The sequence below is a fragment of the Neobacillus sp. 204 genome (assembly GCF_046562815.1).
GTDB lineage: Bacteria > Bacillota > Bacilli > Bacillales > Cytobacillaceae > Neobacillus.
Map to the genome: position 1 here is coordinate 288,358 of NZ_JBJORY010000008.1, position 57,671 is coordinate 346,028.

Below are 57,671 nucleotides of genomic sequence, written 5' to 3' on the forward strand. Positions count from 1 at the left end.
CATTCTGCTGTCCTCGCACCATCTGGATGAAATTAAGCAGATTTGTACCCATGTCGCCTATTTGGATAATGGAAAAATGGAAAAGTATACAGTACAAGAATTTTTACAAACTCATCATTTAGGAGGAATCAGCTCATGAGGATTCGGATAATGGTCATGATCGCCACCCTTTTTCTGATTGCCATGGTCACAGGTTGCAGTTCAGGACCTGACTATAAGGTGTCAGTCACGAAGGATCTCTATTTTGTCAAAGATACAGCGATGCCTTTTGAAGTAAAAGTAACCGAAAACAACAAGGCAGTGAAAGGGCTCGATGTGTCGGCCCAATTATCGATGACGGAAATGGACCATGGCAGCTATGATGTAAAGCTTGTGGAAGGAAAAAACGGGACCTATTCCGGCAAAGTGAATCTGCCGATGGGCGGTAAATATGAAGCCGCATTTACGTTAGAAAAGGACGGCCAAAAGACAGAGAAAGTCATCGACCTCCATGTAACCAAGCCAAAAGGTGTTGCCAAGGTCAATGGGGAATGGATTTCTGATGAGGATGTAAGTTTCTATAAGTTTATTAACCAATTACAGCTGGCAATCAACCGCGAGAGCGCGAAGGATAAATACACGGGCAAGCAGTTAGAGGAAGAGCTTGCTTATTTAGATACTCAGGAAAAAACACTCGAGGATAAAAATCAATTATTAACACAAATTATCCGCCTCCGTGCGATGGCCTTACTGGCAGATGAAAAGGGCCATAAGGCCGCAGAGAGCGAGGTGGATGCGGCTCTCGGGAAAGCGCGCGAGCAATATAACCAGTATGCTTCCGCTAAAAAGCTGATCAATGAGTATGGTGAAGAGAAATTTTGGGCAACGGAAAAGCAGCAGTATCAAATGATCGTTATGTCCCAGAAGGTCCAAAAGGACTTAATTGATAAAGCAAAAAAAGAAAACCCCAAAGCCGGTGACCAAGAAATCTACTACCAAGCCCAAAAAGAATATGAAGAGCTCCTCGTTTCTCAGGTGAACTCTTTGAAGATTGAGATTCTCTAAAAATAGAAGGGTGTCAGGCACCATGTGAAGAATTCACATGGTGCCTGACACCCTTTCCAGCTTACAAATCTTTTAGCAACACACGATATAGTTTATCGTCATTTTGCTCTGGGTTTCCCCGGCCGTCGGTGTTGTTGCTGACGAAGTATAGGTAGTCGCCGTCGACGTAAAGGTCACGGATTCTTCCGAGTCCTGTAACGACCGGGCTCGTTTGCTTCTGTTGCAATCCAAATTCACGGACAGCATTGCCTCTTAATGTTGCGGCATAAAGCTTTCCATTCGCCGCAGCCATTCCTGAGGGAGCCCATGTTTCGTTACCGGACTGATATAAAGGCGTAAACATCCCAGCTTTCTGTTCCGTCCCCTGAATCACTGGCCAGCCATAATTCGCTCCCGGGGTAATCTGGTTGATCTCATCATGAGCAGATTGACCATGCTCGCTTGCATACAAGGCCGTCTCCACCCACACTAACCCCTGTGGATTGCGATGCCCAAAGCTGTATACATACGAGTTTGGAAAGGGATTGTCTGCTGGAATCGTCCCATCCAGTTTCATTCGCAAAATCTTCCCATTTAAACTATTTACATCCTGAGCGGTTTCCGGAGTGGTCGCATCACCTGTCGTGATATAGAGATGTCCATCCGGACCGATTTTCAGCCTGCCGCCGTGATGAAAGGCGGCACTCGGAATCCGGTCGAGCAGAATCTTCTCTTCGGTCCAGACTGGGCCATTCGTCTTTAGAACTACTACTCGGTTAAATTGTCCCTTTCCATCTTCGCTGTAAGTATAATAGGCGTACGCTTGCTGATTATCTAGAAACTGAGGGTCAAGAACAAAGCCGAGCAGACCTGCTTCTGCCGCCTTTGCCAGCGGCCGCGCTAAACGGACAGGCTGACGTTCTGTTTTACCATTTTCAATCTTCACGATATTTCCGGTTCGTTCACTGATGTAAAATGTCTGATTCACCTGATCAATCGACCAAGGTATTTGCAATTTTTCCGCCAACACTTCAACATTTGGCTGATTCACAACGACCTCATTTCCTTCGATTCCATCGTCCTTTTTTTCAAACAGAGAACAACCCGACAACATGATAACCATCATTAGTAAAATAGAACCTGCTTTCCTCATTGACTCCTACCCTTCTTTAAATAACCTCTAGAATCGCTTTCGCTACACCACTTTCTTCATTAGTTTCTGTAATCACGTCACAAAGAGACTTGATTTCATAATTGGCATTTCCCATCGCCACTGATCTGCCTGCTTTGGCAAACATCGAAACATCATTATAATTATCGCCAATCGCCATTGTTTCTGCTAAATCAATCCCTTTTGCGGCCACAAATGACTCCAGTGCGATTCCCTTTTGGGCATGACGATTCGTGATTTCCAAGTTTTCATGACCAGAAGAAGCAACCGCTAGATCCCCTAAGTCAGCTAATGATTGGTTCGCTGCTTCAAGCCTATCCCCATCAAATGAGAAGGCCAGCAATTTATAAATTTGAGAGTCTTCATCAGCAAAAAGCAGTTCATAATCCTCAATTTTATGGATTAATCCATCGCGAATTCTTGCCCCTGCGGCCTCGATAATCTCCGCTTGATTCGCTTCAGGGTTGGCACTCATAACAATATCCACGAGAATCGACACGGCCTTGTCCGGGTCAATCGTGAAGGCTCCCTGATTCGTGTATACTTCGAAATATACTTCCTTTTCCGCGAGCCTCGATGCTACCTTTCTAGCCAATTGTTTACCGATTGGCGTGGCTGAAAGGACGTCCCCCTCTTTAGAACGAATTTCTGCACCATTCACACAAATAACTGGGCAGGATAAGCCCGCCTCAGAAAGTACGTAGGTGGCCTCTTGATACGACCTGCCTGTCGCAACAACCACTTCTACTCCTTGGGCCTGTGCTTTTAAAATCGCTTCCTTATTCGCTTGGCTAATTTGCTGAACTGAATTCAATAATGTTCCATCCATATCTGTAGCAATACATTTAATCATGCTGTCCACCCTCTATCCCTTTTCATTATTGCCATTTTACCAGATTATTAAAAACATTATCTCCCAGATGCTCAAGCTAGATACTTACTTCCCTCCCGAACACTTAACGGCGCTAACTTTGTCGCTTCAATAAACTTCTTTACGGAAGCTGGATTTGTCTTTGAATATTCTCGTAACGCCCAGCCAATTGCCTTTTGGATAAAAAATTCCTTGCTTTCTGCATTCAAACGTATGTATTGATAGAGCAGTTCTTCATTCGTGTTCCCTTTATATTTTAATTGAAAAAGCAATGCTGCCCTTCGCAGCCAGAGATTCTCATGAATGGCCCAACCATCAATCGTTTCAGCCACAACCTCGGGGAACTTTTCGGCAATTTTCCCAACTGGTTTAGGAGCGATCGCATCAACCGTATCCCACCACGACTTTGTTTTCATTAATTCCTCCATGAAGGGCAGGTCCGTTTTCTCAAGCCTATTCAATGACTTTTCAAGATAAACCAGTGCCGTATATTGATATTCTCGTTCATCCTTCTCCCAAAGCTCGCAAATAAATTCTCGGTTAAAAGGCTCCTTTAATAACCCTGTTTCAAGAAAAAATTGTTTCTCCAGCTGGCTGCGCTGCGGCTTTTTGATTCCCAGGTAGGGAAAGTGATTTTTCATATATTTCTTCATCGGCCCGGCATTTGCTTCATTGCGATTCGCTTCAAATAGACGTGTTAACATAGTGACTTTTGACTGCATCTAAATCAACCCTTTCAAAAAAACTTCCGTCTAACTATGGATTAATTCTCTTATCTTCAAATATTTCCTTTAATTTTCCCGAATAATCAACATCCTCAAAACCAAACTAAACGATAGATAAGGAGGGAAGTAACATGACCAAGAAATATAACAAAGGCAGCAAGAATCAAAACTCGCCCCAGGACGGGCATGCCGAAGCTGAATTCGCCAGTGAATTTGTCAGCGGTGATAACAGTAAAGGAAATAAGCACAACAAAGGAAAGAAAAGCAAGACGAATCCAATCTCTTAAGAAAAGCGCAAGCGCCCTGTTCAGCGGCGTATGGCCTGGAGCGCTCCAACTGAGATAAAGGAAACACGAAGAGCCGAAGGCGCATTCGTGCTTGACTTATCGTAGGGCGGAGAGCGAAGGACACTAGCCGCTAGGGCGCTGGAGCTAGACAGTTATTTAAGTTCAAAAACTTATACTTTCTTATCACATAAAAATAAGAAATCGACTTTCTAATTTGAAAGTCGATTTTTTAATCGTTAATCTTCCGGATTTAATTTTATAGAAGGGTTATAAATAAATGCACCCGAAATACCCTCAGAAGACTGTTCATTCTCACCTCGGAATCGATCCTGCATTTGGAGGTTTGCACTTTCTGCTTCAGAGCTTCTCTCTGTAGATGCGTGGACTTTCCCATCTTCAAGTTGCTGGTTAATCTTAATGTTTGCTTCGACCGTTTCATTAGATGAAGTGGTGTCTTTCTTCATTATTTTAGCTCCTTCTATTTCAAAGTATAATGGTAGCTTGCCCCAATGGCCTCGTTGTTACCAACATTCATTAAAATTGGAATGCAAAAGTCCACTCGGAACTTTTAATCTTGAAGAAGAATGTTACCAAAAAAAAGAACTGCCCTATTCAGGACAGTTCTTCTTTTTATTGACAACTAAATGAACGGATTCTACTTAAATCCATTCCATAATATTCCCAGTGGTATCCACGCCAGCGATACCCGGCGATTGATGTTCTGCCTACATAGGTTGGATAATACCAAAAACTTTTACCATTATTCAACCAAACATAGGTATACCGGTACAGACAGTGCCTTATTCCTCCTGGATCAACCGCATATAATCCAACTGTTTCATGTGGGATGAAGGTTGGTGGCGGTCCAGTTGGGGCGCCCCCATGTGGTGGATGATAACCTCCACCATACGGCGGCGGTTGATGACCTCCACCATACGGCGGCGGTTGATGACCTCCACCATACGGCGGTGGTTGATAACCTCCTCCATGCGGCGGCGGTTGATGACCTCCTCCGTGCGGCGGCGGTTGTTGGCCTCCTCCATGCGGCGGCGGTTGATGACCTCCTCCGTGCGGCGGCGGTTGTTGGCCTCCTCCATGCGACGGTGGTTGATGACCTCCTCCGTGCGGCGGTGGTTGTTGGCCTCCTCCATGCGGCGGTGACTGCCGCATGTTGTTTACATAAGGAAAATTAGACATACTACCATGACCGTGAGGGTAATTGAAATTATCCAAGGTTTTCATTCCCTTTTTATTTTATTTTCCCTCTAATGTATGCGCCTCGCCTAATTTGGTGAAATAGCACTAGTTATCTTCAAAAATTGCTTACTCTACTTTACTTGCTGCTAACTCCCTGATTTCCTCCGCTATTTTGTTTTGGATTCCTTCCACAACCGAAAAGTCCATCGCGGCAATATAGATTTCCTCTAACTCATCATGAAGTTCCTTGGCTTTGGACAAATAGGAAGTAGCCTCAATCATCTTATTTTTATAATTCGTTGAGATTTTGCTGATGATATCTTCAAAAATTTCATCTGTCCCAGGAGCGATTAGTAACTCATACATATCGATGATTTCATCCCCATCTCGGCTTGGGAAATATTCATGTGGTGCGGTACTATCAAAGATAGCAAGACCGAGCTCTCTAAAAATGACCATATCAAGGCTGTGCGGGTCAAATCCACAATGGTAAACCTCTACATCCACACCTCTGACTTCGGCCGCCGCCGCAAGCTTCTTCAGCATGGTAGACTTTCCAGAACCTGGGCGTCCTTTAATAAAGTAACGTTTAGAAATCTCTTCAGTTAAATTTGGAACAAAATCGACCGCCCCTTTAGGCGTTGCTGCCCCTAAAAAGCGATGGCGAATATCTGACTTTTTACTAAGCTTCATTTTTCCAAAGAAAGTATCAATAAATTTGTTCGTTAATTGATCTGCTTTCTTAAAATCCATGCTATTAATATAGATTTTTTCCCAATCATCATGGATATCCAGTGCTTCTTTAAATGTATCGTAGGCCTTATGAAAGGACTGGCTAATTTGATTGGTTAACTTCAGAATTGTATTTTTATGGATGGATAAGACACGAGCATTCCAGGCCTCCCCGAGGTTAATATACTCGTCAACTGCACCTGGTGCTTTGGGTTCAATTACATGAGGAGCAGTTCCATCGACAATTCCCACCTTTAATGCGGGGATCAGCACGCCGTCGATGGAATTGTTATCGGAAGAACAATGTAAGAATTCAATATCATAGCCCTTATCGAGCCACTCATTGCCAATCTTTTTCATTAGTGAGGATTTACCTGTTCCAGGTCCACCTTTTAAAATAAATAACCGGTCGAGACCTTGAAGATTAGAATCATATAAACTATGAAAACCTCTAGCTGTATTACCGCCAGCAAAGTAATTTTTAAGTTTTCCTGCCACTCATCAACACTCCCTTTACCTATCTAGCTCCAGCGCCTTATTTTTAGTGACAATCGCATTGAAAAAATTCAAATTTCACCCTATCTTATGCGATTGTCACCCATAGGTGAGTGCCTAGGAAAAAAATCTTACTTTGTGACTGGGACAATGTCAGCTTTTGTAACCTCTGTCAATCGAACAGGGTCTAACACCATTTGAATCCCAATCTTCCCGCCGCTGACAATAATGGTATCCAGCAGCTTCGCCTGTTCATCAATAAACGTCTTATATTCCTTTTTCATGCCAATTGGCGAGCAGCCGCCGCGGATATACCCGGTCCATTTCTGAATATCCTTCACTGGAAGCATTTCAATGTTCTTTTCACCAGCTGCTTTCGCTGCCTTTTTCAAATCCAATTCCTCAAGCACCGGAATGACAAAGACATATACATTCTTACTCGCACCTTGTGCAACAAGCGTCTTATAAACTTCCTTAGGATCCTTGCCGATTTTCTCAGCCACTGAAACACCGTCGATTTTCCCATCTTTATTATCGTATGTAAGCATGTCATAACGAATCTTTTTGGCATCTAGAATCCGCATGGCATTGGTTTTACTCTGTGCCATCTTTCAATCCCTCCTGATTTTGAAGATTTTCACCCTAGTTTCAGCATACTAAATATGCAAAAATTACACAAAATTACCCAAAATCTGTCACCCGTTTGTCACTCTATCAAACAACTATTATAGTACACTAAAAATAACAATTGTTACTTACTAAGATTTCCAAAAAAGATAATAACTTCATTTTTACTATGTAAAAACAGTTTATGTGAAATATATTACAAGTTTTATACAACCATAAATCAAAGAAAGAAGCTGTTCATCCAAACTAATCTACTTGAGGTGGAATAAATGAAATACGATTTAGTCCTTTTGCATGCACCCAGCGTCTATGACTTTCGAAAAAACTCCCTGCTAGCCGGCCCCATCAGTGATGTGGTTCCCTCGTCACCAGTATTTGAAATGTACCCAATCGGCATAACGAGTATTGCAGAATATCTTGAAAGGTACGGCCTTCGTGTTAAAATCATCAATATTGCCAACCGGATGCTGATGAGTGAGAAGTTCGATGTCGAAGCGAAGCTAAGGAGCATCCAAACTAAGGCTTTCGGAATTGACTTGCACTGGCTCCCACATGCTCACGGCAGCATCGAGTTAGCTAAAATAGTTAAAAGGCTTCATCCCGATACCCCAGTAATCTTTGGCGGCCTCTCATCGACCTATTATCATAAAGAACTGATTGAATATCCTTGTATTGACTTTGTGTTCCGCGGTGATTCTACCGAAAAACTGATGCTGCTATTGATGAATAAAATGGAACAAGGGAATACCCACTATGCTGACATCCCCAATTTAACGTGGAAGAAGGGAAGCGACATTGGCTACAATCCGCTTACCTATATACCAAAGGATTTGGATGATCTCGATGTTCCAGGATATCGCTATGCGATACGTTCTGTATTTAAATATCGGAATTTTCTAGACCCGCTGCCATACAACGGATGGCTGCAATATCCGAATACCGCCTTACTTACGGCCAGAGGATGCTCACAAAACTGCTTGATCTGCGGCGGTTCGAAGGATGCCTATGATCAAAACTGTAACCGCAATTCTCTTGCCTTACGGTCGCCAGAAAAACTGGTAGAGGATATAAAATTTATTTCACGCTTTAGCCGGGCACCGATTTTTATTCTCCATGATTTGCGCCAAGGCGGACATGAATATGTAAAAGAGTTTTTTAGTAGGCTTCAAGAACTGAATCTCAAAAATGAAGTGGTCTTTGAATTATTCCAGTATGGAGATGAAGAGTTCTTTCAACAGATAAATGATAGTGTTCCACAATTTAGTATTGAAATTACACTTGAAACTCATGATGAAAAAATCAGACGTTATAATGGAAAATTTAATTGTACCAACAGCAAAGTGATCGATACGCTAAACTTCGCATTAAAACATGGCTGTAAAAAAATTGATCTGTTCTTTATGGTAGGAATTCCAGGACAGACGTATGTCAGTGCCTTAGAAAATATTGATTTCTGTGAAAAAATTCATCTTGCCTGTCAGCAAGACAAACGGATTTTCTATTTTGTTGCACCGCTTGCACCGTTCCTTGACCCTGCAAGCCCTGCCTTTGAAAATCCAGAGCTGCACGGCTATAAAAAGTTCTGCCATACCCTTGAGGACCACCGCGCGGCGATTACCCAGCCTTCTTGGAAACATATGCTTAGCTATGAAACGAAGGATATGACCCGTGATGATATTGTGATGTCGACCTATGAATCTGCTAAACTACTAAATGAATTCAAATTAAAATACAGGCTGATTGATAAAGCAGGGTATCAAGAAATTAATTGGAAGATCGAAAAATCCATTCATTATATTGATAAAATCGATTATGTTCTTTCCCTGCCAGGAGAGCAACAAGAGCCCGAATTAGCTAAAATTCGTGAGGAAATAGAAGAGTTAAATAAATATAGTATTTGTGGGAAGAACGAGTTAAAGTGGGAAGTCCAGAAGAATTACGCCAACTTTTTCTCCCTAACGTTGGTAGGGCTTGAACAGCTGTATGAGGATTATGCAAATAAAATAAGACATCTAATAAAACCACAGCGCCGTCAGAAATTCCAGCTTGATCCTGAACAGAGAAAAATGAAGATTTAATGTGAAAAGGAGTTGGGAATCCCAACTCCTATTGGATGTCTTGCTCTAATGTCTGGGAAAAAATGAACCTCTTTTTCCTTCGACAAGACGCTTCCGCTTTTCGGTTTGTCTAGCTCCAGCGTCTAGGGGCTCGAGGTCATAAGCCAATCCGTCAAGAAGGTTAAAGAGCAACCTTCTCGCCGGCTCGTCTTATGCTTGTCGCCCCTGGCAAGACGCTTCCGCTTTCCGATTAATGCCCGCCTAGATAAGCATTTCTAATCTGGTCGCTTTGATTTAGCTCGTCAGCTGTACCAGAAGCTACAATTTTTCCTGTTTCAATAACATAGGCACGGTCAGCAATGGATAGCGCCATATTGGCGTTTTGCTCTACTAAGAGAATCGTTGTGCCTGTTTTATTGATTTCCTCGATAATCTTAAAAATAGTTTTTACTAATAACGGAGCTAGACCCATGGATGGCTCATCTAACAATAATAGACGAGGCCTAGCCATTAATGCGCGTCCCATGGCGAGCATTTGCTGCTCTCCTCCTGAAAGGGTACCAGACTGCTGTTTTCGGCGCTCTAGCAAGCGTGGGAAAAGCTGATAGACCTTTTCAAAATCTTCTTGAATCCCTTTTTTATCTTTCCTTAGGTAGGCACCTAATTCAAGATTTTCTTCCACGGACATGTTCGAAAAAACACGACGGCCTTCCGGTACTTGTGAAATGCCCCGCTTTACAATTAATTGCGGGACCTTGCCAGCCACATGTTCACCTTCAAACAATACTTCACCATTTTTGGGCTTTAACAGTCCTGAGATGGTTTGTAAAAGCGTACTTTTCCCCGCACCATTGGCGCCAATCAATGTAACAATTTCTCCTTGATTGATCTCGAGGGAAACCCCCTTCAATGCGTGGATAATTCCATAATAAACATTAATATCATTAACTTTTAGCATTAGGAGACCTCCTCTCCAAGATAAGCTTCGATGACTTTTGGATTATTTCTGATTTGATCTGGTGTGCCATCAGCAATTAATTGACCATGGTCAAGCACGTAGATACGCTCACATACACCCATAACAAGGGGCATGTCATGTTCGATTAAGAGGATTGTTAGTGAAAACTTCTCACGGATCAACGAAATTAAATTCATTAGTTCTTCTGTTTCTTGTGGATTCATTCCGGCAGCCGGTTCATCCAGCAGCAATAATTTCGGACCAGCAGCCAAGGCCCGGGCAATTTCAAGACGGCGCTGTTGACCATAAGGCAAGTTCTTGGCCTTTTCATGCATAAAGTTTTCCAACTTGAAGATTTTCAAGAAGTCAATTGCCTTTTCTTCCATTTCTTTCTCACCAGAAAAGTGGGTCGGAAGGCGGAAAATTGAGCTTAGCATCGTATGCTTTGCCAGCGAATGATAGGCTACCTTTACATTATTGAGAACGGACAATTCACTAAACAAGCGAATGTTTTGGAAGGTCCGGCTAATTCCCTTTTTCGTAATCTTATAGGGTGCTAAACCATTAAGTTTTTCACCATCTAACGAAATGCTTCCCTCCGTCGGTACATAAACACCTGTTAGCAAGTTGAAAAATGTGGTTTTACCCGCACCATTGGGGCCAATTAAACCGACAAGTTCACCCTGTTTTAATTCCAGATTTACATCCGAAACAGCCTTTAAACCGCCAAAACGGATTCCGGCATTTTCTACTTTAAGCAACTGTTTTTTTGTTGTCATGCTGTACTCCTCCTTTAGCCGCTTTACCAACTTTAAAGAATGAGGTAATTTCTCTTGTGCCAAGCAGGCCTTGCGGACGGAATAGCATCATCACGATTAGGACAAGACTGTAAATAACCATCCGAACCTCTGGATAGCTAGAGAGGTAGGTAGAAATGATTGTTAACAAAACTGCAGCAATCACTGCTCCGGACATACTTCCTAACCCGCCTAGCACCACAAATATTAAAATATCAAATGACTTCAAAAAGCCAAAGTTTGTCGGCTGAATGATATAAAAGTTATGTGCATATAAAGCACCGGCAATTCCGGCAAAAAAAGCACCAATGGTAAACGCGGTTACCTTATAGAAGGTTGTATTGATTCCCATTGCATCTGCAGCAATTTCATTTTCTCTTATGGAAATACAAGCTCGTCCATGCGTCGAATTTGTAAAGTTCGCAATAACTACTATGGTTAATATTACACATCCGATCAGCCATGGCCACGTCGTAAAGTGGGAGACTGTCATTCCACTTGCTCCGCCAACATAATCAATATTCAAGAAGACAATTCTCACAATCTCTCCAAATCCAAGCGTGGCAATTGCTAGATAATCTCCTTTTAGTCGTAAGGAAGGAATTCCAATGATCAAACCTGCCACCGCTGCGGCCAAACCACCAACAACAAGGGCAACTGGAAACGGGAGGCCGAGTTTCATTGTTATAATTGCTGAGGCGTAAGCGCCAACAGCTAGAAATCCAGCATGTCCAATCGAAAACTGACCGGTGACCCCAATAATTAAGTGAAGACTTACAGCTAGAATAATATTAATACCGATAAAAAATAACGTATTTACATAAAACTGATTTAATGTTCCACCAGTAATTAAAAATTGCATGACGACCGAAAATATGACGGCTAAAACGATCGAGGTCCAGAAAAATTTTGCATTTTTAAACATTGTCATTGCTAAAAGACCTCCTTACACCTTTTCCCTGATATTTTTACCAAATAGACCTGCAGGACGGAAAATTAAAATTAAGATTAGAACAACAAACGCTACACCGTCTCGCCATAGAGAGTAACCTGCCGCACTAACAAGTGACTCAATGACGCCCAACAACAAACCACCGGTCATCGCGCCAGGAATAATTCCAATTCCGCCTAAAACTGCTGCAACGAACGCTTTAAGCCCCGGGATGATTCCCATCAATGGCTCAATTTTTGTATAGTAGACACCAAAAATTACGCCCGCTGCTCCGGCAAGGGCAGATCCAATCGCAAATGTTGCAGAAATCGTATTGTTCACATTGATTCCCATTAATCTTGCGGCATCCATGTCATGTGAAACGGCACGCATCGCTTTACCAATTTTGGTTTTATGAACGATAAATTGTAGTAGAATCATTAGAAATACGGAGGTTCCTAAAATAAGGATAGACTGACCGCTTATTTTCACGCCAAAAACCTCGAGGGTTTTTAATGGAACGATCCCGTCTGGATAGGCTTCCGGCTGGGCACCACGAATATAAATAGTTCCATACTCGATAAACAGTGAAACCCCAATCGCCGTAATAAGGGCAGCGATTCTCGTTGCATTTCGAAGGGGTTTATAAGCAATCCTTTCGATTAATACACCAAAGATGGCACAGGCAGCCATCGAAATAAGTAAAGCTGGGAAAAATCCGATATCAAGAATAGTAATCGAATAAAAGCCTATAAAGGCACCAACCATGAAGACATCCCCATGGGCAAAGTTAATTAGTTTTACAATACCGTATACCATTGTGTATCCTAAGGCGATTAATGCATAAATACTGCCCAAGGAAATTCCATTGACAAGCTGCTGTATTAATTCCATATGTCTTACACTCCTTTGGACCGACTTCAACGTTTCTTTTAATATGAATAAACAAGGTAGGCATGTTGGGGAACGTGCTTTTCTCTTACAAATTGGAATAGGGAGACTTCTGCTCCCTATCCCTTTGGCAAACTATATATAATTTGTCTAGCAGATTCTATCGGGCTAGCTACAGCGCCTAGGGGCTCGGGGTCATAAGCCAATCCGTCAAGAAGGTTAAAGAGCAACCTTCTCGCCGGCTCGTCTTATGCCTGTCGCCCCTAGGAAAAAATGAACTACTTTTTTCCCTGTACAAGGCGCTTCCGCTTTTCTATTTAAGGGTTTATCTTTGTCTTAAATTGTTGTTCACCGTTTTTGTACTCAAGGATAACAGCCGCTTTAATTGGATCATGGTTTTTATCAAGCTTCACTTTTCCTGAAACAAGTTCTAATCCATCTGTTTCTGCAAGTGCCTTCTGGATTTTCTTAGAGTCACTGCTTCCAGCACGTTTAATCGCATCCGCAAGGAAGTATACTGTGTCATAACCAAGAGCTGTAAAGGCATCCGGAGATTTACCATCGTATTTTGCTTTGAACGCTGCAACAAAGTCTTGAACCTTCTTATCACTATCACCTGATGAATAGTGGTTTGTAATAAATGTGTTATTAAGGGATGCTGCGCCTGCAATTTCTACTAGTTTAGGAGAATCCCAACCGTCGCCACCCATGATTGGCACATTTAAGCCAAGCTCACGAGCTTGTTTGATAATTAAACCTACTTCTTCATAGAAACCAGGAACAAAGATATATTCTGGATTTGCTGCCTTAATATTTGTTAATGTTGCACGGAAATCTGTATCCTTTGCTACATATGCTTCTTCTTTAACAATTTTTCCGCCATTTGCTTCAAATGACTTTTTAAAGGATGTCGCAAGACCTTTAGAGTAATCGCTTGAGCTATCAATTAGAACAGCCGCGCTCTTAACCTTTAAATCATTGCTTGCAAAGTTCGCTGCAACTGTACCTTGGAATGGGTCGATAAAGCATGTACGGAAGACAAAGTCATTTAGCTTTCCATCTTTATTAGTAATCGTAGCGTTTGTTGCAGTTGGTGTGATTAATGGAATTTTATTATCTTGAGCAATCTGGACTTGTGCTAGTGTGTTTGTACTTGTTGACGCACCGATCATCGCAACAACTTTATCTTGTGTGGCAAGTTTTAAAGCACCGCTTGTGGCTTCTGCTGCATCTGATTTATTGTCGACTGTTACTAGCTCTAGTTTCTTGCCATTAATACCTTCTTTGTTGATTTCCTCGATTGCTAATTGAATACCTTCTTTTGCTGATTGACCATAAGAAGCTACTCCGCCAGATAGTTCAAGGTTTGCACCAATTTTAATCTTGTCGCTTTTTTCCCCATCACCACTAGCACTTGAATTACATCCTGCCAACACCCCTGCTGCTACCATAAAAGACATAAATACTCCAGCTAATTTTTTCTTCCTCATGTTAAACCCCCTATTTTTTTTGAAAATTTCCCAAATACCTTTGTCTAACTGTTTTAAAAAAAGATAATATTCTGAAAACATTGTACAAAATATTTAGGGGTTCGTCTAGTGTTATTGTAAATTATTTTAAAATAATTTGCAATATATAAAAAATACAGTTTTATTAATAAAAATGGCTTTATTCTACTAAAGTCGAAAAGGATTTACTTTTATTGGTTAACGAAACACGGTTTCCAAATATTTTGGTTAAATATGTTTCAAGGTTCACAAACAAAAAAAAGAGATTCCAAATTAAGGAATCTCCCCGGAAAAATTATTATACTAATTCTTTTCTTTTCGTCTCTTTTCCCAAAAAGAGGACGGTAAAAGCGCCGACAAGGACGGCGATACAGAAAATCGTAAAAATCGTTGAAATCGACACGTTCTTTGTGACAAGCGATCCTACCAATAATGGTCCAAGGACCCCGCCGATTCGTCCAAAGGAAGCGGCCATACCAGTACCTGTTCCGCGAATAATTGTCGGATATTGCTCTGGTGAATATGCATAAAGGCCTCCCCAAGCACCTAAATTAAAGAACGATAACAGGATACCCGCTGTCAGCAATTGTGCGGTGGTATCTGCGGTTCCAAAGAAATAGGCACTGACTGCCGTTCCAAGTAAATAAACCACTAAGACAAATTTACGCCCAAATTTTTCGATAAACCAAGCAGCAGTAAAGTAGCCTGGTAACTGCGCCACAGTCATAATCAACACATATTCAAAGCTTTTGACTAAACTAAAGCCCTTCATGCCCATGACACTAGGAAGCCACAGGAACATGCCATAATAGGAGAAGACGACGCAAAACCAGACAATCCAGAGCATGGCCGTCTGACGGCGATATTCCTTCGACCATAATCTTGCAAAGCCTTGAAAAGCAGAAATTCTTTCTGTTTTCTTTATTGCTGAAAAGCGCGGAGAATCAGGTAAACCGATCCGTAAATATAACGCATACAAAGCAGGGATGGCACTAATAATTAGGGCAATCTGCCAACCATATTTTGGGATAACAAAGTAAGAAATAAGAGCGGACACCAACCACCCGCCTGCCCAAAAGCTTTCCAAAAGTACGACAACCCTGCCGCGCTTTTCAGCGGGGACACTTTCTGAAACAAGGGTTGAGGCAACAGGAAGTTCTCCGCCTAGACCAGCGCCGATGAAGAACCTTAACACTAAAAAGGCTCCTAGTGTTGTAGTAAGCGCGGAAAGACCGCTCCCGATTGAAAATAATAATAAAGTGATGATAAATACATTTTTGCGGCCAATTTTATCTGCCATTAATCCAAAAATAAGTGCACCAACGGCCATCCCAATCGAATTGACACTCCCAATCCAGCCCATCTGTCCAGGCGACAAATCCCATTCTACTTTTAAGGCTGCAATAATGAAAGAAAGCATGCCGACATCCATGGCATCAAACATCCAGCCCATCCCGGCGATGCCAAGCAACCTCCGGCCTGATATTTCCTTTTTGTTTTTCATGTGGACCCCCTAAGTCAGTAGCAATTTTTTATCTATTATTCCCTAAAATTCATTTGTTTAGGTACAAGAACAATTAGTATTCTAGCAGGTGTCTTTACAGTTGTCAGTATTTTATGTTGTTTTTTGATAGAAGATTTGAATTTAGCCAGCCAGAAACCATTCCCATACCAAAAGGCCTAAAAAAAAAGACTGGTTACCCAGTCCCGCTATCAATCCAAAGCCGTTTCCACGTTTTTGAATTGATTAAAAAACATACTATAATATTTACCCTCTAGGGCCATCAACGTCTCGTGGTTTCCGTTCTCGATGATTTCGCCGTGGTCGATCACCATAATGGTGTCGGCATCGCGAATCGTGTTGAGGCGGTGGGCAATGATAAAGCTGGTCCGGTTCTCCATCAATGTTAACAAGGCTTCTTGAATATGCAGCTCTGTGCGGGTGTCAATGCTGCTCGTGGCTTCATCTAAGATGAGCAAAGCAGGCTTCGCTAAGATGACTCTTGCAATGGCTAACAGCTGCCGCTGGCCTTGACTTAGATTACCGCCATTTTCGGTTAAAACCGTTTCATACTGGTTTGGCAGCCGTTTGATAAATGTGTCGGCATTGGCCATCTTCGCCGCACGCTCGACCTCATCGTCGGTTGCCTCTGCATTTCCATACTTGATGTTTTCCTTGATTGTCCCTGAGAATAAATAGGTATCCTGGAGGACAAAGCCAAAGCATCTTCGTAAACTATCCCGTGTATACTCACGGATATCATGGCCATCTAAGAGAATTCGTCCGCTGGTCACGTCATAAAATCTCGTCAGCAAGTTTACTATCGTTGTTTTTCCCGCACCGGTTGGACCGACGAGGGCAGTACTGCTGCCGATGTCGGCTTCAAAGCTGACGTTTTTTAGAATTGGAACATCTGGCCGATACCCAAAACTAACATTTTCAAATACGACATTTCCTCTTGGATTTTCCAAGGAAATAGCTTGAGGTGCGTCGAGCGGTTCCTCTTGTTCATCGATGATTTCGAAGACGCGCTCTGCCCCGGCCACACCTGACTGAAGAATGTTGAAAATATTGGCTAAATCATTAAGCGGCCTAACAAATTGCCTAGAATAGGTGATGAAACTGGCAATCGCCCCCACCGTGATGATGCTTTTGACCGCCAGAATCCCGCCAACCACAGCGACCACTGCAAAGCCCAAGTTATTAATCACGTTCATAATCGGCATCAAAAACCCGGACCAGATTTGAGCCTTGAGGCCGACCTCACGCAGTCTGGCATTGACGACATCAAACTCTTTAATGACCTTTTCTTCATGATTAAAGGCTTTGACAATTTCAATTCCAGAAATGGTTTCCTCAATATGTCCATTTAATTTTCCCAACTGGTCTTGTTGGCTTTTAAAAAAGACACTCGTCCGTTTCGCAATCGTCTTTGTTAATAAAAAAACAAGCGGTACGGTTATTAAGCTGGCTAGCGTTAATAAAGGGCTTAATAGCATCATTAAAATTAATGACCCGGTAATAATGACAACCCCGGACATTAATTGCGTCGTCGATTGCGAGATGGTATTACTTACGTTATCCACATCATTTGAAAGCCTGCTCATTAATTCACCGTGTGAACGAGAATCAAAAAACGACACAGGCAGCTTTTGTAATTTTTTAAAAAGGGAATCCCGTAAACTTTTAACAATTCGCTGCGATACGCCTGCCATCAGCCATCCTTGTAAGAAAGTAAGCAGGCTGTCCATCACATAGGCAGCCACCAAAATGACAATCATCACCTCAAGAAAGCCAAAATCGACTTTTCCGCCCTGACTACGCATGGCATCAATTGCTTTCCCAATCAGGAAGGGAGCGAGGAGCATTAGAGCTGCATCTACGACAATAAAGATAAAAATGATCGAAAGCATTTTCCGCTCTTTGCCAAAGTATTGCCAAAGCCGTTGCAGAGTTCCTTTAAAGTTCTTTGGCTTTATAACAGGTCCACGGCGCCCCGCACCGCCAAAGCCACCTGGCCGCATCGGCGGAGGGGTAGGGGAGGCGCTTTCCGTTTGTACATTTCCCTTTGACATTAATGCTGCACCTCCTTGCCGACTTGAGATTGATAGATTTCCTGGTACACTTGGCAATCCTTCAATAGTTCCTGATGGGTTCCGACCCCAACCAGCTCCCCGTGATCGAGGACAGCGATTTTATCGGCATCAATGATTGAGGTGATCCGTTGCGCTATCAATAAACAGGTCAGCCCTTTAGCATATTTCTTCAGAGACTCCTTGATTTTTGCCTCTGTTGCAACATCGACTGCACTTGTACTATCATCTAATATCAGAATTTCTGGTTGTTTCACTAGCGCACGGGCAATGGCAATCCGCTGCTTTTGCCCACCAGAGAAATTAACACCGCCTTGACCAATTCTTGTGTGGTAGCCTTCCGGTGACCGCTCGATAAACTCATGGGCTCCTGCAATGGTCGCGGCTGTCACCACTTCCGCATCAGTTGCTTCTTCCATACCCCAACGAATATTTTCTGCGACACTACCCGTAAATAAAATATTCTTCTGCGGCACCATGGCAATTTTCTCTCGTAAAATCTTCGGATCGACCAGTTTACTATCAACACCATCCACCTTGATCGTCCCGTTCACGGTATCATAGAAGCGGGGGATCAGTCCGACGAGAGTGCTTTTTCCTGACCCGGTAGAACCGATGATTCCCACCGTTTCTCCGGGCTGGATTGTGAGATTAATATTTTTTAAAATAGGCTCGCCCGCTGTGTTTTCATAGGAAAACGAGACATTTTCAAAATCGATTCGACCTTTTTCCTTGAAAGGTTCGTTCATTACTTCAGGCCATGTAAGGTGATCCTCTTGCAAAAATACTTCATCGATTCTTCCAGCTGAGGCCTTTGCTCTGACAAACATATTAAAAACCATCGAGATCATCATCAGCGAAAATAATATTTGCGTCATATAGTTGATAAAGGCGATAATATGGCCGACCTGAATGTCACCGGTATTTACGCCGGATCCACCGATCCAAAGGACAGCGACAATGCCAAGATTTACGGTCAACATAATCGCAGGGCTAAAGGTGGCCATAAGGCGGTTCGCGGCAATTGATTGCTGTTTATAATCATCATTTACTTTTGCAAACTTACCTACCTCCACATCAAAACGGTTAAAAGCCTTAACCACCCTGACTCCGGATAAGTACTCACGCATGACACTATTCACCCGGTCCAATGCTTTTTGCACACGGGAAAAACGGGGAAAGCCTAATCGCAAATTAACGATGATTAACAATGCCACAATCGGGACAACTACGGCTAATACAACCGAAAGCTGCAAGTTTAACCGCGTCGCCATAATCAACCCGCCAATGGCTAGTAACGGGGCTTTGACGAAAATCCTCATTAATCCATTTACAAACACCTGAACTTGGGTGACATCATTCGTCAGTCTCGTGACTAACGAGGCGCGGTCGAATTTATCGATGTTCTTAAACGAAAGCGTTTGAATTTTTTTAAACAAATCCGACCTTAACTCCGTCCCGAAGTTTTGGGAAACGATACTGGCAACCACACTTCTAGTCGAAGCAGCAACCGCTCCACAGGCCGTAATCAATAGCATCAATCCGCCCATTTTCAACACATAATTGATATCCTTGTTGGCCACACCTTCATCAATAATTTTTGCCATAATGGTTGGCTGCAGCAAATCACTAAGGGCCTCGAAGGTCAGAAAAAGAACAGCTATGCTAAAAGATTTCCAATATTTCTTTATGTATTTTGATAAAAATGTCATCCTCTCACTCCAGCCTGTTGGAAATCCTTTTCTATGAACATTATAATTTTTTTCCAACCATTAACCAAATAATTGACTTTCAATTGCGGTGGTTTGCCCATAAAAAAAGCAGCCCATTGATGAAATGGGCCACTGGCATCAGATACTATTTTTGAACAGGGCTAAACTCATGAACCCAGACCCGCATTTGCGGCAGCCAAGGCATTCCTGGGTGATAGCTTAGAATCGACTGTTTGTACTCTTCTACCGTTTCAAAGCCTTCACGGCGGGCATCGGCATCTGTTAATTCACCTAATGATTGAGAATAGACACGATCAACCACAAAGTCACGGCCTTCTAGTGTCATAATTTCACCAGGGTCAGCATATCGGCCGTTACGGCGTGTTGCCGTTTTTTCACCGGCAAGGACTTTTTTTACATCCGCTTCCATGGTTACTAAGCGTTCAATCGAACAAGTTTTTGGTGGTAAAGTATTGTTATCATTTACTGTCGTCATTTATTTCTCCTCCTATTTCCAATTCATTTATCTATATTAACACTATCAAGATGATTTAATCCATTCCAATAGAAATTAAACCACTTGTCCGCCCTTATCCTGGTATTTAAGGATGCCTTCTGCTGCCCGATAGGCTAAGGCGCCAACGGTATCGGTGGGATTATATCCTGAGTTGTGCGGGAACGCAGTTGCCTCCACGACAAATAAGTTATCGTAATCCCACATTTGCAAATAATTATTTACAGCAGAGGTTGCTGGGTCAGATCCCATGATGACACCGCCGGTATTGTGAGTAGATTGGTAGGTCGTAATATCATATGGGCCTAAATCTTTCATCGTATCGATATGATCGGCACCTATTTCTTTTAGGACGGCTTCATATTATGAAAAGTAAAAAGGAACGCTTGGATTCAAGAATCCGAGCGCTCCTTTTTGTTCTCATTACTTACTTAATCGTTTATATACAATACTAGAATAGGAACTGTAAACCTTTTTACCATTTACGGTACGATAAGCTCTTACTTTATAGTAGTAAGTTTTGCCCTTGGTTAATTTCGTATTTGTATAGCTTCCAGAAGTAGTTGTTTTTACTTTTGTGTAGCTTCCAGATTTTGAAGTAGCACGATACACCTTATAACCACTTGCTCCACTTACTTTACTCCAAGAAACTTTAATAGATGTGCTGCTTGCCTTATCAGCCTTCACACTGGTAGGTGTTTTAAGACCTGGCTTAGCACTTACAATGCTTGAGCTTGGACTTACAAGTTTTTTACCTTCTACGTTTGTATAAGCAACTACTTTATAGTAGTAGGTTTGACCAGTAGTCAAGCTGCTATTTGCATAGCTTGATGTACTTCCGCTAACCGCAGCTGCTTTGCTGTAAGCTCCGGTTTTTGAAGTTGCACGGTACACTTCATAACCACTTGCACCCGATACTTTTGCCCAGCTAACTGTTAATTTATTGTAGTCAGAAGAAGCAACTTTTACAGATGTTGGTGTTGAAGGATTTTTAACAAAACGCGCATATACATTCGTGTCTGCTACAATCGGTGCATTAAAGTCAAACTTTGTTTTGAAGCCAGCATCTTTATACCAACCGAAGAAGGTGTAACCCGACTTAGTTGGAGCTGCTGGTGCTGACACTTTTCCATTCTTGACTACATCCGATTGTTTCACAAGAGTACTGCCGTTGTAGAACTTCACTTGATGGCCTCGGAAGATTTTCACTTCTTTGGTTGTCTTGTTGCCTGCGATATCGACAAGCTCAAGTGTAAAGGTATTGTTACCAGGCTCAAGATCAAGTTTAGTTGTAACACCTTGGCTAATGCTTCTCATCTCATATGGCTCAGCGAAATCTTTAAAGAATTCTTCGCTGCCATCAACAAAGTAGCGAATCTTATCAAAGTTATCAGAAATGGTTGCATTAAGGTCAACAGAGCTTACATCTGCTTTCACTCTAGTTGGAACACTCACACTAATTCTTGGTGCTGTGGTATCAACGATAAGATCACGGACTTGGTAAGAACTCACATTTCCTGCAACATCTGTACCGGAAATTAGAATTTTGTGTACACCATCTTTGACGACATTGACTGTTGTGCTGAATTCATAACGTGCTTCATCAGCATTAAACATTAACTCTACAGGCTTTCCGTCAACAGTTAATTCACGAATTTTTGAATCATCTGTTAGATATCCTTCAACAGGAAGTTCATGAGAATTGTAGACTCCTGTTGCACCAATAGAGGTAACATGAATAAATGGAATCGTACCATCATTGGCACCATTTACTATTGGAGCCTCGACCTTACTTGAATTACCCGCAAAGTCATAGGCAACAACCTCTACTGTTGCGCCAGCTGCTGGAATTTCTTTTAGAGTATATTCTGTTTTATCGCCTGCTAATGGAAGTTCTTTTTCACCGTATGCAGATTTCCCATTCACAGTAATATCGTAATACGCAACACCTGAACCATTTACATCTGTTGATCCAACCGTTAATTTATTACCGATTACGCTTGCTGTTACAGTAGGTGCAACTGTGTCAACAAGGACAGGGAATGTCACTTTTTGTGCATCTTTACCCGCATAATCAATGGTTGCATCTACTTCATAGAAATATTGACCATCTGCTACTAACTTGTTTTTCACTTTTCCGTCCCAAGCGTTGGCAGGATTTAGGTAGTTTTGTGCGCCTCTTCCGCCATCGTTGAAGTTTTTAGATACAAGTGTATCAGATTTAATTTTACGAAGTACATTCCCATCTTTATCGACAATCTTATACTCTACTGATTTAGCATTTCGTAAGAATGAAAGAATTGGAATCGCATTATCGTTTTGACCATCTCCATTTGGTGAAATCGCAATGTTGGCAGACTTAGGTGACACGTAAGCTGGATCTTCAAAATCATTTGGAACAGCTGGATTAACACCTAAGTAGTTAAAGTTCTCGTTACCTTCTTGGTCTGTGCCTGCGGATGTAAGCATACCTGTCCATCCATAGAAGGAGCCATCAATTTTGTCGTCATAAATCATTGCATCTAAAATTGGTGACTTATTCCAATCACCATTGAACCCAACATATGGTACTGAAACCGTTGGATTTACATCGTTTACATCTGTTAAAGTTACGAAACCTTCAACAAAGTAACCATTTTTAAAAATGGAATCTAATGGCTCATAGTACCACCAATCAATTGTGTTTTCTGGATCTAAGTCAACTTTTACATCAACTGTTGCACTACCTTTAGCAGGAATAGTTAGTTGGTCTCCACTAAGTCCGTCTGAACTAAATGAAATTGGGAACTCTCCAACTCCTGTATCAGGATCGAAGCTGCCATTTGCTTTGTAAATGCCTTGTGCTTCTAAGGTATCCACACCATTGATTACTAAATCAGTTTGAACATTACCATTTACTTTATAAGTAACAGGTTGGTCTGAGAAGTTTTCTGCTTTTAAAGTGAAAGTAGCTTCATTACCTTTAATTTCTTTTAAAGCAACCTTTGCTTCATTTGTCGCCTTATTAGTCACAACAATCGGTGTACTTAGGGCTGCATATAATTGCATTACACCAGCACCTTGACGACGTGGTGAGTATGGGTTGTGTGTGTAAGCGGCATTATATGTGCCTTTATCATCAATCACTTTACTTGTGTTCATTAAAATGTTTTTCGCCATACCTACTTTAGCTGCACCTGTAAGATTAGCAAAATCTTCTTTCACACGTTCAAGAACAAGTGCAGATCCACCTGAAACGTGTGGTGCTGCCATCGATGTACCACTCATTACGCCATATTGGTCATTATTTAATGTGGAATAGATATTTCCACCTGGTGCAGTGATTTCTGGTTTGAAATCTAAATTAGATGTGACGCCCCAAGAAGTGAAAGTAGACATTTGTCCTGCAGATGGATTTTGGGTTGTTTTCTTATCCCCTTGGAATTCAATCGATACTTTCTGGCTCGCATCTAATGCTGCCTTCATCGTATCTCCATCAGATTTTAAAGCAAAAAGCTGTGGAATCTTAATTTCTGGAGAGGTAGCCATGCTGAGTAATCCATTTGTATTGTTATAAACGATAATTCCTGCAGCACCTGCAGTTTGAGCATTCATTGTTTTCTCAACGAATGTAAGGGTTCCACGTTTTACTAACGCGTATTTCCCAGTGAAATCTTTTCCTGCAAAATCAGAAGGCTGTCCAATTCCAGCATCAATAATATCAAACTTCTTTTGTTCTAATGTGTTAGGGTCTACACTGCTTGAAGAAAGATATGGAGCCTTGCCAGCTTCCGTACCATCAAATGAATACGTAGCAGCATATAGATCAAGATAGTTATTTTCAAGAGAAGCAACCTGTAATGAGCTGTTTGCACTACCAGGTGTACCTACCACACCGTAATCAGGGTTTTCTGCATATGGATTTGAATAGCCATCCCCAATTTGGTTAGAGTTACCAGCTGAGATCGACATTAACACACCGTTATCAACAGCTCTTTGAACAGCTTGTTGCTCTGGAGCATCTGGTAGAACGAAACCAGCTGTAGAACCTAAGCTCATATTGATGACATCTGCGCCTAATTTGATGGCATCATCAATCGCTTTAATTTCAATGTCCCCCCATGTTGAAGGCATTTCTGGGTCATTACCGAATATTTTCAGAGCAAGCAATTGGGCTTCTGGTGCAACCCCTTTAATTCCGCCATTCGCTTCGTCCCCGTTTGCTGCAACCGTACCAGCAACGTGCATACCATGCATGGAAGCTTCAGGACCTAAGTCTAGAATTTGCGCATTTTCATCGTAATAGTTATAACCGTAAGGAACCTTTTCAGTGTAGAACTTACCAGGCAGTCCTTTTTCAGCAACCGCAGCGCCAACTTCCGCTTCTGTAAGTGCCGCTTTGGAGCCATCTGTTAAGACAAAATCTTTGTGGCTTGGGTCAATGCCAGTATCAATAATACCAACGATCATTCCTTCACCTTTTTTACCATACGCTTCCCAAGCTTTTTGAGCCTCAACGATTTCTTTACTATATTTCATGTTTGGCTCAATTTCAGGACGTTGATATTCAGTTGCAATCGATACATTTGCTACTCCATCAACCGTTTTAATCGCAGCAATTTGTCCATATTCAACAATACCGCTAAATCCATTAACTGTAGTTGTAAAGTTTTGTTTGTATTGCATTTTAATTGCTTTTTTCGAAAACTGGCTTTTCACAGCCTGCTGTTCATTTTGTATTTTATTTTGAAGCTGTGTTTTGACTGATTTTGATAGTTCACTATACTTTTTCCCTTGCTTTGTTGCATATGTAATCGCAGGGTCACCATCAACTTCAACAATTACACGAACTTTATCTGATCTTTTATAATTTTTCTGTGTATTTTTTACTTTTACTGATTCTGGAAGTTTTTTCAAGGTATTAGCTTTTGCTGCTACCGTTGCCTTGTTCGCTTTGCTAATTTTTGCCCCTGAAGGAGCCGCTGCCTGTGCAAAGCTAGAAAAAACCATTAAAAAGACCAAAAATAACGGTAAAATTCTTCTGATTTTCAACCACTTTTCCCCCTTTATATTTTTTACTTCTAGTAATTTATAACTCTACTAGAATAAAGCGATAATCCAAAAATAATGATCCCTCCTAATTGTCCTATTCTCTTGCACAATTAAGTTTATTCAGAATTAAACAAATAGTCAATATATTTCCAATTTTAATAATTTTTTCTCTTTCCTATGAATTCAAACCCCATTTTAGCAGCCTAGTCGTAAACAAAATAAAAGCGGAAGCTCCTATGAACAGAGCTTCCGCTTTTATTTTTAACCCTACACATTCAAGTCTCTTTTTTTATAAAATACATAGGTGACATATATAAGTAAGACGATTATTAAGGCCGATAGAATGAGATACACTCCCTCAAACCCACCACCATACATCATATTCTTTGCTTCAAAATATTTGAATGGGGTAAGGTATTTTAAGTTTTCAAGTTTCTCATTTAAATCGATTGCTACCGATAGTAAAAATACTAGTAGAAGGATTCCTGTAGCTAAAGATCCAGCCGTTTTCGGCCGCTTTTTTACCGCAGAAATCGCACTGCCGATGGCCAGAAACACGAGCTGTAAAATGAACATTCCGACCATTGTAATCGCAATATCCCCGTTCACATCCTCGCCCTCACTCATTTTTCCAACAGCAACGAGAGACGAAACGAAGGTTACGAGATTAAAGATGACGATATTCGTGAACGCTGCCAGTAGCTTGGCACTAATAATTTTCGATCGTGAAACAGGTTTAACAAATAAAAACTCAGAGGTTTTGTCCCGTTCTTCCTTCGAAATGATCGTGGCACCAAGCATGGCTGCATGTATAGTTGCCATCAAGACCAAATAAAGGAATAATAGCCCATAAAACCCACTAGCCTTTGATAAATCTAATGGACCTATGCCCATAACTGCCTGCATCGATTTTGGCATTTGTGAAAATACTTCTGTTATCGATTGGCCTGAGGATTTCAAGCCGGCATATTTACTCATCCCAGATGCCACCATCAAAATGACACCAATGCTCCAAAAGATGAGTGACTTTCGATGAGACTTTAACTCTTTAACATATATATTCATGAACATTTCCCTCCATTTCACTTCGACCAATTTAAGCCGGAATCTTATACAGCATGGATATCCTTTTTGGAATAAACTCGATAGCTTGCAGCAATAGCAAGAATGATCAAGACGACTCCAACAATTAAAAAGGAAACCTCATAACTGGATTTTTCCATGATATAAGAGGTATCAAAATATTTAAAAGGAGAAATGTACCGTTTCGCTTCATCATCGGTTGTTGAACCGATTACCCCTAAAAAGTAAAAAGCAAATACTGTACTTAGTGACACACTTAGGACAGATTTAATTTTTGGAACACTAACAGAAATGATAATTCCCATGGCTAAGAACATCAGCTGAATGAATAATATCGTCAGCGAAAGCAAGAAGAACGTTTGAAAGCTAAAATCTTCTGTCTTTACCTGAAATGCCATAAAACTAGCCGCAGCAAAATAGATAACATTTGTTATGACAAGCGAAACCAGCGCCGCCAATAACTTTGCCGTAATAATCGTACTGCGGGTAACAGGCTTCGTCAGTAAAAAGTCAGCTGTTTTTTCACGGACTTCCTTGCTAACAATGGAAGTCCCAAGATTCATTGCCTGGATCGCTGCACACAGTGTAATAAACGTTAAAGCGTAGCAATAGAACCCCAGAATCGAAAATAAGGTATTTAAATCCATTCCCAGCGCTTTTCTGACTGGCTCCGGATAGCCTTCAAGGAGCTTCTTGAATTCGGTCACATCTTTTGTAAAAGCAGGAAAAAGAGACATAAATAGAACTACAACCAATATTAAGGATATCGACCAGATCATGGTCGACTTCCGATAGGCCTTTAATTCATGTAAAAAGATATTCATCGTATCTTAATCCTCCTTTTCATAGTAGTGCATAAAAATCTCCTCAAGATCAGGCTCCTCTATCCAAAGGTTTGCAATTTCAATATCAGCAATTTTTTTCATCACGGTATTGATATTTCCCTTAAACAAAAAGCTAATGATGTTGTTTTTTACCTCTAAATTATTGACGCCGCTAATTTGGAAGTATTCCTGATCAGGGACGGCTTTCGTTTCAACTTTGAATTTCTTATAATTGTTTTCTTTTAACGTACTAATCTTTTCAACTGTGACGATTTTTCCTTCTTTAATGATGGCAACGCGATTGCACAGGCGTTGTACCTCGCTTAAAATATGGGACGAAAATAGGATCGTCGCACCTTTCTTATTTTCTTCCTCGAGAAGTTCGAAAAATTTCTGCTGCATGAGCGGATCCAGTCCACTTGTCGGCTCATCAAGGATAATCAGCTTTGGTTCATGAAGCAGCCCTTGGACAATACCGACCTTCTTTTTGTTCCCCAATGAAAGGTCTTCAATTTTTTTATTAAGATCAAGATCCATTATTGCCGCTAATTCTTTTATTCTCTTACTGCAATCCTTTTTATAAAAACTAGCTGAATAGTTTAATAGATCTTTGACCTTCATATTGTCATAGTAAAAAACTTCAGATGGCAGGTACCCAATCTCTTTTTTTATTTCCGGGCCAAATTGTATACAATCCTTGCCGAAAATCGTTGCACCGCCGCTAGTAGGGGAGATTAATGATAAAAGTGTCCGAATCGTCGTAGATTTACCAGCACCATTAGGCCCAATGAATCCAAAAATTTCACCTTGCTCGACATGAAAGCTAATATCTGTGATCCCTCTTGATTTGCCATACGTCTTGGTTAGGTTGTTAATTTCAATTACATTCATGTTAGTACCTCCCTTAAAGATCAAATCTCAAAATGGTTTTAAAATGGGCTGATTACCTAGTAAGAAGGATCACCTCCTTATTCATATAAAACATCTCTTAATATATCTAGATACTCTTCCAGTTCAGCTATCGCCTCATTAATTACGATTTCCTCAACATCCAAGGATAGCTGTACAACCTTTTTTTGCTGTTGAAAGCCGAATCCTTCCACAGTCCAGTTAATAATCCTTATCGCTTTTTGGACATCAATCCCTTTTTTAAATTTCGAAAGATCAATATCTGAAAATAGTTTTAGCAATGACTCTTCCAGCAACTCTTTTCCTCTGAGGTCTAAATCGCCCTTCACTTCTGATGATGTTTCAGAATAGATTGTCTTCACAAAATTAAAAAGTTCGGGATAGACTTTGAATAGATCTAGCTTCAGTAACGCCATTTGCCGATAACGAATAAAAATATCTTTTTCATCCCAATCGACTTCTTCCATAATCTTTTCCATTAAGATGTCAATCATATGCTCATATAAGAAAAAATAGAGCTGCTTTTTATTTTGAAAATAATGAAATAAGAGCCCCTTCGATATGCCTGCTTCCTTGACAATTTCATTAGTGGAGGCTTTATCATAGCCTTTTTGGGCAAATTCCTTTATGGCCGCATTGATGATTCGGTCTTGTTTTTCTTTTTCTATGTTGTGAAATTTCGAAAACACCTCTATAACCTCCCCCTCAAAATTAATTGACCACACGAGTCAATGGAGTCATTATAATCCTATTGACCACCATGGTCAATAGGTAGACAAGGATATTTTTTACAAATATTTGAACGGAACGTGTTGTGTATAGTATGGCTCATCGGGGGGTGGTACGATGCATAATTCTGACCATTTCACCATCTAATTGACTGTTGAAATAGATGTATCCGCCTTCACGAAGTGATATGATAATCATGAACATAATTAATAAAGGGGAGTGTCTTAACAGTGAAAAACGAACTCATAGAACGCTTTACTTCCTATGTAAAAGTGGATACGCAGTCCAATGAAGACAGCGAAACTTGTCCATCCACAGAAGGGCAATGGACTCTGCTGCGTATGCTGGTAGAAGAACTAAAACAAATTGGCATGGAAGAAGTCACCATTGATGACAATGGCTACGTGATGGCAACATTGCCACCGAATACAGAAAAGGCCGTACCAACCATTGGCTTCCTTGCCCATGTTGACACTGCCACTGACTTCACCGGAAAAAACGTCAATCCGCAGATCATCGATCAGTATGATGGCGGAGAGATCGTCCTAAACGAAGCCCTAAAGGTCGTCATGTCACCGCAAGACTTTCCAAGTCTTTCCGGCTATAAGGGGCATACCCTCATCACGACAGATGGCACCACCCTGCTTGGCGCTGATAACAAAGCCGGGGTCACCGAAATTATGACTGCCATGGCATACCTGATTCAGCATCCAGAAATTAAACACGGTAAGGTCCGCGTTGCGTTCACCCCAGATGAAGAAATCGGCAGAGGACCACATAAGTTTGACGTTGCGGCCTTCAATGCCAAGCATGCTTATACCGTTGATGGCGGTCCACTTGGGGAATTAGAGTACGAAAGCTTCAACGCGGCAGCAGCGAAAGTTACAATTAAAGGAAACAACATCCATCCTGGCTCAGCAAAAGACAAAATGGTCAACTCGATGAAAATTGCGATGGAATTACATAGTAAGCTTCCTGCACAGGAAGCGCCAGAACATACCGAAGGATACGAAGGCTTCTTCCATCTGCTAGCCTTCAATGGAGATGTTGAACTTACCAAGCTCCATTATATAATTAGAGACCATGACATGGACCACTTCAAGGCGCGCAAAGCGTTGATCGAAAACATCGTCAATGAACTCAAGTCTATTTACGGCAGCGACAGTATCCAATTGGAATTGAACGATCAATATTACAACATGGGTGAAAAAATTAAACCGGTGATGGAAATCGTCGACATTGCTCATGAAGCGATGGTGAGCCTTGACATAACGCCAATTGTTAAACCAATCCGCGGCGGCACCGATGGCTCACAGCTTTCCTATATGGGTCTGCCAACACCAAATATCTTTACCGGCGGGGAAAATTTTCACGGCAAATTCGAATTTATTTCCGTTGATAATATGATCAAAGCCACCCAAACCGTCATTGAAATCATCAAATTGACTGAACAAAAATATTAACAAAAAAAGCTAACCTTGACAGGATCAAGGTTAGCTTTTTAAATGAACAAGAGCTGCGGCACATTGTTGAAGACTGGCAACCGTTTCATTAAGTTGGGTTTTCAGCTGCTTTATCGGCCATATTCCATCGTTGGCCTCCAAATCCTTTTGAATGAGTAAAATCATCCACATCGAAAACACGGACGAAACTAAATAATATTCTTGGAAAAAACGAGCTTGGTCATGCTTAAACGCCACCTGTCCAAGATAAGCTTCCAAGATTCTTTTCCGCAATGGACTGGTTATTTTTTTCGGGAAAAGGGGATGGGACATATCAATCAGATGGTAAAGGTCCCAGTGCGGCGAGTTGAGATGGGTATGCTCCCAGTCCAAAATCTTCAACGCATTGCCAACGATAGCAAAATTTCCCGTATGTAAATCGCCATGGGTCAACACTTGTTTCTCCGAAAGATTCAAGCGATTCAGTTGGGCAAAAATAACCTCAATGAGCTCTTCCTTCATGTTTAACGAAGGCAATAAACGGAGTAACTCCTCCTTCTTTGTACAAACATCTGCTACAATTTCTTCTATTCTTGGCTTCAACCCTGTTAATGGTACATTTTCTAATTTTTCAACAGGGAGTGAATGCCACCATGCCACCCATTTAATCACACTCATGACAATTTCCTCATTAAAGTCGTGGGAGAGCTGGCCAAGGTCCTCAAGAATCATCCAGTTTAACTCAGTGTGTTCACTAATGGAGTAAGAAATAATTCTTGGATAAATTGCCGGAAATAGGGGAAGAATATGTTCATGGATCCAAACTTCCTTTCCTAGTTGACCATTATTTGTCAGTGGTTTGAAAATATAGCTTTTTGAAGGGGAAAGATAGAATCTTTCTACAAATCTACCATTCATCCCTTTATAGAGGATTTCTCTTTTCTGGATTACCTGCTCATTTAATGTACCGTCGTGTAAGACAATATTGTTAGGCAGCTCCATGGACTCACCACCATATCAATTAATAGTTTCATAGATTGATTATCACTATGACTATAATGTTTATTCATATTCACGACAAGGCAAATGCATGAATGAATATTCTCAACCTGTTGGGTCAAAATAACAGTGGTTCGATTTTTCAAGGAGGTTAGGCGGAATGGATAACAGAAATACTCATGAATTCGTTGAACAGCTGCATGAAAAGCAGGAAAAGGATCAGAAAAATAAAAAACGGCAAGCTACAAGTCAAAAGAGCCAAAGAATGCCGAATCAACAGCATTAATTCAGAACAAAGGGCCAAACCTCGTATGAGGTTTGGCCCAATTGATTATTTATTCATATTCGCAAGAAAACCGCCAAGTAAATCGTCAATATCTTCTTCTATTTCATCTTCCTCTTTAACCGGCTCCTTTTCTCGCGCACTTTCCCAATCAAACCCCTCGAGATCATCTTCCATATCATCTATGGCGAGAGGGGAGGGTGAAGTTTCCTTCGTTGCAGCCATCTGCTGATAACTGTCATCTTGATGAAGTTCCTCGGGAAATACTTTTTCTTGCAGGTATAGGGCTTCATCAATATCAAGCGAATGGCTATTTAATGAAGCAAGCAGTGACGTCGAACGAACTGGATCAGAAATCAACTGATATAGAATACTTCCCAGCAAGGCTTCTGAATGTTCATGCTTTAACCAATTTCGCTGGGCTTTCGTTAACTTCTGGGGGAGGGGAATCGTAATTGTCTCCTTTTCCTTCGAAGCAGAACTACTAACACCTTGCATGACAAACTCGGCAATTTTACTGGAAAAATTCCTTCTCTCTGTATCCTTTAACTTTTGCAAATGCTTCAAGATATGGTCAGGTGTATCAGAGGGGATGCGAAAAGATATGGCCTGGCCCCGCTGAACCTCATTTGAGGCTGCTTTTTTCATATAATCACCTTATTTAGCTTTTTACAGGCTCAACTCTAACTGGTTTTTGTTTCTCTGCTTTACGAACAAAGTCCATAATAAGTTTATAATAAGCATTGGCCATCATCCAAATACTTTCTCTCTCATCCTCAAAGAAATCAATATTATAACCGTCTAAATTGTTATTTAACGTCTTTAGGTATTCCTTTAAGACATTGGCCCCGCCGCCCACAAAGTAACAAATTTCTGTTTGTGAGTTTCTCTGCCAAACATTACGTAATAAACGATATTGTTTTTTAGCTAAATCAAGCAGGATCCGGTCGGTAATATCATGAACGCTTGTCCGGCTTCCTTTCACCATAATATGATTACGATCGCTTTTCTTCGTGATAATCTCAACCACATCACGGCGGCTATCCAGCTCAACGCCATGCTTTGTTCTAATTTCTTCGCGAATGGCTTCTAATGATTCTGAAACCCCTAGATTAAACCCTTGTGCTTTATCATCATCAACATTACGATTTTTGATAACTGCAATATCCGTTGATAATCCACCGATATCTTGAATTAAGATGCGCTTATCAATAAGATCCTTATTGATGATTTTTCCGTTGTTATCCAAAACGAGATTAATAAATGCGGCGAACCCTTCAGGATATACTTTGACTTCTTCGAATTTAATATTTACTTTCAATCCTTGGTATTTTGGTGTGACAAGGAATTCAACTTGATGAACAGAACCAACTAATTTAGAACGATAGCCAGCATCCTTACCTTCTTTAACTTCACGAAGGGGAAGACCTGTTCCTAAGGTATAGTTAGCATCAATCACATTTTTTGTTCTTGGGAAAGCATTTGAGTTATTTTCTTTTACTGCGTCTAAAGCTAATGTTGCAAAAAGCATAATTAATGTTTGATCTTCCTCTGACTTGCTGCTGCCAGGATCTAGCTCAGTGGCATTAATACTTTTAGTAGCTAAATTACCAATACGATAAATTCCGTTATTCTCTTTTAAAGCAGGGGAGTGGACTTTGATGTGAATTCCATCCAAAGGATTTTTGTTATCAAGTTCTTCAATCCCAATAACAGGTCGATCTTCTGTATCCCTAGCAATAATGTTAGGAATATTCAATTCATACTCTAGTTCTCCGAAAATAGCCTTAATGGAGTCATTCCCCACATCAATAGCTGCAACTCTGGATTTAGTCATAAAAATCATTCCTTTTCATTTAATAGATTTATTTTTTTAATGTAGTTATGTATTTCTAGATACATCTTTAAGGTTATAGAAGATTGATAGATTCTTCAATGATTTGTAGTTAAAAAAAATATAACTGTAAAAATGTAAACAATACGTAAACTTATAAACGGTGTAAACACTGCTGTAAACAACATCAACAAACCTGTATACATATTGAAATAGCACCACGTTTACAGTTTTGTATACATGTAAACGTAATTGTAAACATGAAGTATACAAATTGTAAACAAGTCTACAATAACGTATACACGTGCACGAATAACGTATACTTGTATGCAAAAATGTATACTTGAAAATGAATTCACTATCCAATCCAGCCTATTTTGATTTTTACTTTACTAAGCAAAAAAAGAACACCAGCCCCAGGTAAGATGTGCTTTAACTAATAATTTATCAAATGGAAAGAGGAAGGAAGAAGGACAAAGCCCCCTCCCCTTAACTCATCGAACTTGCAATTCATATTTTTACTACATATAAGTAATACCATTTCACTTTGTAAATTAACCAGCCCATAACTACTTCATTGATACTAATTTGTTTTTATTTCCCCTCAAACAAATTGGTACTATTTGAATTAGTAGCCTCATCTTTGTCGAGAAATCTCACTAATTGTTACTGGCGAGAGTTTTAGAATTATTCACGCCTCTTTGATCATCGAGAAAGGCGTTATCTTCCAGCGATTTAACGGGCATCATGCGGGTGACAAGTTCTTTGGCATTTTCACGGAAAATGCCTGTGGGTTCCCCTTTCGGCCAGTTTTTATGACAATGGGGTTATCAGCCTAGTACCTTTTCCCACCGTCCTCTAGCAGCCTGGTTTAAACTTACCGTTGTTATCAATATTTTTGTAAACAACGATTACAAACATGTATACATAGCGCCATTACTATATGTACACGAGTTTGTAAACATGTATGCGCCTTTGTAAACAAAAAGTATACGAATTGTAAACATGTATGCAAAATTGTATACTTCGCCAAATATCCTCCCAACCTTATCGAACTCCTGTGATTCCTTCCTAATTTTGGCCACAAAAAAATACGCACCATCGAAGGTGCGCATTATCAATTAATTATCATAAGGAAGAAGAAGGATAAAGTCCCCTACCCTTCATTGATAGCAGTAGCAACCATATCTTCACTAACATAGAGGTAATACCATTTCTCCTTATAATTCAACCAGCCCGTCACGACTGACTCATGACTGCTTAGTTTGTACTTTTCTGTTAATAAATTGGTCCCGTCTGACTGTATATCTTCATTATTGTCAGGATAATCCCACTGGCTATTGTTAACGAGTTCCTGCGTATTTTTCATCACACCATGATCATTTAGGAAATACCATCTGCCTTCAGAGTTAATCCAACCGGTCTTCATCACGCCTGAATCGTCGAGATAGTACCATTCTTCCCCATCAGCAAGCCAGCCTGTTTTCATCGCTCCATTGTTATCAAGATAAAAACGATTTGTGTCGATCGATAACCAACCTGTTTTCAGTACACCTTTATTGTCTAGATAATATTTCTTCCCACTGTCTGCTATCCATCCTGTCCTCATCGCACCCGTTTGATCGAGGTAGTATTTCTTTCCGTCTTTTTCAAGCCACCCAGTTTTCATTACACCTTTTTTATTAAGATAATATTTTTGGCCATTCTGGGTAAGCCATCCGGTCTGCATAACCCCTTCGTCATCAAAGAAATAGCTTTTTCCGTTGATTGATTGCCAGCCTGTTTTTGCTTCTCCATCGACATAATAATACTTGTTTCCACTTAGTTCCACCCAGCCACTGCCATATCCATTCGCTTTTGCAATTGAATCAAAGCTGCTATCCGTATGGGTGATGATTACTAATGTATATTTTTTAATGTGACTATAAAGCCAACGTACTTCTGAATTGTGCATCCGGATACATCCCGAACTTGCATAGGTTCCAATGGAATTTTCATTCGCATTCCCATGAATCGCATAGGTTGTACCATAGGTTCCTCTTGCTTCTAATCCCATCCAACGGTTCCCTAATGGGTTCCGTGGATCTCCGCCTGGAATCTTCAATTTATTATAGGGTCGATTAATGATTTTAGTGACAATTCTAAAGGTCCCTTCTGGAGTAAGTGACCTTGTCCTCCCTGTAGCCACACGGAAAGTTTTGACTAATTTCCCGCTATCATAAAATGCAAGAGTATTGGTCTTTTTATTAATAATAAGTAACTGTGAACCACCACTACTTGCATCAGCTTGGCTTACAAATAAGAATAGACCGAACAGCAAAACGAAAATCATTGATAGTTTTTTCATAGTAATCTCCCCAATTAGTAGTTTTTACTAAAAATAACATATAATTTCAGAATTTTTTGTCAAAAATCAGAAGAGAAAGTACTCATACTTTCCTATTTTTTTAGATATTTACTTAAAAAAATCTCTACTATTTCGACAATTTTTCTATCACTGTTCTATATGAGAAATTCTACTTAATGGCATGTTCATAGAGGAGGACATGGTGTCAGGCACCGAAGGACTTGAAAAAAAGGCGGTAGTTGGGTATGGTAAAAATACAATTCTCCATTTAGGGTGTGTATCATGCGTATTAATAAATTTATTAGCGAGTCGGGAAAGGCATCTAGAAGAGGTGCAGATAAGTTAGTTAGCGAAGGAAAAGTTACGATCAATGGAAAAGTGGCGGTAATGGGCAGCCAAGTGGAACCCGGAGATGAGGTCTGTATTAACGGCAGCCCCATTAAAGTGGCCAAAAATTATGTCTATATCGCTTTAAATAAACCTGTTGGTATTACTAGTACAACGGAAAGACATATAAAAGGAAATATCATTGATTTAGTCAACCATCCCTTACGAATCTTCCATATTGGACGATTAGATAAGGATTCAGACGGCCTCATCCTTCTAACGAACGATGGTGATATTGTTAACGAAATCTTGCGAGCTGAAAATAAGCACGAAAAGGAATATATCGTCACTGTGGACAAACCGATCACTCCTGAATTTTTAAAGAAGATGGCAGCGGGTGTGGAAATTCTTGATACAAAGACCCTTCCCTGTAAAGTCACCCAGCTTTCTAAATATGTATTCCAAATCATCCTAACACAGGGTTTAAATCGCCAAATTCGCCGGATGTGCTCAGCACTTGGCTATGGGGTAGTTCGCTTGCAACGGACTAGAATCATGAACATTCATTTAGGCAACCTGCCAATTGGACAGTGGCGAGACTTGTCGAAGAAAGAACGGAATCAATTATTTGCAGACTTAAACTATCGGCCTAAAGAATGGTAAACAAGAATACTCGGAGACACTAGAGGTGGGTCAATTGGAAATAGGATCAAAGATTCGTGCAATCCGGAACCGAAAAAAAATCACCATTGCTCAAATGTGTGAGGGGACAGGGCTGTCAAAAGGATTTATCAGCAATGTCGAAAACAATAACACGTCCCCATCGATTAGCACGTTGCAAACCATCGCAACCTTTCTAGGGGTTCCTTTACCCTATTTATTATTAGAAAAAAAGGAACACATGCGTGTCGTTAGAAAGAATGAACGGACTTATTCTACTTTTAACAACTTGAAAATAGAGCATTTAACCTCTAAAGGAGGCTTAAGAATGATGCTGGTTGAATTTCCTGTCGGTGCTTCTATGGGAGAATTAAATGCCCATGAAGGCGAGGAGTGTCATTTAGTGTTGGAGGGAAAAGTCCTAGCAGAACAAGGCGAGGACTCGATGATCATTGACGAAGGGGATTCCTTCAGCTGGAACGCAAGTGTGCCGCATTTCGTTAAAAATATTGGTGAGGGAAAAGCAGTGGTCCTTATTTCCATTTATTCCGACAGTGAACTTAGAGACATTTTCTAATTTCAGCCTCACTATTTGGTTTTAAATTCAATCATCTCATAATCAAAAAGGCTGTCAAAAGGGAACAGCAGGTCCCCTTTCGAACAGCCTTTTTAATTTGGTGGCCCTTCATTAAGATTCATATCAAAGATTACCTCATATGCAGCTCTCTCACCTGTCTCAACGGCTCCATTTAAATAACCTGGATACTTGATCGAAGTGTGCTCGCCGGCAAAAAAAATATTTCCTTCCCGTTCTCCTAATATTCCAGCAAATTTTGTATATTGACCTACCTTCCAATACGAGTAGGCCCCTTTGGTCCATTGGTTACTAAGCCAGTGGTCTACAGTAGCTAAACCATTCCAATTATTCATTGCTCCAGGCAATACCGGTTCTAGCTTGTCCAGGAAATTCTTAGCTGTCTCTTCTAATTCCTTATCTATGAAAGCTATTTGCCTGGCTGCAGTTTCACCCCCAGTAAAATTAACAAGAATTCCTGATGTTCCTTGTTGAGCACGTGTAGATTCAAACGTCTGCTGGTAGCCTGTATCCGCAAATGTTTCACCACTATTTCCAAGCCCATTCCAGAATCGATCGACAAATTGGGCATGAAGTTTAGTGTTTACCCCCATTCCAAGCTCTTCAATGGCAGCTGCTTTTAATGGACGAAACCTTGCATTCTGATAATCTATCGTTCTTAAAATGCTAAAAGGAATTGCCAGAATAACTTTGTCGGCTAAAACTGCCCACTCCTTCTCTTGATTTCGAAAAAAGAGCCTTATCTTATGATCGTCTTGTTCAATCTTTATCAGCTGCGAAGTGAATTTTATTTGTCCTTGAAGTTTCTTTGCTAATAAAGCTGGAATCTGATCATTGCCACCCCTAACATGAAAGCATTCATCTGAGTCACCATACATTCGAAAGGGCTCCTTTTGTGCGTATCCTAACAAATAAAGGAGGTTAAGCGCACTCTGCACATGGGCATCTGCTCCATTTTCAATGGAATAAGCAACAGCTAATAATTTTCCAAATCTTGAATGGATGCCGCCTGGAACCGTTTCATTGATGTAATCAACAATCGACATATGATCGAGCTCAAATCCACGCTCGGTATAACTATCATAAAGGGTCATTTCGCCTACTTCCTTAAGATCCCTTTGAAGCTTTGGGAGGATTTTCATAAAATCATTGGTTACTTCATCAAAGGAATAAGTGTGTTCATCAAAAAAATAGAACGGTTTGGTGCCAACGGGTTCTGCGGTGATTAAATTATCTAATTCTAAGTCCAGCTCTGTTGCTAGATTCTGAATCTCCTTATGGCAGGTATCGATTAATTCTCCGCCACGCTCGACAATTTGTTCGTCTTTGAAGTAACCTCTCCTCGTCCAACAGCGGCCGCCAACACGATCGGCCGCTTCATAAATGGTAGAGGTAATCCCGGCCTGTTTCAGCCGATAAGCACAGGTAAGCCCCGCTAACCCTGCTCCTACTATGACAATCCTTGGATTTACTACCTTACCCTTATGAGCATTTTCACGCGTAAGATGAGTATTTTTTAAATGATTTATATCTAATATAATAGCTTGTCCTGTACTTGATTGGTTCTCCATTTCAGTACCTGCTAATGCAAATGATTTCTGCAGTATACTTGCTAATGGTGTTCGTGCCAAGAAAAACCAGCCCCTTTTTGCAAAAATAAAACCATGCTAAATGATTGATTAACTATCGCAGGATAGTATTTATCAATAAAATATGCATGGAGTATAAATATGCATGGGACATTTTCACGACATCTTTCAAAAATAACTGTAAAATTCTTTGAGATCTTCATAGCATGTGTCAAAATATGTATGAATGGTTCTGGTGATGATGTCAGAAGAGAAGGCGAATGATCCATTTACATATGGACATTATTCACCAATTTCACATATTGGAGGAAACAGATGATGAGAACAATTAAACTTGGAAGCAGTTCCTTAGAGGTGCCCGTTGTTGCAGTTGGCTGTATGCGTATTAACTCATTAGAAAAGCCTGAGGCGGAGCGCTTTGTTCAATCCGCTTTAGAAGAAGGGGCGAACTTCTTCGACCATGCCGATATCTATGGCGGGGGCACGTGTGAGGAAATTTTTGCGGATGCCATTCACATGAGTGCAGACATTCGCGAAAAAATCATTCTTCAATCCAAATGCGGGATTCGTAAGGGGATGTTTGATTTTTCAAAGGAGTACATTTTAGAATCGGTCGACAGAATTTTAAAACGGTTAAAAACTGAATATCTCGACGTGCTGCTTTTACACCGTCCGGATGCACTTGTCGAGCCAGAAGAGGTAGCTGAAGCCTTTGATCTCCTTGAAAATTCGGGAAAAGTGCGTCATTTTGGTGTTTCTAACCAGAATCCTATGCAGATCCAATTGCTAAAGAAATTTGTGAAGCAGCCATTAGTCGCTAACCAATTACAATTAAGTATTACCAACGCAACGATGATTTCCAATGGAATCAATGTCAACATGGAGAATGATTCAGCCCTTAACCGGGATGGCAGCATCCTTGATTATTGCCGTTTGAACGATATCACCATTCAACCGTGGTCACCATTCCAATACGGTTTTTTTGAAGGGGTATTCCTTGGCAACGATAAATTTCCAGAATTAAATCAGCAGATTGATGAAATCGCCGCTAAATATGAAGTGAGAAATACGACCATCGCGATTGCCTGGCTTTTACGTCATCCAGCACATATGCAGCCAGTAATTGGGACGATGAATATCGACAGATTGAAGGACTGCTGTAAAGCAAGTGACGTATATTTGACACGTGAGGAATGGTATAGCATTTATCGTGCTGCTGGCAATATTCTCCCGTAAATAATCAGTTTGATATACGTACCAAAAAACAACATAAAAAGAGTATGGAATCATTATTGTTCCATACTCTTTACTGTCTTATATCGCTTGAATTTCTTGACTGCTGTTTTCTTTTTTAAAGGAAAATTTTAATTTGAAAAGACTTACAACAAAATAGACAATCGAGAGCATTAATACAAAGGCCCAGACTTTCGAAACCATCGGGGTATTTGAGACTCCTAAAAAATAAAACAAAGCTGGAATGGTTAACGTTACCCATGACTGTACGAAGGCAACTAGACCAATGTAAGCATCAATTTTCTTTTTAAGAGTATTTGATAAAAAGAATAGGAACCATAAGAAGGCCCACATTCCCCATGTTAAGGCATTGACGATATCATGGAAATGAACAATCGAGGTAATCATATAAACGACCGCAATAATGGCGACCCATAAGCTAAACCAACCAAGTCCGCTGCCATCAAGTCCTTTCAAGACGGTAACCCCAACATATAGATACGTTAAGCCAAATAAAAAGATCGCTGCGACATTATAAAGATCCCAATTATTTTCACCTGCTGCAACCATTAGGTAGGATGGGATGATGATTTGAATGATACCAATGAAGATGTTAAAGATACCCACACTTTTTGCTTCTGCTTTTCCTAATAACATTAGACTATTAAGAAATAATACCGCTCCAGATAAAAATAAACCAACAAAACTCATATAGATAGTTGTGAAAAGTCACTTTTCACAACATTCCCCTCCTTCAATCAGTAAAAACCGTTTTTAACTTCATAAATATAGCATAGACCATGAACAAATGTTAAGTAACGTTTGAACAAAATGTAAATAAATTATTACCAATTGATCCATACCCATCCCTACACAGTTTTTCTCCAAAAGATCTCGTAGGTAATGAATACTGGTAATAGTAGAAATTATTGGGATTATCTAAGGACTATTATCATTTTGTGTAACATAATTGTAATAAACCAAAAAGTATTAAGAGAGGCATGCTACTAGGGTTTTGGCTTAATAGAATCATTATAAAAGTCTCGTTTTCAGATTATTATGTAAATAAAGAAATACTATCGCAATATAACTGCCATAGATGTAACGTTTTTAACATACCCTTGTTCTTTGCTTCTGAAATATCCATGTTACGATAAGGAAACTTGAGCAGCCAAAGAACATGGAGGGTAAAAGAATGCTAAATAAACTTAAAACATTTATAGCAGTTGCTGTACTCTCAGGAACTGTTAGTACAAATGTACAAGCTGCACCGATTACTGAAAAACACAAAGATAACCTTTGGGATCAATATAATCTTTCTTCAGAAAGCCTTCAAAAGGATGCGAAGAAGGTTGAAATAGATATACCTGTGAATCCAGCGGTACCTGCCGTTTCTGAACCATTCCCGGTATCTGCAAAGCCCGTTATTGCACAGGCAAAAAAGAAAAGTGCACGTGTGATGAAATTAGCTAGCAGTACAAGCACAAGCACAAAGGAAATTACGGTGAAAGCCACCGCCTATACAGCTTCTTGTGAAGGATGTTCCGGTATTACTAAAACGGGTATTAATATCAAAGATAACCCGAATAAAAAGGTCATCGCCGTTGACCCATCTGTTATCCCGCTTGGAAGTAAGGTTTATGTAGAAGGCTTTGGTGAAGCTATTGCCGCAGATACAGGCGGAGCCATTAAGGGTAATCGAATCGATATCTTTATTCCATCTAATCAAGATGCAATCGATTTTGGTGTAAAAAAATTAAAGGTGACGATCTTAAACTAAGATGGAGAAACTGCCATCTCTATATACAGACTAAACACTGCAAAACACTTTATATTCTAAGTGGATGCAGTGTTTTTTATTGCGCTCCCATCTGCTGATATAACTACTTATTTATTTGACCTGCGATGGTTGCTCAAATTCCTAAAGTAAATTCTTACAAATGTGTAAGGATGATGTAAGAAAAACAAATTTTTCACTGCAATTAAATTAATTATAATTTTCTTCAGATATAGGATAAGGAGGAAATGATCATGAGTATCTCTGAATTGAATATTAATCTGTTTAGAATAATTAATGATATAGGTAAGGATTTCACTTATTTAAATCCTGCAATGATTTTCATCGCTGAATATATGGTGCTTTTTTTAGCCCTAAGTGTCCTTATATTTTGGTTTACCGGACGTAAAACTAATAGAATTATGGTCCTTTGTGGTTTTATTACTTTTTTAACAGCTGAAATAATAGGGAAAATCGCCGGATTAATCCATTCAAATAATCAACCCTTCTCTGAACTGACTAACGTGAATAAACTCATGGGACATGAAGTGGATAATTCTTTTCCAAGTGATCACACCATTTTGTTCTTTTCATTTTGTATGGTTTTCTATTTATTTAAAAGAAGATCGGGGCTTTTATGGCTTATATTAGCATGCCTTGTCGGTCTTTCACGTATTTGGGTTGGTGTACATTATCCAGCAGATGTGATTGTGGGTGCCGCTATTAGTATTTGTTCTGCACTAATCATTTACCGAGTCGTACCTACGTTACGTTTTACAGAGAATTTGTTAGCTATTTACGAAAAAACGGAGAAACTTATCCTGCCAAAAAAACAAAAATCAAAAGAATTTTAGAAATACTATTGCAATATAAATGCCACGGATGTAAACGAATTATCATCTCCCTGTTCTTTGTGTCAGAAAATTCTATGTTACGATAGTGGAAACTTAGCAACCAAAGAACATGGAGGGTAAAAGAATGCTTAAAAAAATAATCACAATGATAGCAGTTGCTGTACTCTCAGGAACTGTAAGTGCTAATGTACAAGCTGCTACTGTTACAGTCCAAAAAGGGGATACCCTTTGGGATTTATCACGCGTAAATAATACATCTTTAGAAAATATTCAAAAGTTGAATCATCTAACTACGGACCTTATTCACCCAGGGGATATACTAACCATTGCACCTGAAAAACATTATACGGTTAAACAAGGTGACACCTTATGGGATATAGCCATGGAATACAAAGTAACTGTTTCGCAAATAAAAGAATGGAACAAATTAACTACCGATCTCATCCATCCTGGATTAAATCTATTAATTTATGAAGGTTTACAATCTACTAATATTGCTGTAACCGAAAAACAAACGAAGCCTGTTGTACATACAGCATCCGTAAAGCCTGCAGCGCCAGCACCAAAGGAAAGTGAACCCGCGGTAGAGGCTGCATCAACTAATAATACAAGTTCAAAGGAAATTACTGTGAAAGCCACAGCCTATACAGCTTACTGTGAGGGATGTTCTGGGACTACAGCTACTGGAATTAACCTTAAAGCAAACCCAAATGAAAAGGTCATCGCAGTAGACCCGAATGTCATACCGCTTGGAAGTAAAGTTTACGTGGAAGGCTATGGTAACGCCATCGCCGGAGATACTGGCGGGGCCATTAAAGGAAATCGAATTGATGTCTTTATTCCTGCTAAACAAGATGCTATTAACTTTGGAGTTAAACAATTAAAGGTGACGATATTAAACTAACGTGCCCAAAACCAGCGTAACCTAAGGATTTCATTATACGCTCACAACACTGCACCCCCTTTATGTACCAAGGGGGGTGCAGTGTTTTTTTTTTGCTGTTTTCTAAAAATTTGTTGTTCATTATTTCTTCCCTTCTACTCTCCCTAAACCCCTTTGAAAAAAATTACTAAAAATTTCACGTATATACAAAATGCGACAAAGTTCACACTAGCAATTTAGTAGAATAGTAGTAAAATCTATAAAGAGATAAATTAAATGAAAGTTTGGATACAAAACCAATAGGTTATGGTCGAAGACGTCGATCACTGGGTTTTGAAGTACGGGGGGATTTTTAATGGAAAGTGCTATAAAAGAAGAAGAAATACACAGACAACGGGTAAAACCATCAAAATGGTTTACAAACTGGAAGTTTATCACAATAAGTATCATCATTATTATTGCGCTCATATTTGGGGCAATCAGCTATTATCAGGCAAACCATTTTAATACAAATATCAATATTAATGGTACAAAAGTCGGCGGACTGACTGCTGATCAGGCTCTCAAAAAATTAAAAACATCCGTCTTAACCAACGTAGTCTATGTCGGACAACAACAAATTTTAGATGGAAAAGATACGAAGATGGGATTTACGGAGCAGGATCTGCCGGGTGTCAAAAAATTATTAAAAAACCAGCAAACGATTTTTCCTTCTTCAAAGGCTAAAAAGTACTCATTAATACCTAGCAAACTCGATCAGTATCGCAGCCAAGAGATGAAAAAACAAGTGGAAGAAAAGCTTGTATCCATGAACAAGAGTTTAACGGCTCCTAAAGATGCAAAAGCGAGTTTGGAACAAGGTCAAATTATCATCTCAAAGAGTAACAATGGTCAGCAGTTCGATGTCGCTAGTCTATTAAAGGACTACGAAAAGCAGGAGTATACTAGCGAAATTCATCTGAACCCTGTATACATTCAACCCATCAAAGAAGACAGTCCAATTGTAAAAAATGAAGAGAAAAAGCTGCGGGAACTCCTCGGACAGACCGTTGAATATAAGGTCCAGAATAAAGTTTATTCGTTAAAAGCCGGCGAATTAATTAAAAATGCCTCTGTGTCAAAAGACCTGAAGGTTAAGATTGACCCAAGCGATATTAACAAGAAAATAGCTGAAATTAATAGCGCTCAATCCACATTAGATAAAAATTTTAAATTTAAGACCCATTCAGGTTCAGTCGTAACAGTAAAAGGACAAGGCTATGGCTGGGCATTAGACGTGGACAAAGAAACGAAACGGATTAAGTCAGCTTTTGAAAAAGGAAAGACTTCCATTGCTGCTGCTAGTATTATCGGACACGGTTGGAGTAATGAAGGCTACGGTTATGATACGACTTCGAATAATGGCATTGGCGACACGTATGCGGAAGTGTCCATTGCACAACAACGTATTTGGATTTACAAAAATGGAAAATTAGTCGTCACATCGAATGTCGTGACTGGCAAACACAGTACCGGTAATGATACATCAAAAGGCGTATGGTATATTCTCTATAAACGGACACCTGCCATACTAACCGGCAGAGAACTCGGAGGAAAACCGAGTTATGAAGTAAAAGTTAATTATTGGGCTCCTTTTACGAATGATGGACAAGGATTCCACGATGCCGGTTTTCGGTCAAACTGGTCAAGCAATGCTTATCTAAACGCGGGATCGCATGGTTGCGTCAACACACCGCCAAGTGCTATGAAAACTGTTTATAATAACCTAAGCACATACGAGCCAGTGGTCATCTATTAATTAACTAGTTTAAAACAGGAAATCGATACAGATTTCCTGTTTTTTTATGTTTTTTTGCCTTGAGCTGTCCGATAACAATTGATTAGTAAGCTTTTCTAATTTTAGCTACCTTATACTTAATACTAATTTTGTAATCAATTTTTATTTACATAAAAATTAAAGCCCTGTAGAGATTTCTCTCCACAGAGCCTTTTTAGGTAATATTTTCACCCCATAATTACTGCACGCACGAAGGGAGCGAATGCACCTTTGAATTATGAGGTGTAAAAAATGGGAGATATCTCAATAACGTTTACCATTTTCTACACCCCATAATAACAAAGGTAGCACCATTTGGTCCCTCTTATAAGGGGTTTTGTTAGTAAAGCAGAAAGTTTAAATATCAACTTTCTGCTTTTTGGTAAATAAAATCAATAATTGCTAAAAACTTGAATAATAAATAAATATCTATTATTTAGTTTGTAGTAGCAATATCAGAGAATAATACACCATTTCCATTAGTGTCAGTTACATCTAAGCCTGTTGAAGCTTTAACTTTCACTCCAGACAATGATTGAAGAGGAGTTTTTAAAGTGATTGTAACTTTGTTTCCAGATATAACTTCAGAAGTCTCTTCTAATGCAATTGTCGAAGTTCCTTGGAATACATCAAAGTCTAGCCCAGCTTTTGCACCATCTTTAATGCCTTCACTGAAAGTTAGGACAATTGTTGAATCACTAGTTATAACTGCACTTGATACAGTTGGAGATACGTTTTCTGTTAAATCAATTGTTCCTCTTGCTGGATTAGCTAGAGTTCCACCAGTAGCAGTCTTAACGTTGCTAACTGTATAGTTACGAAGTCCACTAAAAGTAGTAGAGTCTGCTTTTAATGTAAGTGTTACTACATTTTTCTTGGATGCATCTAGGATTTGTGCTTTTTCTACAACGGCACCATCAAAAACATAGTTTGCAGCATTAGTTGCAGTAGCACCGTCAACATCTGCACCAAACGTTACAACAACTTGGCTGTTACCAGTCCCTTTTTCTACTTTAGTAACTGTTTGTGCAGCTGGTGTAGAAACGTTTGTATCCTCTCCACGAGTAAAAGTAATTGCTTTTGCTTTTTCAACATTAGCAACTTTAGAAACGTTTTGTACAACATCAGCAGCAAGGTCTAAAGTATAAACAGCACCTTTTTCAAGTGCAGCAGAACCTTCAAGTACGTCAGCTAGAGCAATTTTGAAGGTATTAGTGCTTCCCTCAACTAATACTAGTTTATCTTTTGGTAAGTTAACAGTTAAACCACTAGTGGTAATATAATCTTTAAGTTTACTACCTGATAGAGCTATTCCATCAACGTCTTTTAAAGTAACTGATTTATCAAATGACAAGAATAGATATTCTTTACCATCTGTTGTGTTTTTAGAAACAGTAGCTGATGACAATTGTGGAGCAGAAGCATCTTTAGTAAACTCAACAAGTTTAGAGAAAGCCTTGCCTGTTTCACCAGAATTATCTTTAACTGCATCAGCAGCAATAGCGACTGTCTTTACACCTTCAAGTGGAGAAGCAAGTGTTACTACATATTTAGTAGCATCAGTTGTGCTTTGGTCCAGTTTATCAGTACCAACAACTAATGGGGTAGTATTTACAGTGATATCAGAAACATCAAAATCTGTAACTTGCTCTGTAAATTGAATTTCAAATTTATTAGGAGCCAGAACAGTTAGAGCTTTTACTTCTGGTTTCACACCATCTTTTTGCCCCTTTTGTACTACAACTGTAGCAGGGTTTGGAGTCAACAAGTTATTTGCAAAATCAGTAGCACCAATGAATTGAACTTTAATATCTTTCAATTCATTTACTGTTCCTGCTGAAAGGTCAACAGTACCAAAAGTACCAGTAGCGTCTAAAATGAATTTTGCACCAGTAACGTCAGTTCCGTCAGTATATTTAAACGATACAGAACCTTCTGATTTGATTGGCTCAGAAAAATTAATTTTTACTGAAGTAGGGTTCTCTTTTACCATTCCGATAATTGAAGGAGCGGTTTCGTCATTTACACTAATTTTCCCAATATATGAATGAACGAATTTACCGGTTAAATCTTTAACTTTGTCAGTAGCAACATCTATAACATATTCACCAGTTAATCCTTTATCAGCAGTAAGCAATAAAGTCTTCTTATCTTCACTTAGAGCACCAGTGAAAACAGGAGTTCCAGTACCTGTAACTGTGATATTTTTAAGTGCCTTTGTTGTAGCATCGTATACTGTTGTAGCATCGATTGCCTTGTTGAATTTAACTTCAACTTGTTTAGCGTTAATCGCACTTACAGATTCAACTACTGGTGCTAATGCAGCTTCGTATTTAGCCTGTACATCTTTAACATACTGCTCAACAGCTGTACGAGCAGCTCCAGCAGTTAGTTCTGGACGCTTAGCGATTTCAGTAGTAGCAACTTTAAGTTGTGCTTCAGCAGCTTTTAAATCGCCTTTTTCAATTGAAGCAGCAGCTTGAGCAGCAAAGCTATATGCGTTAGCAACTACTGAGATTTGTTTTGGCTCTGCTAAATATATTTTTACTACAAGATTTTCAGCTGTAGTTCCAGCAACTAGATTTCTAATTTGCTTTTCTGCTTTCGCGATTTCAGCACCAGTTAAAGGAAGGTAAGCATCCTTAACGTCTGATAGTTTTTTAAAGTCGCGTGCTTTAACAGTAAGACCTTGAGCAACATCCATACCTTGAACGAAATACTTTGCATTACTTAGGTATATCTTTGCATTGTTTAATTGAGTTAAGTATGCAGACTTTTTGCTGCCACCATTTGAGTTAACAACTTTTGTAGCATCAGCAAGTAATTGGTCTGCTTTTTTAATTTCTGCTTTTACAGCATCTTTTGAAGCAAGTTTGCCTTGTGCAGCAGGAACTGTGTATGTATCCTGAGCCTTTTTCATTTGAGCAACCGCTTTGTTTACAGCTCCCGCAACGTCAACAGCTGCTTGTGTTGAAAATGGTGCTACAGCAGCAAATGAAGATGCAGCGATAACAGATGCTGTTGCAAGTTTAATAGCTTTCTTTTTGTTCATTTCTTGTGTTCTCCCTTCTACTTATAAAAAATTAGAACATTAGCAGCGACTTTTCTCTATATACCCTAATGCCTAACCTTTAATGAAAATCACCATATTTACCTACTCATATGGTAAATTTATCATTTATATGGTAGATTTGGATTAATACCCATAATCAACCACTGAGACTATAATAATATAAATATCTAATAAAATCCAGTTATTTTTATAGTTTTTTAGGAAAAATCGTCCATTTTATGTATAATTACTCAAATTACTCCAATATATCCCACCGAATTTCATTCTTTTTCTACATAATTTCTCAATGATACGAATTTATACATCCGACTAATCTCTTATTTTCGATAAAAAATCATGTCTATCATCAGTATAAAGTCCCGCAATCAGGACTTTACTTACACAACATGACCAATGACCTAGAAAGTGTGAAAACTTTTTAAAAACATTAATTAGTACATTCCTCACTGTACAGGCTGATTTTAGGCTGATTGAGTCAAATTCAACCCGTTGATGACTTAAAATTGTTGTCCAGAAATGAATATGATACTCTTATTTAGTAAGAATAAAGGCAAGTCGATAAGTCAAAGTGTATCTTTTTGGAGGAAATTATGAATGAAGAACTCTAATAATACGGATGAGATTCTTAATCAACTAGAATCACACCCGCCGAAAATAATCGGAGGCTACAAAAAACCAGGTTGGGCCATCAAAACATTAGATAAAATTAGTAATGAGGACATTGAAACGGAGGAAGATGGCAACATCACAGCAAAGGCCATTTTGCTGGCGGCAGATGAGACCTATTACCCCTCATTTTTAACTCTGGATATACAGAATGGCGGGCAAATTATTGGTGTCTATTTAATCAGTGAAAATGAAGAAACCTATAATTTAATTCCATTTGAGTACGCAAGAGGTTTTATTAATAAAGAGGATTCAGACCTAACTCCTTTTAAATATCGGACATTGACGCAAATCGAAGGAGACGTCGTTCAAAAGAATTGGCCGGATTTCTCTTAAACCTCTAGCACATATTTATAGATAATTAACTTCCTACATAATAAAAAAGTCATTGACCCTAGACGGATCAATGACTTTTTTATTATGAATCTTCTTGTTCTTTATTTTTTACCACTATTACCCATTTCGCAAGGTCAGGATTTTCTTTCATAATTAAACTGGATGGAAATCGAAATGACCACGGTTTCGCTGATCTCGACTTGATTCGTAATGGTGGAAGATTAAAATCCCCCTCGCACACTACGTCTCCAACCGCATCCTTGACAACTAAAGGCAATTGCTTTAATTGTAGCTCCTTGGATAATCCATTACGAATGAGGGCGATCACCTCAAGGGATTGATCATTTAAGAAATGGATTTCAATACCTGTAATATTGACTTCCGAAGGCCCTAATTCAGGCAGCCTTTCGATTATCTTTTCAAGTTGAATTTGTCTTTCCGCTGACAATCGTTCTTTCCAGCTTTCATCCAAGTCAAGTACTTCATTTCTAGTTGGGCCCTTAAGCTCAAATTGAATCCTCCATTTGTCCGTAACGGCTGCATCCGATAGACGGTCCTCTGCTGAGAACAGAAATCTCATTGGAGTGCTGGTATGCGGTGGAAGCTCACCTAGGTAAGCCAAGGAAAAGTTATTTTTCGCTGCTAGTTGATTTTTTTCATCTAATAGGACAAGGTCAACTGCTTGAATTGTGATCGCTTTGGAAACCCCATTTTGGATAAACGCCTCAACCGCAATTTCTCCGTCAATCTCAATAAACTTAATACCGGTGATCGAGATTTGTCCTTCTTCAATTTTTGGAAGCATCCTGTGGTGATATTGATAGATATACCTCTCCTTCGAGGTCATATCCCAGTATTTTGCAAAATGGAGCTTTGTCTCAACTGCACCATCAGGGATGACCTTGTTTTCCTGCTTCGGAGGCTCGATAGTAGCACTTTGACTTTGCTCTAATCGCTTTCTACGGAATAATGCCATTTATATAACCTCCTCTTCAAGAGTTTCATCCGCATAAAATTCAGTTTCAAGTAATCTCATAAAATGCTGCGTAACTCCTGAGTGAATCGTAAATAACAGGTATTTGAATTCTTCCAGTCCTACAAATTCAAAATGCCTGTATGGATCCTCCTGGCCGTAGCCTCTTAACCCAATTCCATCCTTCACTTGCGCCATTAAATCCAAATGCTTAACCCAATGGGTATCAATTTGATAAAGCATAATCGATTTTAGCTGGTGCCCCAACAATTCATCTTCTGCTAAAGGCATGATTTTGGTTCGGAGCTGGGTGTACTCCTCTTTTACCCTCGCTTCAATATCAGACCGATCAAGATCCTCCAATTCAGCGCTATCTAGAATGATACCTGGGAATGGGAGGGTGAGTCCTTCTATCAATGCGGTTGGATTTCCATCTACAACATATTGTTCAACGACTTCCTGTACATAGCTGTGAATATTATTCTCTACTTCCTTAACCAATTCTTTTGTACCTAAATCCAAAATACGATTTCTCATCGAGTAAATGATTTTACTTTGACGATCCATGACACTCTCTAATTTTAATAAATGTTTTCTAGCAGAATAATGTGTGTTTTCAACGATTTCCTGCACTTTTTTTGTAAAAGCTTGTGGGTCTGGTGAAAGAATCAGCCCATCATCAGAGGTTTTGATTTTCTTTAGATAACGTTCCGTCTCTTCCTCATCATAGAAAGTGAATAAATCATCTTCTAATGAAATAATGAATTGTGATGAACCAGGATCTCCTTGTCTGCCCGCTCTTCCTCTAAGCTGCATATCAATTCGATTGCTCTCATGCCTTTCGGTTCCAATAATATGAAGACCGCCAAGTTCTCTTACACTCTCACCGAGCATAATGTCAGTTCCACGACCAGCCATATTGGTCGCAATCATGATTTCCCCTTTTTGCCCAGCTTGAGCAATTAGCTTCGCTTCATCTTCCTCGGTTTTAGCATTTAAGATTTGATGCTTAATTTTTTCTTTCATTAAATACGAAGACAATTTCTCAGATTGTTCAATCGATGTGGTTCCAATTAACACGGGACGCCCTAATTGGTTCATCTTTATGACTTCAGTCACAATCTTTTGAATTTTGCTTGCCGCAGTAAGGTACACAAGATCAGGAAAATCCTCTCGGAGAACCGGTTTGTTGGTCGGGATTTCCACTACTTTTAAAGTATACGTTTCGTAAAACTCTTGTTTGGACGGCATCGCACTACCTGTCATTCCGGATAACTTCTTGTACATGACAAAGTAATTTTGAACCGTAATCGTCGCAAAGGTTTGATTTTCCTCTGTAATCTCCACGCCTTCCTTTGCTTCAATCGCTTGATGCAGGCCTTCACTAAACGACCTGCCATCCATGATTCGGCCGGTAAATTTATCGATGAGAACAATCTTGCCGTCTTTGCTGATATAATCGACATCCAGCTTCATGGTAGCAAGAGCTCGGAGTGATTGAGTCACAACGTGCAGTAATTCTTGATGTTCGGCATCATATAAGTTTTCAATCCCGAAGGCATCTTCGATCTTTGCTGCCCCTTCGTCTGTGAAATAGACTTCCCTTGTTTCAGAATATAGTTTATAATCCTGGTCCGCCTTGAAATCATTCAAAATCATTGCCGTGATTTTAAACAACTCGGCTCCATCCGATGACTTATTAGCAATAATTAACGGCGTTCTTGCTTCATCAATTAGGATGCTATCAATTTCGTCAACAATCGCGTAATGTAGTTCTCTTTGGACTTTTTCTTCCTTATTTTTGACCATGTTATCTCTCAGGTAGTCAAAGCCAAACTCCGTCCCTGTTCCATAGGTAATATCAGCTTGATAAGCCAGCCTTTTTTCTTCTACTTCCATTTGGGATATATTCAAGCCTACCGTTAATCCCAGGAATTCATGGATTTGTCCCATCAGTTCCTTATCTCTTCGGGCTAGGTATTCATTTGCAGTCACGATATGTACGCCTTTTCCCTCTAGAGCATATAAGTAACTTGAAAGCGTTGCAACTAACGTTTTTCCTTCCCCCGTATTCATTTGTGCAATTGAACCCTCCGAAAGAACAAAACCGCCAATTAATTGCACATCATAGTGCCTAAGTCCTAAAACTCTTTTTGCAGCCTCCCGAACGACAGCAAACACTTCTATTTTAAGATCATCCAGTTTCATTCCATTTTGCAGCTTTTCTTTAAAAATGAAATTCATATTTTTCAATTGCTCATCACTATAATTCTCATACTTTTCTTCTAGTTGATTGACTAGATTTACAAGTTTATTTAACCTTTTTATATCAAATACACTCTCATTAAAGAGCTGTTTCAAACTAGTAATCACTAACTCCAACTCCTGATCACAATAAATATATATTAGTAGAATTATACCATATAACATTAGGTATTATTATAGAGAGATTTTTTACCAAAATATTACTGTTACTTATTTTTTTATTCCTTTTTTACCTTCGTTTTAAATTCATAGTAGCTCTGTTTAAATTCTTCTTCTGTTACAGCATTAAATACCAGTTTTTTGTCAGTCTTCCAAAATGACAGGTCGAAACTAGTGGCTCCCTTAATAAAATGTCCTTCCAATGTGGCTTTTTTTCCGTCTACAGTGGTGATGAACTTCACCATATGTCCATCTGTGATTCCGTTCAACACATACTGGCGTTCCTCGTATGGATTATTTTTGTCTTCCGTGTCAACCTCCATCATGAGAAGAGAGCCGGCCAATTCACCCTGAAGTAAAGCTTCGTCAATTTTTATGAACAGCTGAAACTTTCCATTCTCCGTAGAGTAAAGGTATCCGTAGACACTTTTCAGTTCAGAGAAAAATGTCTTTAATCGTGTATTTTCTTTTTCTTCCGATTGATCGAGGGCTGTGTTCACCGCGTCATTGCGGTCTTCCCATGTTACCCGCCCATACCAAATCGCAACCACAATTACCACCCCGGTTAACACCGCTACTCCCCACCATGTTAATTTGTTCATTTGGTCGGTCTCCTCCCTTTACCTGCTATTAGCCTCGAAAACAATTTTTTGAACGTGATAAATTTCTACTTGACTCTCTCTATTATAAGTATATATATTTGATTTTGTTTTATTTACGGAATTATATCGATACCCATTAAGCACAATATTTTCATTCCTTCCATTCAAAAAAACTGAAGTTGCCGGCATTTGCTGTTATTACTTTCATCGGAGTATCCATTGCACTATGGTCTTACCAAAAAGGATGGCTGGTCTATCACAATTGGAACCATTTTCTAACTATACTGCGCTATGTCGCTCCAATCTCCCTTATTATGTTATATGACCACTGGGAATCGTCCTACAAAATAAACTAGTTTAGGAGCCAGTTACGAGACTCCATAAACTAATATAGAATAATACTGCTCCCTACTATATCAGGCTCACTCCTTTGGGGATGACTTCGATTTTGGACTTGAACGGATATTGGATGGAATCGAAAGCTACCTTTTATCAAAAGAAAAGTAGAATTCAACGAAGGTAATCCTTTATTTGCAATTTATTCAATAATTAATAGAGCCTCTCATTAAATTCATGAGAGGCTCAAAATTCATCAGTATATAATCTATACAGGTGCTAAGAAAATTTTCTCATTTTATTTATCAAAAGAGTTGTATCGTTATAAAGTGCCAATGAGTATTGGTGCTGTTTTATTTCTTCAGGAATTGTAATGTTTATCGATGGAACCTGTGCCTGAGATATTGTCAGGGTTTCTTTTATTTGAAAAACTGGTGCTAAAGCTTTCAATTGTTCTGACCAAACCGCATGGTCAAACGCTGTGGCAGTTCCAGCTTCGGACCAGGCAAATAGCGTTCCAACAATGTTATTCAAGTAGGAATACCCTTCTGTTAAAAGCTCCATTATCTGTTTGCAACTTTGCAGTTCTTTTTTACTTTGATTGACTAACAGATTATATTTTAGACTATCGTTTGCATCCATAATTACGCTCTTTACCAGAGGGAGTTCCTGGCTTAATTTCTTAAGTTCAGACTGAATCTGATTACCGCGCGATTTTTCGAAGCCCAATTGAACCCATTCTGCAACTTCGTTGAAAAGGTTAAATAGACTGGCGGATGCTTCCCGGCAGCTTTTCGAAGCTTGTTTCGTATAATTTGGCGGGTGGAAGATCATTTGGATAATCACCGCAATAATCGCTCCAATTAAGGTATCAAGAAAACGATCTATTGGATACTCGCCCGATTTATGTCCCATCACAAAGACGAGCAAAATGGTCAGGGCAGCTTGGTGAATAGCTGATTCATCACGTTTTAACCATTTTGTGATAAAGCATCCTATGATGATTATGCCCCCTAAGGTCCAGCTGTTCACTTTTAAATATTGTTCTAATAAAACCACAACAATTATGCCAATAACTGTCCCTGTCATTCTATGATAAGAAAAAAGGATGGATCGGTTTATCGTGGTTTGCAAACAGAGAATTACCGAAAGAGGAGCCAAATAAGGATGTTCAGAACCTGCTAATTTTGCAATCTCCCATGAAAGGGAAGAAGCAATCCCCATTTTCCAAATCAAAATCGTTTTATTTTCCATTTGCTTTTTGAGTTGCTCTTTTTTTTCCATCGAAATCTGCTCCTATTTTACCGCATGAAGTAGGAATATGTTAAAGATACTAGTGTGGCCCTGATTATGAACTATTTTATATCCTGCCCTTATATTCAAATTATTCCCCCTAAGGAATTTTACCAATCCGCAACTTTTTCTTAATAGACGCTGTCGTTAAATATTAACGATATTTTAGGAAAACCTAGTTAAAAAAGAGAAAACAGGAGGTCGAAACAATGGCCGAAAGCCCAAGGACTAACAACAAGACTTTTTGCATGAGTGAATATGATGTATTAAAACGAGTAGTCCTTTGTCAGCCTCAATATATGACGATTCGGGAAGTAATTAATGAAACACAGGAGCATTTTAAGAATGAAGGAATCCATATTGAACGTGCACTCGAGCAGCATGGTGAGCTTGTAAAAACGCTAAAGGATAATGGCATCGAAGTTATTTTATTGCCTTATCATAAAAAATATCCTGAACAGGTCTTTACAAGGGATATTGGTTTTACACTAGGACAAACAATCTTTGTTGCTAAGATGGCAACGGACGTTCGTTCAGGGGAGGAAAATGTTTTAAAACAATGGCTCGAGGACGAAGAAATCTCTTATTATAATTTAGCCGAGGAACGGATTGAAGGCGGAGATGTTGTGATTGATCAGGATACCATTTATGTGGGGCTCAGCAATCGGACGAATCAAAAGGCCGCTGAACAGTTACAGCTTCTTTTGAATCAATTTAATGTTATCCCCATCCCATTTAAAGAAAAATACCTGCATTTGGATTGTGTATTTAATGTCGTTTCGTCTGATGTTGCCCTTATTTATCCAAATGCCTTAACGAAAAAGGACATCGAACTTTTTGCTTCCCGCTATGAATTAATTGAGGTTTCAGAAGAAGAACAATTTCAACTTGGCACAAATGTATTTAGTATTGGAAATAAGCGGGTATTGAGTTTACCAGTCAATGAGAATGTAAACAAACAGCTTCGTACCCGAGGTTTTCAAGTTATTGAAGTGGATATCACAGAAATCATTAAATCTGGCGGCTCCTTCCGGTGTTGTACCCTTCCTATCTTACGTGACACGTAAAAAAAGAAACAACCCATCAATGAAGGCCCTGGAGGGAGACTCCAGAGCCTTCATGTTTAACTATGAAAAATAATCTCATGTTCCTTCGTTTTCATGTTACTACCTCGAATAGGACTGATACTCCAATTCCTCCACCACTTCCAATTGCGGCCAGTACATACTTGATATCCTTTCGTCTTTGTACTTCATAGAAAAGCCTCGTGATTATGATACTTCCTGAAGCTCCATAAGGATGTCCTAGCGTTAAAGCTCCACCGCAAACGTTCAACTTGTCATAAGCAATGGAAAGTTCTTTTGTACAGGCGACAATTTTGGAAGAGAAGGCCTCGTTTATTTCAATTAGGTTTATGTCCGCAATGGTTAATCCGTTTCTTTTTAATAAATCTTGAATCGCTGGAATTGGGGCAGCTCCTGGATAATTAGGATGTACACCTGTAACTTCACTATCCAAAAATCGTAAAATGGGCTGGAATCCATTATTTAATGCCATGTTTTCTTCCATGACAAGTACAGCCGATGCCCCGTCATGTATCCCACAACTATTGGCTGCGGTAACGGTACCGATCTTTTTAAATATAGGCTTCGCCCTATTTAAAAGTACTTCCATCTTTCTTTTCCTAAAAAGTTCTTCATCTTGGTGGAAATCCCCAATTTGAATGATCTCTTGATTAAAATATCCTTTATCAAAAGCTTCCCAGCTACGTTTATAACTTAATAGAGCATATTCATCCTGCATTTCCTTTGAAATGGCGTATTTTTCTGCCACATATTCTGCTGCAACGCCCATATCTGGGTCGCCAATTTTTTCAGGAGAAAATCTCGCTCTAGATGGAAACGGAGAGGTACTCGTGCTTTCTACACCACCAGCAATGTAACAACGGCCAGCTCCGCCTTGGACAAAGTAACATGCCATCCGAATTGCTTCTAACCCTGCACTACATTGACGGTCAATGGTGATTCCCGTCACTGAAAGAGGAAGTCCTGCTTCTAACGCAGCAACTCGAGCTACGTTTCCACCTGGTCCAACTACATTTCCCAAAATGATGTCATCTATCCTATCTTCCAATCCTTTCGCTAAATGTTGGAGGAGAGGAGCTGCAAGCTTATGCGGCTGAATGTCTCGTAACATTCCACCCATTTTTCCAATTGGTGTTCGTTTCGCTTTGACAATTACTGCCCTTTTAATCACTGCTCACCTTGCTTTCCATTCGTTTTATAAGCTCAGCACGAGCTATCTTGCCACTCGTTGTGTATGGCATTTCAGATAGAATAAACCACTTACGAGGAATTTTAAAAGAAGATAAATGTAGCTTACAAACTCTTTTTAAATCTGATGGGCTAGCCTTTCCTTTTACTACTGCAGCCACAATTTGACCCCAATATGAATCTGATAGGCCTATTACAGCAACTTCCTCGACATCTGGATGCAAGGAAATCACTTTTTCAATTTCTTCAGGAAAAATATTAATTCCCCCATATAAAATCATATTTTGTTCACGGCCGATAATATATAAAAAGCCATCTTCGTCAACATAGCCCATATCATGGACCGTGGCCCATCCCTCTTCATCATGAATGGAATGAATGGTGCTTCCC

The 57,671-nt window shown here is 39.7% G+C and carries 48 protein-coding genes and 2 pseudogenes (2 of these 50 only partly in view); 15 read left to right on the plus strand and 35 right to left on the minus strand.

Going from position 1 to position 57,671, the window contains the following annotated elements:
• Both ACJ004_RS18355 and ACJ004_RS18360 read left to right on the plus strand, forming a co-directional pair.
• A protein-coding gene (locus ACJ004_RS18355) for an ABC transporter ATP-binding protein (RefSeq protein ID WP_410894571.1) crosses the window boundary here: on the plus strand, nt 1-139 show its final stretch. 539 nt of this gene lie to the left of the window's left edge; only the last 139 of its 678 coding nucleotides appear in the window; its start codon lies beyond the left edge, outside the window; the stop codon is at nt 137-139.
• The gene (locus ACJ004_RS18360; protein WP_410894572.1) at nt 136-1,044 is read left to right on the plus strand and encodes a FixH family protein; all 909 of its coding nucleotides are present in this window, start codon (nt 136-138) and stop codon (nt 1,042-1,044) included. Before ACJ004_RS18355 ends, ACJ004_RS18360 begins: the two co-directional genes overlap by 4 nt.
• Before the next feature lie 61 nt (nt 1,045-1,105).
• Here the strand turns inward: ACJ004_RS18360 and ACJ004_RS18365 are convergent, their stop codons facing one another.
• From ACJ004_RS18365 to ACJ004_RS18375, 3 genes are all read right to left on the minus strand, one after another.
• Nucleotides 1,106-2,176, minus strand: a complete 1,071-nt coding sequence (locus ACJ004_RS18365; protein ID WP_410894573.1) for a PQQ-dependent sugar dehydrogenase — start codon at nt 2,174-2,176, stop codon at nt 1,106-1,108.
• A gap of 16 nt (nt 2,177-2,192) precedes the next feature.
• On the minus strand, nt 2,193-3,047 hold the full coding sequence (locus tag ACJ004_RS18370; RefSeq protein WP_410894574.1) for a Cof-type HAD-IIB family hydrolase: 855 nt from the start codon (nt 3,045-3,047) through the stop codon (nt 2,193-2,195).
• Between the two features lie 71 nt (nt 3,048-3,118).
• Nucleotides 3,119-3,787 (minus strand): DNA alkylation repair protein, encoded by a 669-nt coding sequence (locus ACJ004_RS18375; protein WP_410894575.1) that lies wholly within the window; start codon nt 3,785-3,787, stop codon nt 3,119-3,121.
• 134 nt (nt 3,788-3,921) lie between these two features.
• On the opposite strand from ACJ004_RS18375, the gene ACJ004_RS18380 reads away from it, so the two are divergent.
• Complete coding sequence (locus ACJ004_RS18380) at nt 3,922-4,077, plus strand: hypothetical protein (protein ID WP_410894576.1); 156 nt, start codon at nt 3,922-3,924, stop codon at nt 4,075-4,077.
• Nucleotides 4,078-4,313: 236 nt separating this feature from the next.
• Here the strand turns inward: ACJ004_RS18380 and ACJ004_RS18385 are convergent, their stop codons facing one another.
• The 4 genes from ACJ004_RS18385 to ybaK form a co-directional block, all read right to left on the minus strand.
• Nucleotides 4,314-4,541 carry a hypothetical protein gene (locus ACJ004_RS18385; protein WP_410894577.1) on the minus strand — a complete coding sequence of 76 codons (228 nt, stop codon included), beginning with the start codon at nt 4,539-4,541 and terminating at the stop codon, nt 4,314-4,316.
• A 166-nt stretch (nt 4,542-4,707) separates the two neighbouring features.
• Nucleotides 4,708-5,310, minus strand: a complete 603-nt coding sequence (locus tag ACJ004_RS18390) for a hypothetical protein (RefSeq protein ID WP_410894578.1) — start codon at nt 5,308-5,310, stop codon at nt 4,708-4,710.
• Between the two features lie 90 nt (nt 5,311-5,400).
• The gene (locus ACJ004_RS18395) at nt 5,401-6,504 is read right to left on the minus strand and encodes a PRK06851 family protein (protein WP_410894579.1); all 1,104 of its coding nucleotides are present in this window, start codon (nt 6,502-6,504) and stop codon (nt 5,401-5,403) included.
• Nucleotides 6,505-6,632: 128 nt separating this feature from the next.
• Nucleotides 6,633-7,109, minus strand: a complete 477-nt coding sequence (ybaK, locus tag ACJ004_RS18400; protein WP_410894580.1) for a Cys-tRNA(Pro) deacylase — start codon at nt 7,107-7,109, stop codon at nt 6,633-6,635.
• A gap of 288 nt (nt 7,110-7,397) precedes the next feature.
• Here ybaK and ACJ004_RS18405 point away from each other — a divergent pair, with 288 nt between their 5' ends.
• Complete coding sequence (locus ACJ004_RS18405) at nt 7,398-9,206, plus strand: TIGR04190 family B12-binding domain/radical SAM domain protein (protein ID WP_410894581.1); 1,809 nt, start codon at nt 7,398-7,400, stop codon at nt 9,204-9,206.
• Between the two features lie 229 nt (nt 9,207-9,435).
• Here the strand turns inward: ACJ004_RS18405 and ACJ004_RS18410 are convergent, their stop codons facing one another.
• From ACJ004_RS18410 to ACJ004_RS18480, 15 genes and pseudogenes are all read right to left on the minus strand, one after another.
• Entirely contained in the window at nt 9,436-10,143 is a 708-nt protein-coding gene (locus ACJ004_RS18410; RefSeq protein WP_410894582.1) for an ABC transporter ATP-binding protein, read from the minus strand.
• On the minus strand, nt 10,143-10,922 hold the full coding sequence (locus ACJ004_RS18415; RefSeq protein ID WP_410894583.1) for an ABC transporter ATP-binding protein: 780 nt from the start codon (nt 10,920-10,922) through the stop codon (nt 10,143-10,145). The genes ACJ004_RS18410 and ACJ004_RS18415 overlap by 1 nt, the downstream gene beginning before the upstream one ends.
• On the minus strand, nt 10,897-11,871 hold the full coding sequence (locus ACJ004_RS18420; protein ID WP_410894584.1) for a branched-chain amino acid ABC transporter permease: 975 nt from the start codon (nt 11,869-11,871) through the stop codon (nt 10,897-10,899). The genes ACJ004_RS18415 and ACJ004_RS18420 overlap by 26 nt, the downstream gene beginning before the upstream one ends.
• 15 nt (nt 11,872-11,886) lie before the next feature.
• A complete protein-coding gene (locus tag ACJ004_RS18425) occupies nt 11,887-12,765 on the minus strand; it encodes a branched-chain amino acid ABC transporter permease (RefSeq protein WP_410894585.1) in 879 nt (292 codons plus the stop codon).
• Nucleotides 12,766-13,079: 314 nt separating this feature from the next.
• Nucleotides 13,080-14,252, minus strand: a complete 1,173-nt coding sequence (locus ACJ004_RS18430) for an ABC transporter substrate-binding protein (protein ID WP_410894586.1) — start codon at nt 14,250-14,252, stop codon at nt 13,080-13,082.
• 316 nt (nt 14,253-14,568) lie between these two features.
• The gene (locus ACJ004_RS18435; RefSeq protein WP_410894587.1) at nt 14,569-15,774 is read right to left on the minus strand and encodes an MFS transporter; all 1,206 of its coding nucleotides are present in this window, start codon (nt 15,772-15,774) and stop codon (nt 14,569-14,571) included.
• Nucleotides 15,775-15,983: 209 nt separating this feature from the next.
• Complete coding sequence (locus ACJ004_RS18440) at nt 15,984-17,846, minus strand: ABC transporter ATP-binding protein (protein ID WP_410894588.1); 1,863 nt, start codon at nt 17,844-17,846, stop codon at nt 15,984-15,986.
• Nucleotides 17,846-19,576 (minus strand): ABC transporter ATP-binding protein, encoded by a 1,731-nt coding sequence (locus ACJ004_RS18445; RefSeq protein ID WP_410894589.1) that lies wholly within the window; start codon nt 19,574-19,576, stop codon nt 17,846-17,848. The genes ACJ004_RS18440 and ACJ004_RS18445 overlap by 1 nt, the downstream gene beginning before the upstream one ends.
• 145 nt (nt 19,577-19,721) lie before the next feature.
• Complete coding sequence (locus ACJ004_RS18450; RefSeq protein WP_410894590.1) at nt 19,722-20,072, minus strand: ASCH domain-containing protein; 351 nt, start codon at nt 20,070-20,072, stop codon at nt 19,722-19,724.
• 75 nt (nt 20,073-20,147) lie between these two features.
• Nucleotides 20,148-20,444, minus strand: a pseudogene (locus ACJ004_RS18455) (GMC oxidoreductase); the annotation flags it as partial.
• 69 nt (nt 20,445-20,513) lie between these two features.
• Nucleotides 20,514-25,121 carry a S8 family serine peptidase gene (locus ACJ004_RS18460; protein ID WP_410894591.1) on the minus strand — a complete coding sequence of 1,536 codons (4,608 nt, stop codon included), beginning with the start codon at nt 25,119-25,121 and terminating at the stop codon, nt 20,514-20,516.
• Nucleotides 25,122-25,388: 267 nt separating this feature from the next.
• Nucleotides 25,389-26,186, minus strand: a complete 798-nt coding sequence (locus tag ACJ004_RS18465; RefSeq protein ID WP_410894592.1) for an ABC transporter permease subunit — start codon at nt 26,184-26,186, stop codon at nt 25,389-25,391.
• Nucleotides 26,187-26,230: 44 nt separating this feature from the next.
• Nucleotides 26,231-27,028 (minus strand): ABC transporter permease subunit, encoded by a 798-nt coding sequence (locus tag ACJ004_RS18470; protein WP_410894593.1) that lies wholly within the window; start codon nt 27,026-27,028, stop codon nt 26,231-26,233.
• A 6-nt stretch (nt 27,029-27,034) separates the two neighbouring features.
• Complete coding sequence (locus ACJ004_RS18475; protein WP_410894594.1) at nt 27,035-27,919, minus strand: ABC transporter ATP-binding protein; 885 nt, start codon at nt 27,917-27,919, stop codon at nt 27,035-27,037.
• 77 nt (nt 27,920-27,996) lie between these two features.
• A complete protein-coding gene (locus ACJ004_RS18480) occupies nt 27,997-28,626 on the minus strand; it encodes a TetR/AcrR family transcriptional regulator (protein WP_410894595.1) in 630 nt (209 codons plus the stop codon).
• 270 nt (nt 28,627-28,896) lie between these two features.
• Here ACJ004_RS18480 and pepT point away from each other — a divergent pair, with 270 nt between their 5' ends.
• Complete coding sequence (gene pepT, locus ACJ004_RS18485; protein ID WP_410894596.1) at nt 28,897-30,129, plus strand: peptidase T; 1,233 nt, start codon at nt 28,897-28,899, stop codon at nt 30,127-30,129.
• A 30-nt stretch (nt 30,130-30,159) separates the two neighbouring features.
• Here pepT and ACJ004_RS18490 read toward each other — a convergent pair whose 3' ends face one another.
• Nucleotides 30,160-31,110 carry a phosphotransferase family protein gene (locus ACJ004_RS18490; protein ID WP_410894597.1) on the minus strand — a complete coding sequence of 317 codons (951 nt, stop codon included), beginning with the start codon at nt 31,108-31,110 and terminating at the stop codon, nt 30,160-30,162.
• A gap of 157 nt (nt 31,111-31,267) precedes the next feature.
• Here ACJ004_RS18490 and ACJ004_RS18495 point away from each other — a divergent pair, with 157 nt between their 5' ends.
• A complete protein-coding gene (locus tag ACJ004_RS18495; protein WP_410894598.1) occupies nt 31,268-31,393 on the plus strand; it encodes a DUF4023 family protein in 126 nt (41 codons plus the stop codon).
• Nucleotides 31,394-31,438: 45 nt separating this feature from the next.
• Here the strand turns inward: ACJ004_RS18495 and ACJ004_RS18500 are convergent, their stop codons facing one another.
• The 3 genes from ACJ004_RS18500 to ACJ004_RS18510 form a co-directional block, all read right to left on the minus strand.
• Complete coding sequence (locus tag ACJ004_RS18500) at nt 31,439-32,038, minus strand: hypothetical protein (RefSeq protein WP_410894599.1); 600 nt, start codon at nt 32,036-32,038, stop codon at nt 31,439-31,441.
• Nucleotides 32,039-32,051: 13 nt separating this feature from the next.
• Nucleotides 32,052-33,227, minus strand: coding sequence for an Alp7A family actin-like protein (locus ACJ004_RS18505; RefSeq protein WP_410894600.1), 1,176 nt, complete (start codon nt 33,225-33,227; stop codon nt 32,052-32,054).
• A 1,153-nt stretch (nt 33,228-34,380) separates the two neighbouring features.
• On the minus strand, nt 34,381-35,571 hold the full coding sequence (locus tag ACJ004_RS18510; RefSeq protein WP_410894601.1) for a L,D-transpeptidase family protein: 1,191 nt from the start codon (nt 35,569-35,571) through the stop codon (nt 34,381-34,383).
• A gap of 282 nt (nt 35,572-35,853) precedes the next feature.
• Between ACJ004_RS18510 and rluF the strand changes: the two genes are divergently transcribed.
• Both rluF and ACJ004_RS18520 read left to right on the plus strand, forming a co-directional pair.
• Nucleotides 35,854-36,561 (plus strand): 23S rRNA pseudouridine(2604) synthase RluF, encoded by a 708-nt coding sequence (gene rluF / locus ACJ004_RS18515; protein WP_410894602.1) that lies wholly within the window; start codon nt 35,854-35,856, stop codon nt 36,559-36,561.
• Between the two features lie 34 nt (nt 36,562-36,595).
• Nucleotides 36,596-37,135, plus strand: coding sequence for a helix-turn-helix domain-containing protein (locus tag ACJ004_RS18520; protein WP_410894603.1), 540 nt, complete (start codon nt 36,596-36,598; stop codon nt 37,133-37,135).
• 92 nt (nt 37,136-37,227) lie between these two features.
• Here ACJ004_RS18520 and ACJ004_RS18525 read toward each other — a convergent pair whose 3' ends face one another.
• A complete protein-coding gene (locus tag ACJ004_RS18525; protein WP_410894604.1) occupies nt 37,228-38,784 on the minus strand; it encodes a flavin monoamine oxidase family protein in 1,557 nt (518 codons plus the stop codon).
• Nucleotides 38,785-39,060: 276 nt separating this feature from the next.
• Between ACJ004_RS18525 and ACJ004_RS18530 the strand changes: the two genes are divergently transcribed.
• Complete coding sequence (locus tag ACJ004_RS18530) at nt 39,061-39,978, plus strand: aldo/keto reductase (RefSeq protein ID WP_410894605.1); 918 nt, start codon at nt 39,061-39,063, stop codon at nt 39,976-39,978.
• A gap of 78 nt (nt 39,979-40,056) precedes the next feature.
• Here ACJ004_RS18530 and ACJ004_RS18535 read toward each other — a convergent pair whose 3' ends face one another.
• Nucleotides 40,057-40,686, minus strand: coding sequence for an AmiS/UreI family transporter (locus ACJ004_RS18535; protein ID WP_410894606.1), 630 nt, complete (start codon nt 40,684-40,686; stop codon nt 40,057-40,059).
• A gap of 760 nt (nt 40,687-41,446) precedes the next feature.
• Here ACJ004_RS18535 and ACJ004_RS30230 point away from each other — a divergent pair.
• The 4 genes and pseudogenes from ACJ004_RS30230 to ACJ004_RS18555 all read left to right on the plus strand — a co-directional run.
• Nucleotides 41,447-41,755, plus strand: a pseudogene (locus ACJ004_RS30230) (3D domain-containing protein); the annotation flags it as partial.
• A 251-nt stretch (nt 41,756-42,006) separates the two neighbouring features.
• Entirely contained in the window at nt 42,007-42,606 is a 600-nt protein-coding gene (locus tag ACJ004_RS18545) for an undecaprenyl-diphosphatase (RefSeq protein ID WP_410894608.1), read from the plus strand.
• Between the two features lie 124 nt (nt 42,607-42,730).
• Nucleotides 42,731-43,510: a 3D domain-containing protein gene (locus ACJ004_RS18550; protein ID WP_410894609.1), complete on the plus strand. Its 780-nt coding sequence runs from the start codon at nt 42,731-42,733 to the stop codon at nt 43,508-43,510.
• 334 nt (nt 43,511-43,844) lie between these two features.
• A complete protein-coding gene (locus tag ACJ004_RS18555; protein WP_410894610.1) occupies nt 43,845-45,287 on the plus strand; it encodes a L,D-transpeptidase family protein in 1,443 nt (480 codons plus the stop codon).
• Between the two features lie 454 nt (nt 45,288-45,741).
• Here the strand turns inward: ACJ004_RS18555 and ACJ004_RS18560 are convergent, their stop codons facing one another.
• Complete coding sequence (locus tag ACJ004_RS18560; protein ID WP_410894611.1) at nt 45,742-48,357, minus strand: Ig-like domain-containing protein; 2,616 nt, start codon at nt 48,355-48,357, stop codon at nt 45,742-45,744.
• 615 nt (nt 48,358-48,972) lie between these two features.
• Here ACJ004_RS18560 and ACJ004_RS18565 point away from each other — a divergent pair.
• Nucleotides 48,973-49,380 carry a hypothetical protein gene (locus ACJ004_RS18565; protein WP_410894612.1) on the plus strand — a complete coding sequence of 136 codons (408 nt, stop codon included), beginning with the start codon at nt 48,973-48,975 and terminating at the stop codon, nt 49,378-49,380.
• An 82-nt stretch (nt 49,381-49,462) separates the two neighbouring features.
• Here the strand turns inward: ACJ004_RS18565 and ACJ004_RS18570 are convergent, their stop codons facing one another.
• From ACJ004_RS18570 to ACJ004_RS18585, 4 genes are all read right to left on the minus strand, one after another.
• Complete coding sequence (locus tag ACJ004_RS18570; RefSeq protein ID WP_410894613.1) at nt 49,463-50,356, minus strand: accessory Sec system S-layer assembly protein; 894 nt, start codon at nt 50,354-50,356, stop codon at nt 49,463-49,465.
• Nucleotides 50,357-52,726, minus strand: a complete 2,370-nt coding sequence (gene secA2, locus ACJ004_RS18575) for an accessory Sec system translocase SecA2 (RefSeq protein WP_410894614.1) — start codon at nt 52,724-52,726, stop codon at nt 50,357-50,359.
• 110 nt (nt 52,727-52,836) lie between these two features.
• On the minus strand, nt 52,837-53,379 hold the full coding sequence (locus ACJ004_RS18580) for a hypothetical protein (protein WP_410894615.1): 543 nt from the start codon (nt 53,377-53,379) through the stop codon (nt 52,837-52,839).
• Nucleotides 53,380-53,994: 615 nt separating this feature from the next.
• Nucleotides 53,995-54,999, minus strand: coding sequence for an FUSC family protein (locus ACJ004_RS18585; RefSeq protein ID WP_410894616.1), 1,005 nt, complete (start codon nt 54,997-54,999; stop codon nt 53,995-53,997).
• Between the two features lie 218 nt (nt 55,000-55,217).
• Between ACJ004_RS18585 and ACJ004_RS18590 the strand changes: the two genes are divergently transcribed.
• The gene (locus tag ACJ004_RS18590; protein WP_410894617.1) at nt 55,218-56,075 is read left to right on the plus strand and encodes a dimethylarginine dimethylaminohydrolase family protein; all 858 of its coding nucleotides are present in this window, start codon (nt 55,218-55,220) and stop codon (nt 56,073-56,075) included.
• A 91-nt stretch (nt 56,076-56,166) separates the two neighbouring features.
• On the opposite strand, the gene ACJ004_RS18595 is transcribed toward ACJ004_RS18590, so the two are convergent.
• Together ACJ004_RS18595 and ACJ004_RS18600 are read right to left on the minus strand one after the other, a co-directional pair.
• Complete coding sequence (locus ACJ004_RS18595; RefSeq protein ID WP_410894647.1) at nt 56,167-57,261, minus strand: acetyl-CoA C-acyltransferase; 1,095 nt, start codon at nt 57,259-57,261, stop codon at nt 56,167-56,169.
• A protein-coding gene (locus tag ACJ004_RS18600; RefSeq protein ID WP_410894618.1) for an AMP-binding protein crosses the window boundary here: on the minus strand, nt 57,257-57,671 show its 3' end. The gene runs 1,052 nt beyond the window's last position; 415 of the gene's 1,467 nt are visible here — the last part of the coding sequence; its start codon lies off the right edge, out of view; the stop codon is at nt 57,257-57,259. The genes ACJ004_RS18595 and ACJ004_RS18600 overlap by 5 nt, the downstream gene beginning before the upstream one ends.

Bases quoted from the DNA above. Each gene is read 5' to 3' on its own strand.
- rluF (WP_410894602.1), top strand. From the start codon at position 35,854: ATGCGTATTAATAAATTTATTAGCGAGTCGGGAAAGGCATCTAGAAGA.
- ACJ004_RS18550 (WP_410894609.1), top strand. From the start codon at position 42,731: ATGCTTAAAAAAATAATCACAATGATAGCAGTTGCTGTACTCTCAGGA.
- ACJ004_RS18410 (WP_410894582.1), bottom strand. From the start codon at position 10,143: ATGCTAAAAGTTAATGATATTAATGTTTATTATGGAATTATCCACGCA.
- ACJ004_RS18530 (WP_410894605.1), top strand. From the start codon at position 39,061: ATGAGAACAATTAAACTTGGAAGCAGTTCCTTAGAGGTGCCCGTTGTT.
- ACJ004_RS18380 (WP_410894576.1), top strand. From the start codon at position 3,922: ATGACCAAGAAATATAACAAAGGCAGCAAGAATCAAAACTCGCCCCAG.
- ACJ004_RS18445 (WP_410894589.1), bottom strand. From the start codon at position 19,576: ATGACATTTTTATCAAAATACATAAAGAAATATTGGAAATCTTTTAGC.
- ACJ004_RS18475 (WP_410894594.1), bottom strand. From the start codon at position 27,919: ATGAATGTAATTGAAATTAACAACCTAACCAAGACGTATGGCAAATCA.
- ACJ004_RS18570 (WP_410894613.1), bottom strand. From the start codon at position 50,356: ATGGCATTATTCCGTAGAAAGCGATTAGAGCAAAGTCAAAGTGCTACT.
- ACJ004_RS18465 (WP_410894592.1), bottom strand. From the start codon at position 26,186: ATGAATATATATGTTAAAGAGTTAAAGTCTCATCGAAAGTCACTCATC.
- ACJ004_RS18420 (WP_410894584.1), bottom strand. From the start codon at position 11,871: ATGACAATGTTTAAAAATGCAAAATTTTTCTGGACCTCGATCGTTTTA.
- ACJ004_RS18500 (WP_410894599.1), bottom strand. From the start codon at position 32,038: ATGAAAAAAGCAGCCTCAAATGAGGTTCAGCGGGGCCAGGCCATATCT.
- ACJ004_RS18590 (WP_410894617.1), top strand. From the start codon at position 55,218: ATGGCCGAAAGCCCAAGGACTAACAACAAGACTTTTTGCATGAGTGAA.
- ACJ004_RS18555 (WP_410894610.1), top strand. From the start codon at position 43,845: ATGGAAAGTGCTATAAAAGAAGAAGAAATACACAGACAACGGGTAAAA.
- ACJ004_RS18565 (WP_410894612.1), top strand. From the start codon at position 48,973: ATGAAGAACTCTAATAATACGGATGAGATTCTTAATCAACTAGAATCA.
- ACJ004_RS18385 (WP_410894577.1), bottom strand. From the start codon at position 4,541: ATGAAGAAAGACACCACTTCATCTAATGAAACGGTCGAAGCAAACATT.
- ACJ004_RS18580 (WP_410894615.1), bottom strand. From the start codon at position 53,379: ATGAACAAATTAACATGGTGGGGAGTAGCGGTGTTAACCGGGGTGGTA.
- ACJ004_RS18495 (WP_410894598.1), top strand. From the start codon at position 31,268: ATGGATAACAGAAATACTCATGAATTCGTTGAACAGCTGCATGAAAAG.
- ACJ004_RS18375 (WP_410894575.1), bottom strand. From the start codon at position 3,787: ATGCAGTCAAAAGTCACTATGTTAACACGTCTATTTGAAGCGAATCGC.
- ACJ004_RS18430 (WP_410894586.1), bottom strand. From the start codon at position 14,252: ATGAGGAAGAAAAAATTAGCTGGAGTATTTATGTCTTTTATGGTAGCA.
- ACJ004_RS18440 (WP_410894588.1), bottom strand. From the start codon at position 17,846: ATGTCAAAGGGAAATGTACAAACGGAAAGCGCCTCCCCTACCCCTCCG.
- ACJ004_RS18415 (WP_410894583.1), bottom strand. From the start codon at position 10,922: ATGACAACAAAAAAACAGTTGCTTAAAGTAGAAAATGCCGGAATCCGT.
- ACJ004_RS18470 (WP_410894593.1), bottom strand. From the start codon at position 27,028: ATGAATATCTTTTTACATGAATTAAAGGCCTATCGGAAGTCGACCATG.
- ACJ004_RS18365 (WP_410894573.1), bottom strand. From the start codon at position 2,176: ATGAGGAAAGCAGGTTCTATTTTACTAATGATGGTTATCATGTTGTCG.
- ybaK (WP_410894580.1), bottom strand. From the start codon at position 7,109: ATGGCACAGAGTAAAACCAATGCCATGCGGATTCTAGATGCCAAAAAG.
- ACJ004_RS18370 (WP_410894574.1), bottom strand. From the start codon at position 3,047: ATGATTAAATGTATTGCTACAGATATGGATGGAACATTATTGAATTCA.
- ACJ004_RS18505 (WP_410894600.1), bottom strand. From the start codon at position 33,227: ATGACTAAATCCAGAGTTGCAGCTATTGATGTGGGGAATGACTCCATT.
- ACJ004_RS18405 (WP_410894581.1), top strand. From the start codon at position 7,398: ATGAAATACGATTTAGTCCTTTTGCATGCACCCAGCGTCTATGACTTT.
- ACJ004_RS18450 (WP_410894590.1), bottom strand. From the start codon at position 20,072: ATGACGACAGTAAATGATAACAATACTTTACCACCAAAAACTTGTTCG.
- ACJ004_RS18545 (WP_410894608.1), top strand. From the start codon at position 42,007: ATGAGTATCTCTGAATTGAATATTAATCTGTTTAGAATAATTAATGAT.
- ACJ004_RS18360 (WP_410894572.1), top strand. From the start codon at position 136: ATGAGGATTCGGATAATGGTCATGATCGCCACCCTTTTTCTGATTGCC.
- ACJ004_RS18560 (WP_410894611.1), bottom strand. From the start codon at position 48,357: ATGAACAAAAAGAAAGCTATTAAACTTGCAACAGCATCTGTTATCGCT.
- ACJ004_RS18510 (WP_410894601.1), bottom strand. From the start codon at position 35,571: ATGAAAAAACTATCAATGATTTTCGTTTTGCTGTTCGGTCTATTCTTA.
- ACJ004_RS18585 (WP_410894616.1), bottom strand. From the start codon at position 54,999: ATGGAAAAAAAAGAGCAACTCAAAAAGCAAATGGAAAATAAAACGATT.
- ACJ004_RS18535 (WP_410894606.1), bottom strand. From the start codon at position 40,686: ATGAGTTTTGTTGGTTTATTTTTATCTGGAGCGGTATTATTTCTTAAT.
- ACJ004_RS18435 (WP_410894587.1), bottom strand. From the start codon at position 15,774: ATGAAAAACAAAAAGGAAATATCAGGCCGGAGGTTGCTTGGCATCGCC.
- ACJ004_RS18490 (WP_410894597.1), bottom strand. From the start codon at position 31,110: ATGGAGCTGCCTAACAATATTGTCTTACACGACGGTACATTAAATGAG.
- ACJ004_RS18425 (WP_410894585.1), bottom strand. From the start codon at position 12,765: ATGGAATTAATACAGCAGCTTGTCAATGGAATTTCCTTGGGCAGTATT.